Source organism: Agrobacterium sp. ST15.16.055 (assembly GCF_027956555.1).
Classification (GTDB): domain Bacteria; phylum Pseudomonadota; class Alphaproteobacteria; order Rhizobiales; family Rhizobiaceae; genus Agrobacterium; species Agrobacterium salinitolerans.
Genome location: NZ_JAQKGN010000010.1, coordinates 1 through 56,257 on the forward strand (window position 1 = coordinate 1; position 56,257 = coordinate 56,257).

A 56,257-nucleotide genomic window follows, 5' to 3' on the forward strand; every position below is an offset into this window, starting at 1 on the left:
GAAACCGAATTTCTCCACCGTCTCGACCGCCACCCGGTCCACATGCTGCTTGAATTCCAGCGGGGTCACCAGAAGGATGTCAGCCAGCGCCTGTTTCACATTGCCGAGCGGCATGGGGATGATGACGAGGCAGACCAGCGCCAGCACGGCAGGGTCGATATAGGGTGCAAGCCATGCCTGCGCCGTTCCCGTGAGCCCGTAACCCACGGCGAAGGCGACGAAGAGCGCCATGCTTAGAAGCGCGCTCATCAGCCAGCTTTTGGCATCCAGCGCCACGAATGCGGATTTCAGCCGGCGGTTCTGCCGTTTGACGAACCATGCCATGGCAAGTGAGACGGCGAAGCTGACGAAGGTGACGACGATGGCGTAGTCGAACTCGATCGATCTGCCGCCATCCATCAGGCTGTCGACGGCGTTGATGAGGGCGTAGATCGCCGCCCCCATCAGGAGCGTGCCGTTAAGCCCGAGCACCATCGGCTCCAGATGCCAGAAGCCCATGGTGAAACGCTCCACCAGCCGGCCGCCGGGTTTGGGCGCGGCGGAAGCGGCGATCAGCCGCGCGACAAGCAGCGCCAGCACCGTCATGAAAGCATCGGTCAGCGCATAAACGCCGTCGAAAACAACCGCGAAAGAGCCGGAAAACAGGCCCGCGCCAATGCCGAACAGCGCCAGCAGAACCGTGACGGCAATGGAGAATTTCAGCAGGGATTGTTCTGTCATGACGTGTATTCGACCTTCAAAGGCGGACGCCGCCTTATAGAGGCTTTCGCTTTTCTGCGAGTGGCGAAAAATCTCTAACTCTTTGTTTTGTTGCATTTCCGGACGGAAAACCGGGGTCCACTTTTCCTGGAAATGCTCTATAAACACCACATACGGCACTCACAAGACAGGACAAACTCCATGGATTTCGGCATTTCCGGCAAACGCGCCCTCGTTCTCGCCTCCTCTCGCGGCCTTGGGCTGGGCATTGCGACCGCGCTGGCGAAAGAAGGCGCAAACGTCCTTCTGGTTGGCCGAAGCGGTGAAAAGCTGGCGGAAAATTGCAAGGCGATCAATGCGCTCGGCAAGGGCAAGGCCGACTGGGTGTGGGGCGATCTTGCCGAGGATAATTTCGTCGAAGCCATGGTTCAGGCCGTCAACGACAAGCTCGGCGGCATCGATATTCTCGTCAACAATACCGGTGGTCCAACGCCCGGCCTCGCACAGGACATGACGGTCGACAAGCTCGACACTTTTTTCCAGTCCATGGTGCTGCGGGTCATCACGCTGACCAATGCGCTGTTGCCGCAGATGAAAGAACAGGGGTTCGGCCGCATCCTCACCGTCGCCTCGTCAGGCGTGTTCGAACCGATCCCCAATCTCGCCCTTTCCAACACGCTGCGCGGCGCGCTCGTCGGCTGGAGCAAGACTCTGTCCTCAGAAGTCGCCTCCTTCGGCATCACCTCCAACCTGCTGCTGCCCGGCCGCATCCACACCGACCGCATCGACGAGCTGGATGGCGCCAATGCCAAGCGTCTCGGCAAAAGCATCGAGGAAATCCGCGAGGCTTCCGTCAAGGGCATTCCCGCCGGCCGTCTCGGCACGGTGGAAGAATTCGCCGCCGCCGGCGCTTTCCTGTGCTCGGCACCGGCAAGCTATATTACCGGCACGATGCTGCGGGTGGATGGCGGCGCGGCGAAGTCGAACTGAACGCCGGCAGCCTCAAGCGGCATTACGGAGCCGTTCCATAAACGACGTAACGGTTCCGTCCGGTATTCTTCGCCTCATAAAGTGCTGTATCGGCGTGGCGCAGCACATCGCTGGCGCTTTCACCGGGACTGGCATAGGCAATGCCGGCCGAACAGCTGTAGCGAAATTCGGGCCTGTCAGGCAGCGGCGCGGCATCGGCCAGAGACAACTGAAGCTGGCGCATCAGCGTTTCGGCGCTGTGCATGCGCGCGCCGCTGAGCACCAGCAGAAACTCTTCGCCGCCGATTCTCCCGAGAAGGTCGTCACGGCCGGCAGTTGAAGACAGCCGCGCCGCGAAATCCTTCAGCACGAGATCGCCATAGGCATGGCCGAAGCGGTCGTTGACGCTCTTGAAATGGTCGATATCCATGATGATGACGGCGAGCGCCTGCGCCTTGTTCGGGCCCAGCAGATGGTTGAGAGTGTCCATGGCGTAACGGCGGTTGCCGAGGCCGGTCAGCTCATCGCTCAAGGCGGATTTCAGCGCCCGGTCCCGCTCCTGGCGCAGATCGCGCAATTCGACGCCGAGTTCGGATACATCGGTTATGACGCAAAGCATCCAGCCGCCCGGCAACGTCGTTTCGGTCGTCAGCATCCACCGGCCGTCCTTGAGGCTGGTTTCGATGGTGCGAAAAGGCAGTTTGCCACGCCGCGTCTTTGCCGAGCGCAGCCACAATTCGAAATCCGACGTCTCTATGGCCGTGCCGGTTGCGGTCTGGTAACCGCTGCGCATCAGGTCCACCCAGCTCGGAAACACATTCGGGCCGACGCCGAGCGCGGTGCGGAAGGCACTGTTGGCAAAACGCATCTCGTCATGCCCGTCAAACAGCGCATAGCCCTGCTGCGATGCTTCCATGAGGCTCATGAGCTGTTGGATGAAAACGTCCATATCACCTTGAATGAGACCGATATGCCCGGGTAGCGCGTCATTCACGGCGTGTTGGCTGATCTGGTGAGACATCGAATTTCCAAGACTACGACAAGACGGAACCATACGGACGGCAATGGTACGACACCAATTTTTTTGATAAAATATTCATATTCCAAAATAACGTCGTATCGACTGAAGTACATTTTACGCTCCAGCCCTACCTAACAGCAAAATCCTAAAAGTATTTCCGAAAACTACACCGTTCTTTCATTCCGGCATAAACATCCTGTTCACCATGCGCCGTAGCTGTCCGCATGTGAGAGCTCATGCGACGAGGCGCATGGCTCAAAAACAATAGGCGGCGCTTGCCATTCCGTCGGCCTTGTGCAATCAACCGCCCTCCTCTGACATCGGGGTGCCAAAGGCATCCCTTATCCTCACGCCGGGCCGCCCAAGGGCCGGGTGGGTTCTTCTATCGGCAACAAGGATATGGCGATGACGCAAAAGCGGGCTCTCGGCCTCGATTTCGGCACGACCAACACGGTCATGGCTCTTTCCGACACGGGCGGCGCCAGCCGTTCCATGCGCTTCACCAGCAGCGCGGGCACGGATGACAGCATGCGCACGGCGCTCTCCTTCATGAAGGATGCCGGCCTCGGTGCGGCCGCCCTGCATGTGGAAGCCGGCCATGCCGCCATCCGGCAATTCATCGACAATGCCGGCGATTGCCGTTTCCTGCAGTCGATCAAGACATTTGCGGCCTCGCCGCTGTTTCAGGGTACGCTGATCTTCGCCAAGCGCCAGAGCTTCGAAGACCTGATGGACGTGTTCCTGCGCAAGCTGAAGACCTATGCGGGCGAGGAATGGCCGGGAGACGTCTCCACAGTCATCGCCGGCCGGCCGGTGCGTTTCGCCGGCAGCAATCCGGATGAGGCGCTGGCGCTCGCCCGTTACAACGAGGCGCTCACCCGCGCCGGTTTCCCGGAAATCCACTATGTCTACGAACCAGTGGCGGCCGCCTATTATTTCGCCCAGAGCCTGAAGAAGGATGCCAATGTGCTGGTGGCGGATTTCGGCGGCGGCACGACGGACTATTCGCTAATCCGCTTCGAAACCCATGCCGGCAAGCTTTCCGCCACCCCCATCGGCCATTCCGGCGTTGGCGTCGCGGGCGATCATTTCGACTTCCGCATGATCGACAATCTGGTCTCGCCTGAGATCGGCAAGGGCAGCAAGTTCAAGAGCTTCGACAAGGTGCTGGATGTGCCCTCCGGCTATTACGTGAATTTCGGCCGCTGGAACCAGCTGTCGATCTTCAAGACCTCGAAGGAATTCACAGACCTCAAATCGCTGGTGCGCTCGGCGCTGGAGCCGGAAAAGCTCGAACTCTTCATCGATCTCGTCGAACATGACGAGGGTTACCCGCTCTATCAGGCGATTTCCGCCACCAAGATGGCGCTCTCCTCGGCGGAAGAAGCGGAATTCAACTTCGCACCATTGGGCAAGGCCGGGCGCAAGATGGTGAAGCGCAGCGATTTCAACAATTGGATCGCCGAAGACCTCGCCAAGATAGAAGAAGCGCTCGACGAGGTTCTGGAAAAAACAAAAGTCGCGCCCGAAGCCATCGACAAGGTGTTCCTGACCGGCGGCACCTCCTTCGTGCCGGCCGTGCGCGAGCTTTTCACCCGCCGTTTCGACGCCGACCGGATCGAAAGCGGCGGCGAGCTGCTCTCGATTGCGCATGGTCTCGCCATGATCGGCGAAAGCGACGATATTCAGCGCTGGACAGTGTGATTTGCGGGTTCCCCGGGCGGGGAACATGGGGTAATTTCCGCCCATGATCGCCGCTCACGACCTCTCCCCGGCCGAACTCGCCGCCCTACTGCATTTCCATGCGGATGCGGGCGTGGACTGGCTGCTGGAAGAGACCCCGGTCGATCGTTTCGCCGAATTCGCCGAGGCCCGCCCGGCCCGATCCGCGCCTGCGCGGGAGGTGCCCGAGGCCTCACGCCAGATGGAAAGGCCGGCGGAACGCCGTGCCGATGCGCCTCAGCGGCAGGCGGCGACGCGCAGCACGCCGGTGGCCCCCGCCATCCAGCAGAATGTCGCCATGCCGGACGAACAGGCCGTGGCGGCCGCGCGTTTTGCGGCGGAAAGCGCGCGCTCACTCGGCGAGCTGAAAACCGCGCTTGAGGGTTTCAACGGCTGCAACCTCAAGAACAGCGCGCGCAATACGATTTTCACCGAGGGCGATCCCGCCTCCGCCATCATGGTCATCGGCCCCATGCCGGACGCCGATGACGACCGCGAGGGCACGCCCTTTGCCGGCAAGACGGGGTTGCTGCTCGAGCGCATGCTGGCAGCCATCGGGCTTGAGCGCAGCGCCATCATGCTCGGCAACGTCGTGCCGTGGCGGCCACCGGGCAACCGCCCGCCGACTCAGGCCGAAATGGATATCTGCCGCCCCTTCATCGAGCGTCAGATCGCGCTTGCCGAGCCGAAACACCTGTTGCTTCTCGGCAACTTCACCGCTCGTTTCTTCTTTGGCGGCACCGGCACGATCCATACGATGCGCGGACAGTGGCGTGATGTCGCAGCCGGACACCTGATTGTGCCGGCGCTCGCAAGCCTGCATCCGCAGGAACTGTTGAACGCGCCGGCCAGCAAGTCCCTGGCATGGCAGGATTTATTGGCTTTTCAGGCAAAGATTACTGAAGGCTGACTGCCTCATTCCTGGTCAATGTAAATGAATTATGAAAAAAGCCATGCGCATTACGCATAACAGCGGCGCATTTGGTCCGCTTGCCGAATCCATGCTGCGCTGCGATATATCGGACGTGTCTTGGGAGGAATTCGGTTAAAGGAACCAAGGCAATGACCACTCGCTTCCGTCCGGTACATTCCGGCTTTGAAACGCTCCGCCTGGCGGGCCTCGGCCCTCGCTCCAGTCAGGGTTACCATCGTTTCGGCGCAGCCGCTAACGAACAGATGACCGCACGCGCTGCCATGCAGCAGGTCCGCGTGACGCGTCCCTCGGCAGTCTTTGCGGATTTCCGCGAGCGCTGAGATGCTCTCAGGCCAGTTTAACACTGGCCCATAGATATGATTGCGCGCTGGCGTCTTTCTTCGGGAAGGCGCCTTTTGCTTTTTTGGGTGCTTTCGACGGGACGACGAGAGATGCGTCATGCCGCATGTTCTTACGCCACCAACGCCGACTTAACATACCACGGGAGCTGCAACATCACCCCTGCGGCGTCGAGGCCTTGCGGGCCGCGCGTCTCGCCAAACCCAGTTGATGCTCGCGGAAGATGATGAAGATGCCGGCGAGAATCACGATCGCCGTGCCGATAAGCATCGTCAGCGTGGGAATATCTCCGAACAGAATGTAGGAAACAGCGATCCCGAAAACGATGGAGCTGTATTCGAAGGGCGCGATGACAGAGACTTCCGCGTGGCGATAACTTTCCGTCAGGAAGATTTGCGCGACGCCGCCGCAGATGCCGCTGGTGATCAACAGCACGGCCTGTGTCATCGTCAGCGAGTTCCAGCCCAATGGCACGCTGATCAGCGATAACAACGTGGCGGTCAGCGAAAAATAGAGGACGATGGTCGGGGTCTTTTCCGTTTCCACCAGCTGCCGCACCTGGATCATCGCCAGTCCGCCGAGTGCTGCGCCGCACAGCACGGCAATGGCGCCCAGCCCCTCGCCCGCGGCAAAGCCGCCCTCCCGCAGAAGCGTCATCTTCGGCCACAGAATGACCAGCACGCCCATCATGCCAACGAAGACAGCACTCCAGCGATAGATGCGCACCTTCTCACGCAGGATGAAGGCGGCGAAAACGACGGCAAGCAGCGGTGAGGCATAACCGATGGCGATGAATTCCGGCAGCGGCAGCATGGTCAGCCCGTAAAAGCCGCAGACCATGGAAAGAATGCCGAGAAAACCGCGTTTGAAATGGCCGAGAAGATTGTTGGTGTGCAGCGCGCTTGCCAGCGCGTGCAGCCAGGCGAGATAAACGACAATGGGCAGAATGGCGAAGGCGGAGCGGAAGAAGGTGATCTGGCCGGCCGGCACATCACCTGCGGCCTTGATACAGGTCTGCATGACAAGAAAGAAGCCGACCGAAATCAGCTTCATGCTAATCCCGCGAAAGGGATTCATCGGTTCGGCGTTCATTGGCAGTTACTCATATCGGCTGCGCAAACACGCCATCGGGAGATTTTTCATGCGGGAAGGATGACGCAGGGGAATTGGATTTGTTCAAGGCTAGAGCATTCCCACGGCGCTTTACAACAAAAAATGTGATTTACCCGTGAATTCGGTTGATCTGGAGAGGGATTGTTTCCGCGGCTGCGGAAATGATCACAAACCAAAAGCGACACGCGCTAAAATTTGAAGAAAATAAAATATAATTTCAGCAATCGTTCAACATTTGCTGCGATGGTCCTGAAGTCCGGCGGCGGGAGGATCGTCTGCGGGGCCGACGAAGCCTTCCATGGCGGGACAGAATGTCCTCCGATGCGCACATGAACGTGACCAATACTCCACCTATTTTACATCCGGGCCTTATGACGACATGATGCCGGGAAGACCACGCCAAGTTATTCAGGGATAGTCATGCGAACAGACACGGGCCAGATCGTTCACCTGGCAGATTACCGCCCCACCGATTTCGTTCTGGAGCGGGTGGATCTCACCTTCGAACTCGACCCCAAGAATACCAAGGTCGAAGCCCGTCTGATCTTTCACCGGCGCGAAGGTGCTGAGCGGCAGGCACCGCTGGTTCTCGATGGCGACGAGTTGACGCTTTCCGGCCTGCTGCTCGACCAGGTGGAACTTCCCGCCGGTCAATATGAGGCGACGCCCGATAGCCTGACCATCCGCGACCTGCCGGCCGAATCTCCCTTCGAGATCTGCGTCACCAATTACATCAACCCGCAGGTGAATACGCAGCTGATGGGGCTTTATCGCACCAATGGCGTTTATTGCACCCAATGCGAGGCGGAAGGTTTCCGCCGCATCACCTATTTCCCTGACCGCCCGGATGTTCTGGCGCCCTATACGGTGACGATCATCGCGGCGAAGGAAGGCAATCCGCTACTGCTTTCGAACGGCAATTTCCTCGGCGGCGGCAATTACGACGAAGGCCGTCATTTCGCGGCCTGGTTCGATCCGCATCCGAAGCCTAGCTATCTCTTTGCGCTGGTTGCCGGTGATCTCGGCGTGGTGGAAGACACCTTTACCACCATGTCCGGTCGCGACGTTGCGTTGAAGATTTATGTCGAGCACGGCAAGGAGCCGCGCGCGGCCTATGCCATGGATGCGCTGAAACGTTCGATGACATGGGACGAAGAGCGCTTCGGACGCGAATACGACCTCGATATCTTCATGATCGTCGCCGTATCCGATTTCAACATGGGCGCGATGGAGAACAAGGGTCTCAACGTCTTCAACGACAAATTCGTGCTGGCCGACCCGGAAACTGCCTCCGATGCGGACTACGCCAATATCGAGCGTATCATCGCGCATGAATATTTCCACAACTGGACGGGCAATCGCATCACCTGCCGCGACTGGTTCCAGCTCTGCCTGAAGGAAGGCCTGACTGTTTATCGCGATCAGGAATTTTCCGCCGACATGCGCTCGCGTCCGGTCAAGCGTATCGCCGATGTACGTCACCTGAAATCGGAGCAGTTCCCGGAGGATTCCGGTCCGCTGGCGCATCCGCCGCGCCCGGATACCTATCGCGAAATCAACAATTTCTACACGACGACCGTTTATGAGAAGGGTGCCGAAGTCACCCGCATGATCGCCACCATTCTTGGCGCTGAAGACTTCAAGAAGGGCATGGACCTCTATTTCGAGCGCCATGATGGCGAAGCGGCAACCGTCGAGGATTTCGTCAAGAGTTTTGCCGATGCCAGCGGTCGCGATCTCTCGCAGTTTTCACTATGGTACACCGAGGCCGGCACGCCGCTGGTCTCCGTGTCGTCCGCTTACGATGCCGGCAAGGCCACTTTCAGCCTGACGCTGGAACAGACCGTGGCACCAACGCCCGGCCAGTCGGTGAAGCACCCGCGCCACATTCCGCTCTCGCTGGCGCTGATCCTTGATAACGGCCAGATCGCCGAACCGCAGGCCGTCGAAGGCGGCGAGTATCGCGATGGCGTGCTGCATCTGACTGAGCGCAACCAGACCTTCTCCTTCTCCGGCATTTCCTCGCGGCCGGTGCTGTCGATCAACCGCAGTTTTTCGGCACCGATCAATCTGGATTTCGAACAGAATGCCGATGATCTGGTGCAGATCGCCCGGCATGAAACCGACATGTTCGCTCGTTTCCAGGCGCTGACCGATCTTGCCCTGCCGGCGCTGATTGCCGCCACCAAGGCGGTGCAGAACGGTGAAGAGATACAGACGGATGCGGCGCTCTCTACCACGCTCATCGAAATCATCGGTGACGATACGCTTGAGCCGGCGTTCCGGGCGCAGGCGCTTGCCCTGCCGAGCGAAACGGATATCGCCCGCGAACTCGGCGGCAACACCGATCCCGACGCCATCCACAAGGCGCGCAATGCCACAATCAAGGCCATTGCCACGACCGGCCTCGAGACGCTGCGACGGCTTGCCGATAGTGCTGCCAATGCCGAGGCCTACAGCCCCGACGCCGACAGCGCCGGACGCCGTTCGTTGCGAAACGGCGCCCTGAGTTTCCTCGCCTATGCCGAGGGAACACCGGAGCGGGCGGCGAAGGCCTATGCCGACGCCACCAACATGACCGATCTCGCACATGCGCTCAGCGTCCTGACCCAGCGTTTCCCTGATAGCGCCGAGACGAAGGAAGCACTCGTCGCCTTCGAAACGCGCTTTGCCGACAATGCGCTCGTTCTTGACAAGTGGTTCTCGCTGCAGGCCGCCATCCCCGGCGACGGGGCGCTTGACCGCATCAAGACGCTGATGAAATCGAAACATTTCATCGCCACCAATCCGAACCGGGTGCGTTCGCTGGTCGGCACTCTCGCCTTCTCAAACCCCACCGGTTTCCACCGTGCGGATGGCGCGGCCTATCGCTTCCTTGCCGAGCAAATCGTCGCCATCGACAAACGCAATCCACAGCTTGCCGCGCGCATCCTCACCTCCATGCGTTCCTGGCGGTCGCTGGAGGCAAGCCGTGCCGAACACGCGAAAGCCGCGCTTTCGACCATTGCCGAGGCAAAGGGCCTCTCGACGGATGTAAGCGATATTGTCGGGCGCATCCTGAAGGGCTGAACCTCCGCCGAGGCTGCACGGCCACCCTGATCGACGCCATGACGCCGTCTTGATTTCCATCAAGGCGGCGTCATGCATTGGGCGGCATTATGCTGCACAAGGGGCCGAAGCAGGCCCGGGATCAGAAAGGAATGGCAGATGACGGACATGTCGAAGGCGAGCGCCTCGTTTCAGCGCTTCATGACCGATGCCCCGGCCCACAAGGCGGCATGGTTTCAGGCCGTGCAGGGTCTGGGTGCGGCCTCGACGCTGGATGTGAAGACGCAGAGCCTGATCTACATCGGCATTCTGGCCGCACTGCGCCTGGAAAGCGGCATCGGTTTTCATGTGGTGGAAGCCAAGGCGCGCGGTGCAAGCCGCGACGATATCATCAGCGCAGTGCTGACCGGCCTGCCCGCCGCCGGCAATAGCGTGATCGGTGCGCTTGGGCCTGCACTGGATGCTTTCGACGGCGTTTGAGCACATCCCTGCACCGCCGGAATTGAGGTTCCGGCTCACTGATTTTGCTGACAAAACCCGCTTTTTCCTGAGCAGCATCAAACCGTCCCGAAAAAATACGGAGTCGGTTCAAGGGGTTAAAATTCTTTTAACTTTTGCCTCTGGACACGGCGAATCGCATTTGATTCATTAGGGATATTCGAGCGGCGGCGCTTCGAATCAGTGGGGATATCTAAAAGGCGGGACAATGACGAACGTGCGGCGGGCGACTGCGGGCGATGAGCGGCCGTATGCCAAATTTTCTGATCTGGCGGCCTGGGGCGAAAGGCTTTCCAGCGACCTGATGGGTTTGATGAATGGCACCGACCGACCGCCGGCGCAGGTCGAGACCCTGCTGAAACGTCTGATCCCCATTCTCATCCTCGCCTTCCTCGTCGTCGTTGCCGCCTCGCGCATGATGGGCATCGTTGCCGAATATAGCCGCATGGAAGAAGCCGCCCGCCATTCCACCGCGCTGACGGCGCTGACTGCCAAAGCGGCCCTTCTCAACAACGACACCGTCTTCACCACGCAGGATCGGACCCGCGCCGAGGCGAACCTTGTCGCCGCTTTGCCATCGGGCAGCCTTGCCGATGGCACCATGGTGCTGCTCTCCGGCAGCAATGGCCGCATCTTCGCAGGCGCCGGTAAGGATGCCTTGCTTTACGTCGGCACCTCGCTGCCCGCCCTGCTTCCCGAGATTGCCATCGTGCAGCGTTTCCCCGGCGCACCCGGCACCATCGAGACCAATATCGATGGCCAGCAGCATTATGCGACGATGATCCCCTTCGGCGACGATGGCGCGATGGTGATCGCGGCGCGTTCGCTGCAGCCGATCCGGTCCTTCTGGCGCAGCGAAATCGCCATGAACGTGACGTTGTTCGCCGGCATCTCCTCCATCCTGCTTGTCGTGCTCTACGCCTATTACATGCAGGTGAAACGCGCCCGCGACGCCGACGACATCTTCGCCGAATCGAACCTGCGGGTGGAAACGGCGCTGTCGCGCGGCCGCTGCGGCCTGTGGGATTTCGATCTTGCCAGCCGGCGCATGTTCTGGTCGGGCTCACTCTACGAAATTCTCGGGCGGCCGCCGAAGGCCGCACCGCTCTCCTTCTCCGACGCTGCCCGCATGATGCATTCCGAAGACGGCAATCTTTATGAGCTTGCCCGCGCCGTCGGCTGCGGCAACCTGCGCCAGATCGATCAGATTTTCCGCATGCGCCATGCCAAGGGCCATTACGTCTGGCTGCGTGCCCGCGCCCAGGTCATCCGCACCAATAACGGCCCGCGCGTCATCGGCATCGCCATGGACGTCACCGAACAGCATCGCCTCGCGCAACGCTACGCCGAGGCCGACCAACGCCTTGCCGACGCCATCGAATCCACCTCGGAAGCCTTCGTGCTGTGGGACAAGAATGATCGCCTGGTGATGTGCAACACCCATTACCAGAAGGCCTATGGCCTGCCGGACAGCGTGCTGGTTGCGGGCACCGAAAAAAGCACCGTCTATGCTGCAGCCGCTCGCCCTGTCGTTGAGCGTCGCGTTGCCGATCCGGACCAATCCGGCCTGTCGCGCACCACGGAAGTGCAGCTTGCCGATGACCGCTGGCTGCAGATCAACGAACGCCGCACCCGAGATGGCGGCCTCGTTTCGGTCGGCACCGATATTACCCTTTTAAAGCGCCATCAGGAACGGCTGCGCGATTCCGAGCGCCGGCTGATGGCGACCATTGGTGATCTCTCCGCCTCGCAGCACAAGCTGGAGCGGCAGAAGACGGAACTTTCGGACGCCAACGCCAATTACCTCGCCGAAAAAGAGCGCGCCCAGGCGGCAAACCGGGCGAAATCGGAGTTCCTGGCCAATATGAGCCATGAGCTGCGCACGCCGCTCAACGCTATCCTCGGCTTTTCCGAAATCCTGCTGAACGAGATGTTCGGGCCGGTCGGCTCGCCGAAATATTCCGAATATGCCCGCGATATCCACGATAGCGGCAAACACCTCTTGAACGTCATCAACGACATTCTCGACATGTCGAAGATTGAAGCCGGCCATATGCGCATCAACCGCGAGACCATCGATCTCGCGCCGCTGATCGAGGAAACGCTGCGTCTCACCGCCATTCAGGCCGAGCAGAAGAACATCACAGTGCAGCAGAAGGTCTGCGCTGGCCTCACCATGCAGGGCGACCGCCGCGCCATGAAGCAGATCATGCTCAACCTGCTCTCCAACGCCGTGAAATTCACCGGCGAGGGCGGCCGTATCGCGCTGCGCACCCATGTGCACGAAGCCGCGATGATCCTCACCATCGCCGACACCGGCATCGGCATCCCCGCCCAGGCGCTCGACAAGATCGGCCAACCCTTCGAACAGGTGCAAAGCCAATACGCCAAAAGCCAGGGCGGCTCGGGGCTTGGTCTTGCGATTTCCCGCTCGCTCGTCAAGCTGCATGGCGGAACGATGAAAATTCGCTCGTGTGAGGGTCGCGGGACGGTGGTGACGATTATTATTCCACATGCGGCGGGGCGGTGTGGGATGGTGCATTGATACGATTGGGCGTGGAGTTACGTCCGCTGCGTGAGCTTAACCACGGTAGTATACGTATACGTTCGACCATCACTTATTTCTTGCCGCTTTCAGAAGTGCATATCTAAATATTAGCATCAACCAGATAAAAACAAGTAATGCTCCAACGATGGGCACGAAGAAAAATAGTCCAAACGCAAAACGAGATACCTCTAAAGCGAAAGCAACCGGGTATTGCGTTAAGACGTCGTCAACAGAACAAAGAACTTTATCGAGATCAATACTACATCCGTAAACATATGCCACACCATCCGCCAATACGGTTAAAAGCACCGGTGAAAAAATTACCAGCAATATCCCGAGCAGTATATTGAAATAAAATTTCATCGGACTTTTCACGGTTACAATTCAGATCATCACCCACAATTCTTCACCACCGCCACAAACGCCTTCCGCACCGCCTTCGCCAACCGCTTCACCTCTCCCTCCAGCGTTGAGATATCTGGGCAATCCCCCGCTCGGCACACGAGATCGATCAGACCCGCCGGCGCCTCTTTCGGATTGAACGCCCCATCGATGCACAGCCGCACGATCTGGGATATCTCGGTATAAAGCCCCATCGCCGCCATACAGTCATCGAGAGCCTGCGGCTCCATGACGGGTGCTGCGAGCGCCTGCAGCGCTTCGGCCGTGTTGCGCCCCGGTTCATGCGCGGCAAGTCCTTTCACCGGCCCCACCAGCGCCAGATATTGCGCGATGAATTCGAGGTCGATCAGGCCGCCATTGATGAGCTTGAAGTCCCAATTGTTTTCCGGCGGTTTTTCCTGCTCGATGAGGCTGCGCATTTCCAGCACATCGGCCGAGACCTTGGCCACGTCGCGCTTTTGCGAAAGGATGGAGGCGATGATGCGGCGCGCGTCCTCCATCAGCGAGGCTTCGCCGCAGATGAGCCGCGCGCGCGACAGCGCCATATGTTCCCAGGTCCAGGCTTCCTCGCGCTGGTATTTCTCGAAGGCGGAAATGCGGGTCGCCACCGGCCCCTTGTTACCGGAGGGACGAAGCCGCATGTCCACCTCGTAAAGCACGCCCTCCGCCGTCGGTGCGGAAAGCGCGGCAATCAGCCTTTGCGTGACGCGGGTGAAATAACGCACGACATCCAGCGGTTTTGCGCCGGTGGATTCATGGGCGGTGTCGTCATAATCGTAAAGCAGGATGAGATCGACATCCGAACCGGCGGTCAGTTCGAAGGAGCCGAGCTTGCCCATGCCCATGACGGCGACGCGGCCGCCGGGATAGGACCCATGCGCCGCTTCCATCTCCGAAAGAACCGCATTCAACGCCGCCTCGATGACAAGATCGGCAAGATGAGTGAAAGCACGGGCAGCGACTTCACCGCGGATTGCGCCGGTCAGCAGCCGAACCCCAATCAGGAAGCGCTGTTCGGCGGCGAAGATGCGTAGCCGGTCGAGAATATCCTCGTAATGGCGGGCATTGGAGAGGAAATTGCCCATGCGGTGGGCGAGATAATCGCGGGTCGGCACGTCGCTCATCAGAGCCGGGTCGAGCATGCCATCGAAGACATGCGGGCGGGCCGCGATGATTTCGGCAAGACGCGGGGCCGAGGACATGATCGTCACCAGCAGCGACAGGAGCGCAGGGTTGTTGCCGAGCAACGAGAAGAGCTGAATGCCCGCCGGCAGGCCGGAGAGGAAATTATCGAAGCGCAGCAGCGCCTCGTCGGCCCGCTTGCTTTCACCGAAGGCGCGCAGCAGGTCAGGCGTCAGTTCCGTCAGCCGCTCGCGCGCCTCGACGGATTGCGTCGCCCGGTAACGGCCATTGTGCCAGGTGCGGATGACACGGGAGATATCCTCCGGCCGCTGAAAACCGAGCGTGGAAAGTGTCTTCAGCGTATCGGGATCGTCCTTCTGGCCGGTGAAGACCAGATTGCCGGCTTCTCCGGAAAGCTTCGTTTCCTGTTCGAACAGCGCCGAATAACGCCGCTCCACCAGCCGCAACACCTCTTCCAGCCTTTCCGAAAAGGCCTTTGTATCTTCGAAACCGAGCATGAAGGCGATGCGCTTCAATTCCGTTTCAGTGTCGGGCAGCACATGGGTCTGTTCGTCGCGCACCATCTGGATGCGGTGTTCCACTTCGCGCAGGAACCAATAGGCTTCCGTCAGGCTGTCGCGTGTCTCGGCGTCGATCCATTTCGCCTCGGTCAGCGCCGCCAGCGCCTCTTCCGTCGCGCGCACGCGCAGCGGCGGCATGCGGCCGCCGGCGATGAGCTGCTGCGTCTGGGCGAAGAACTCGATCTCACGGATGCCGCCGCGCCCAAGCTTGACATTGTGGCCCTTCACCGCAATGGCGCCATGGCCCTTATGGGCGTGGATCTGCCGCTTGATGGAGTGAATATCGGCAATCGCCGCATAATCGAGATATTTGCGGAAGATGAAGGGCGTCAGTTCGCGCAGGAAATTCTCACCCGCCTTGATGTCGCCGGCCACCGGCCGCGCCTTGATATAGGCGGCGCGTTCCCAGTTCTGGCCCCTGCCCTCGTAATAAAGCAGCGCCGCTTCCACCGGAATGGCGAGCGGCGTGGAGCCGGGGTCGGGACGCAGCCGCAGATCGGTGCGGAACACGTAACCATCGGCCGTGCGCTCCTGCATGATGCGCACGAGGCGGCGCATCATGCGGCCGAAATTCTCCGTCGCATCATAGGGGTCGTCCATGATGCCCGCAGACGGTTCGAAGAACACCACGGCGTCGATATCGGAGGAATAGTTGAGCTCGCGCGCGCCGAGCTTACCCATGCCGAGCACGATGAGGCCGGACCCTTCGCTGGGTGCTGCGACATTCTTCAGTTTCAACTTGCCGCTTTCATGGGCTGAGAGCAGCAGGTGATCAATCGCGGCGGAGAGCGATGCATCCGCCATGTCGCTCAGCCAGCGCGTCGTATCGCGGGCGGTGAAGATGCGGGCGAGATCGGCAAGTGCTGCGATGAAAGAGAGCCGCCGCTTCGCTACCCGCAGGCGCGACATCACCTCGTTTTCGCTCGGCGCCCCACCTTCTTCGCCCGGCTTCCAGCAATCGCGCGCATCACGGACAAGCTCGGCCAGCAGCGGCTCGAGCGGTTTCGACATCGCCAGCGACAAAAGCCCCTCATCCGCCGACGCCATGTCACGCAGATAGGGGGACAGCGTGAAAGCCGCGGCGATAAATTCCTTCAGCGGGCTTTCTCCGGCCAGCAGCGCGGCGACCGCAGGCTCGCTTTTGCCGATATCCTTCAGCGTCGAAAGAACGGATTTCAGTTCCGTCTGGGTATAGGGGCGGATCACGCCCGGCAGAACCTCGCTCAGCCGCCTTTCGACGGTTTCCCGTTTCGTCACTGTGTCTCTCCCTCTTCCGCCCGTCCTGCCAGAGCCTGCCGGCGCGCCTCTCTGGCGTTGTAACAAATGCCGAGTGCTTTGCGATCAAAAAACCGCTGAGGGAGATGCTTTCCCGGATCCGAGATCGGTGCAAGCGTACCAACCCATCGCATCCACCCTCCAAGGCAGGGCGAACGGCGGCTGGCTGCCAGGGGGCGAGCGTGACCCCCGCTTACAGTTTGGTCAGCGGAAACACCATCGACACGGTCAGCCCCGGGCAGGCCGCATTCGCGGCGTCCGTGTCCGACAGCTTCAGCGATCCGCCATGCAGTTCCATCACCGCTTCCACCAGCGACAGGCCGAGCCCGGTCCCGGGTTTCGAGCGGCTTTCATCCAGCCTGACGAAGCGTTTCAGCACCTCGCCGCGTTTGTCAGCGGGAATGCCGGGGCCGTTATCGGCGACGGAGAGCACAATGGCCTCCTGCTCTCTTGCCAGACGCACGACGAGTTTTTTATCGCCCTCGCCCTCGCAGGCATATTTCATGGCGTTGTCGATGAGGTTGGAGAGCGCCTGGCCGATCAGTTCGCGGTTGCCCTTGACGACAAGGCCCTGCTCGATTTCGGTTTCCAGAGCCAGCCCCGCATCCTCGGCCACCGGCTCGTAGAGTTCGGCACTGTCTTCGGCAATCGCCGAGACGTCCACATCGGTCATTTCGGCGGCGATCGAACCTGCCTCGACGCGGGAGATCATCAAGAGCGCATTGAAGGTGCGGATTAGCTGATCGGATTCGGCGATGATGCCTTCAAGCGCTGCGCGCCGTTTCGTCTCGTCATCGTCGTCGAGCGCTGCGGCCGCCTTGTTGCGCAGCCGCGTTAGCGGCGTCTTCAGGTCGTGTGCGATATTGTCGGAGACCTGCCGCAGACCCTCATTCAGCTTTTCGATACGGCCGAGCATGGCGTTGAGCGAACCGGACAGGCGGTCGAATTCATCTCCGGAGCGGCCCTGCGGCAGGCGCTGGGAAAGGTCACCGGCCATGATCTTCTTGGTCGCCGCCGACATGCGGTCGATGCGTTTCAGCGCATTGCGGCCGATGCCGAACCAGATGAGCAAGGCACCACCGCTCATGATCGCCAGCGCCACCATCAGCGCATTGCGCACCAGCGCCCGGAACTTCGTCGGCTCGCCGAGATCGCGGCCGATCAGGATGCGCAGACCGTTGTCCAGCGTGAAGACATTAGCGGTGGCCAGATGCTGAACGCTGTTGCCGCTTTCGGAATAACGCTCGTAACGGAAAGGGAAACCTGTCCAGCCTTCCTTGTCGAAGACGCCGGGCTGCACGGAGGCGACGTTGCCGGCCAGGATTTCACCATTCGGGCCGGCAATGATGTAAAGGCTCGCACCCGGCTGGCGGGCGCGTCGCTCCATCATCCGCAGCAGCGGGTTGATGCCGCCACGATTATAGATGCGCTGCACATCCGAGACTTCCTGCAACACGGCGTCGCGCGTCTGCTGGTTCAGCAACCGCTCGGAAAGGGCGGTGACATAGAAGACGAGGAAGGCGGCGCAGAGTGCGAACAGCAGGATATAGAGCGCCGAAAGGCGCACCGCCGTCGATCTGAACAATATTCTGAGGCGGGCCATTTTCGCCAATCAGCCCTCGTCCTTCATCATGTAGCCGGCGCCGCGAATGGTCTTCAAGAGCGGCTTTTCGAAGTCCTTCTCGATCTTCGAGCGCAGGCGGGACACATGCACGTCGATGACATTGGTCTGCGGGTCGAAATGATAGTCCCAGACATTTTCGAGAAGCATGGTGCGGGTCACCACCTGGCCGGCATTCTTCATCAGATATTCGAGCAGGCGGAATTCGCGCGGCTGCAGCAGGATTTCCTTGCCGTTGCGGCGAACATCGTGCGACAGGCGGTCGAGTTCGAGATCGCCGACGCGGTAGATCATGTCCTGCTCGGGCTTGCCCTTGCGGCGACCCAGCACCTCGATACGGGCGAGCAGTTCGGAAAAGGCATAGGGCTTCGGCAGGTAATCGTCGCCGCCGGCGCGCAGTCCGGTGACGCGGTCATCCACCTGCCCCAGCGCGGAAAGGATCAGAACCGGCGTCTCGATGCCGCGGCGGCGCAGCTCGCTTATGACGGAAAGTCCGTCGCGGCGCGGCAACATGCGGTCGATCACCATCACGTCGTAAGCGTTCTCGCAGCCCATGAACAGGCCGCTCTCACCGTCGCTGGCATGATCGGCGACGATCCCGGCTTCGCGGAACGCCTTGGTCATATAGGCCGCAGCCTCTAGGTCGTCTTCAATGACAAGAATCTTCATGTGCGGGACAATAGCGCCCTCGCCCTTTTCCGCACAACCGGAAACAGATGCGGGAGTAACTTCCTGAACTTTGTTTTCCATGAGGTTTCCTCCGAAGACTTAAGGCCTATGGCGTTATCTCGCTTCAAGATGGGCGACTACCTGTGGAGCGAGTGGTCGCCGCTTGTTTCTTCTCCCCGCCGGGGAGAAGTCCGCGGCAGCGGGATGAGGGGCAAGGGTCAAGATAAAACGAGGGCTAGCCCCCTCATCCGACCCTTCGGGCCACCTTCTCCCCCCTCGGGGAGAAGAAACGGGCTGCAACGCCCTGCCATACTCAACCGCCCCATCTGAAGAGCGGAATACGATGCCGGCTCCCGAAAGAACCGGCATCGCCTGTCAATCTATCAACCCTGGTCGATATCCAGAGCGATGAAGCGGCTGCCATCGTCCGTCTGGATCTGGAACAGGGCCTTGGAACGACCGTCCTTCTTGGCCTGCTCGAGGATCTTCTCGACATCGGCGGCGGAGGCGACCTGCTGGTTGTTGACCGAGGTGATCCTCTCACCCGTCTTCAGACCACGGGCAGCGGCATCGCTGTCGGGATCGACATCGGTAATGGCGAGGCCATTTCCGTCATCGGAAGGCGAAACCGTCAGGCCGAGGCTGGAGAGCACCTTCTCGCTGGAGGACTGGCTGCCCTTGTCGTCGTTCTGGCCTGGTGTCGCCTTGGAGGCCTCGTCGCTGGTGAGATCGCCGAGCGTCACCGTCACGGACTGCGACTTGCCACCACGCCACAGCGAGATTTCCACCTTGCTATTGGGCGCCATGCCGCCGATGCGGCGCGACAGATCGCGGGCATCCTTGACGGGATCGCCATTGACGGCGGTGATGATGTCACCCTGCTTGATACCGGCCTTGTCGCCCGGCGAGCCGGACTGCGGCGAAACGACCAGCGCGCCCTTGGCTTCGGCAAGGCCGAGCGATTCGGCGATATCCTTGCTGACGGGCTGGATTTGCACACCGAGCCAGCCGCGTTCGACCTTGCCGTCCTTTTGCAGGTCGGCGATCACATCCTTGGCGACCGAGGACGGGATGGCGAAGGCGATACCGACATTGCCGCCGGAGGGCGAGAAGATGGCGGTGTTGATGCCGACCACTTCACCGTTAAGGTTGAAGGCGGGACCACCCGAGTTACCGCGGTTCACGGCAGCGTCGATCTGGAGATAGTCGTCATAGGGGCCGGAGCCGATATCACGGCCGCGGGCCGAAATGATGCCTGACGTCACCGTCCCGCCGAGGCCGAAGGGGTTACCGACGGCGACGACCCAGTCACCAACGCGGATTTTGGTGTCATCGGCAAATTTCACATAGGTGAACTTGCGGTTCACATCGACCTTGAGCAGCGCCAGATCGGTGCGCGGATCGCGGCCGACAAGCTTGGCGTCGAGTTCGGTGCCGTCATTCATGACGACCGTATAGGCGGAACCGTCATCGACGACGTGGTTGTTGGTGACGACATAACCGTCTTCGGAAATGAAGAAACCGGAGCCTTGCGCGACCGGGCGCAGCGGACCTTTGCCGTCACGATGGCGGTTCGGCCCACGGTCGGAGCGATCCTGGTTGGGGCCGCCGAATTCCTTGAAGAAACGCTTCAGCGGATGGTCATCCGGCAGCTGGTCGAGGCCGCGGCCGCCGAAATTGAAGGAGAAGTTGCTGGAATCGTCGGAAGCAGGCTGCACGTTCGACTGCACGCGAACGGAGACGACGGCGGGCGAGACGGCATCGACCACATTGGCGAAGCTCGGAACCTGCGGCGCGGTTACTTCGACAGGGGCAGCAAACGAGTGAAGGATCGGAGCGGCGAGGCCGGTCGAGAGCATCAGCGCCGCAAGGCCGCCAACGGTCGTGGCCTTCAGGGCCGTCTTCAGCGAGGAATTGCCGTTTTGCGAATGAGACATGGTGTACCTTCTTTCTTCATTCAGACTGGAACCCGTGTGACCGGGGAAGCGGTGGATGATGAAGATATAGGAGGCAACACCTTACGGCGAAGTGTCTGATGAATGAAAAATCCGTAATGTTGAAAAAGAACCGGAAGAAAAAAGGAAACCGATTATTTTTCAATGAGATTACGAATTCGCTCTTCTTCGTCCGCACTCAGTTTTTGTGGCTGTTCCTGGGTGGCGCGGCGACGCGAAAACACGAAGACGGCGAAAATCCCGGCAAGGGTGAGGCCGATGGGCGCGCCCCACAAAAGCACGGTTCGAAGGCTGAGGCGGGGTTTCAGGAGCACGAATTCGCCGTAACGCGACACGACATAATCGATGACGGCCTTGTCGCTGTCACCCTGAACCAGCCGGTCGCGCACGAGGACGCGCAGGTCACGCGCCAGCTCGGCATTGCTGTCATCGATGGACTGGTTCTGGCAAACCATGCAGCGGAGCTGAGACGTGAGGTTGCGGGCGCGTTGCTCCAGCACGGGGTCTTTCAGCACTTCGTCGGGGTTGAAGGCGAAGGCCGGCCATGACGTAACCATGAGGACGAGAAGGAGCGTGAGGCCCGCCACAACCTCCCTCATTCCGCCGCCTCCGGCATTGCAGCCCGTACAGGTTTTGCCTTGCGGGTCGGCGCGCCTACGCGCAATCGCCTGTCGGAGAGCGAGATCAAACCGCCCGCCATCATGAACAGCGTGCCGCCCCAGATGCAGAGGATGAAGGGTTTCCACCAGATTCGCACCACCATGCCGCCATCGGCCATGGGGTCGCCAAGCGAGACATAAAGCTGGCTGAGGCCGAAGGTCAGAATGCCGGCTTCCGTCGTCGGCATGCGTCGCGCGGTATAGAGCCGCTTGGACGACCAGACATCGGCCACCTCCACCCCCGCCTTGCGCACGGTGAAATGGCCGCGATCCTCGGTGAAGTTCGGGCCGACGGCGTGGCGGATACCATCGAAGGTCAGGCTGTAGCCGCCCGCTTCCGCCTTCATGCCCTGTTTCATTTCCAGAACCGTTTCGGTCTCATAGGTGGTGACGATGACGATGCCGAGCACGGTGATGCCGAGGCCCATATGCGCCAATGCCGTGCCGAAGGCCGAACGCGGCAGGCCCTTCAGGCGGCGAAACGCGATACCGAAGGCGAGCTTGCCGAAATTGGCGCGATACCAGAGGTCGGCGAAAGCGCCGAAGATCAGCCAGAAACCGGCGGCGATGCCGAGGGCGGCCAGCACCGGACCGCCATTTTCGATATACCACAGCGTCAGCCCGGCAAGAGCGGCAAGCGCCGCGGCCACATAAAGCCGCTGGAAGGCTCCGAGAAGATCGCCGCGCTTCCAGGCCAGCATCGGGCCGAAGGGTGTGACGATCAGGATCGGGATCATCAGGAGGCCGAAGGTGAGGTTGAAGAAGGGTGCGCCGACCGAGATTTTTTCGCCCGTCAGCGTTTCCAGAATGAGCGGATAGAGCGTGCCGATCAGTACGGTCGCGGTGGAGACCGTCAGGATCAGGTTGTTGAGAACGAGCGATCCCTCACGCGAGATCGGCGCGAACAGGCCGCCTGCCTTGAGCGACGGCGCACGCCACGCAAACAGCGCGAAGGCGCCACCGATAAAGATCGTCAGAATGCCGAGAATGAAGATACCGCGGCTCGGATCGGTGGCGAAAGCATGCACCGAGGTCAAAACGCCGGAGCGCACGAGGAAGGTACCAAGCAGCGACAGCGAAAAGGTCATGATCGCCAGAAGCACGGTCCAGATCTTCAGCGCCTCGCGCTTTTCCATGACCAGCGCTGAATGTAAGAGCGCCGTTCCGGCAAGCCAGGGCATGAAGGAGGCGTTTTCCACCGGATCCCAGAACCACCAGCCGCCCCAGCCGAGTTCATAATAGGCCCAGTAGGAGCCCATGGAGATGCCGGCGGTCAGGAAGGTCCATGCGGCGAGCGTCCACGGCCGTACCCAGCGCGCCCAGGCGGCGTCGATGCGTCCTTCCAGAAGTGCCGCAACGGCAAAGGAGAAACAGACGGAAAAGCCGACATAACCGAGATAAAGCAGCGGCGGATGGATGGCGAGGCCGAAATCCTGAAGAATGGGATTGAGGTCCTGCCCCTCCGCGGGCACCGGCTCCAGCCGCAGGAACGGGTTGGAGGTGAGCAGGATGAACAGCAAGAAAGCGACGGAAATCCATGCCTGTACGGCAAGAACATTGGCTTTGAGCGTTTCCGGCAGGTTGCGGCCGAAGGCGGCGACGAGCGCGCTGAAAAACACCAGAATGAGCAGCCACAGCAGCATCGAGCCTTCGTGGTTGCCCCACACGCCGGTCAGCTTGTAGAGCATCGGCATCAGCGAATGGGAGTTTTCCCAGACATTGCGCACGGAAAAATCCGAGACGGCATAGGCTCTCGTCAGTGCCGCAAAAGACAGGCCGACCAGAAGGAACATCAGAACAGAGCCGATGGACGCGATATCCATCAGCGCCCGGTCGTTGCGGCGCGCGCCGATGACCGGCAGCGTCGAGACGATCAGCCCCACACCGAGCGCCAGAACCAGAACATAATGGCCGATCTCATTGATCATCTGGTCGCTCCGGTCTTGTCGGAAGAAGGTGCGTTGCCCGCGGGCGTTGCGGCGGCGGGTGCCGCTCCCTCGGCGCCCTGCTGCCACAGGCCCTTGTCCTTCAGCCTGTCGGCCACTTCCTTCGGCATGTAGTTCTCGTCGTGCTTGGCAAGGACGCTATCGGCCACGAAACCATGGGTCGCGGCATCGAACATGCCTTCGGTCACGACGCCCTGCCCTTCGCGGAAAAGATCGGGCAGGATGCCGGTATAGCTGACCGGCACGGTTGCCTCGCCATCGGTCACCGTGAAGCTGACCGTCCGGCCCTCGCCGCGCTTGATCGAGCCTTCCGCCACCAGCCCGCCGAGGCGGATGCGGGTGCCGGGGTTGACCGGCGTCTTCTCCAGATCGGCCGGCATGTAGAAATAGGCAATGGACTGGCCGAAGGCGAACATGACCAGCAGCACGGCTGCAACAATGAAGCTCATCCCGCCGCCGATAATCGCCAGACGTTTCTTTTTGCGGGTCATTGCGTCACTCCCTGCGGCGCGGCATCCTGCTGCCCGTTCATGCGGATCGGTCCGGCGGAAACGCCCAGTTCCTTCGCCAGCGCCAGAAGCTGCCTGCCCTCTTTGCCCTCCGGCGGGAAAGCCTGCAGGCCGGCCCGCAAGGCTTCACCGGCCTTGGCCTCGTTTTTCAGCACGGAATAGGCGCGCATGAGGCGCATCCACCCTTCGAAATCATCAGGGTTATCCTTCAGCTTGGCATCGAGGCTCGCCACCATGCCCTCGATCATCGCCTGCCGGTCGGCTGGCGCCATCTCTTTGGCAGCCGCAACATCGGCGGCAGTTGGCCCTGTTCCGGCTTTTCCGCCAGTGCGGGCGATATGTTCCTGCACCAATGGCAGCCACGGAGCACCGGCGGGTGCGGCGGCGGCAAGGGCCGCAAAGGCCGACTGCGCCTCCTCAGACTTGCCCGATTGTTCGAGCGCCAACGCCAGATAAAAACGGGTGCGCGGATTACCGGGGCTCAGCCGGTCAGCCTCGGCAAAAGCGTCGCGCGCGGCCTCGATAACGACACCGTCATTGCCGGCCACCAGCGTTTCGCCAAGGCCTGTCAGCCGTTCAGCACTCGGCCCCTGGATGCGCAGCGCGTTGCGGTAGGCAAGCTCGGCATCGCCAAGGCGCTGCATCTTGAAATAGATCGGCGCCAGAATATCCCAGCCAGCGCCATCCTCAGGGTTCTGCGCCAGATGCCGTTCCGCGCGGGCCACCAGCATGTTCATATCGTTGCCGGGATTTTCAAGACGCGCCTCGAGCGGCATGTCCGGCGTATCCGGACTGCCGTTCCAGATGTAAAGACAGAGGCCGAGCGCCGGCAGAAGAAGGGTGATGAAGCTTGTGGCGAGATGGTGTCGACGCGACCGGCTTTCTTTCGCCGGCGTTTCCTCGGCTTCGGCGGCGGCGAGAAGCCGGCGGCCGATTTCGGCGCGGGCATAATCCGCCTCGGTGTCGCCGATGAGGCCGGCGGCGCGTTCGCGGTCCAGTTCGGCCAGCTGGTCGCGATAAACGGCGACCTCACCGTCGCGGCGCGTCTGCGGCGCCTCGGTCTTCCGCATCAGCGGGTACATCAGGACGATGGCGACAGCCGCCGTCAATATCGCAACGACAATCCAGAACATAAGGCTCAATTACTCGAATGCGCGGCGCATGGAAACACGAAGCGCGGGGATGACGCGAATTTGAGACATCACGCCGCACCGCAGACCCTCTCCCGGCTGCACCGCCATGCCTCTTCCTGTCATCGCAAAAGGCCCGTGACCTTGATTTACGTCAAAGTATTTTACGCAAAGTCATTACGTGAGAGGCGACCAGCTTCCGTCGGCATTACGGCATGCTGCGCCGCGCACTTTGGTTTCACGTCCGTCGACCGTCAGGGTGTGCGAATATTGCCGGCAATTCTGGTTGCCGACCTGATAGGGCGCATTGGCGACCACCTGTCCCTTGGCGTCATCGCCGGCCCAGGAAACCGGCGTGCCGACGGGCGCCGCTTCCAGCGCCTTATATTCGGCTTCCAGCGCCTTGGTCTGGTCACCCCTGTCGAGCTCAACGCCGCTTCGCCCGATGATGCCGCCTTGCAGGTTGGCCAGGAACGGCGTCGAGGGCTGCGACGAGCGGCCGAACAGGCCGCCGCCCGCCGGGCGGGTGCCCGTGGTGGTGCAGGCGCTTAGCATCGATACGCACAGGATCGAGACAAGCGCCGGGCGTGACACCAGCGAGCGCATCGTCACGGAGCGACAGCCATCATACACGTCAACCAAACCCTGTCCTCTTTCCTACCGCATTGCACCTAATATATCGCCATTGAATTTCTTGCCTTTTTTCTTGCCTCACGCAAGCTCTTTCGAAAGGCCCGGCAAAATCAGATCGGCTTTCAGCCCACCGATGCCGCTGCGCGACAACGAAAAGCGGCCATGGTACTCTGACACCACCTCGGAAACGATCGACAATCCAAGGCCCGTGCCCGGCCGGCTCTCGTCCAGCCGCCGCCCGCGCTTCATCGCTTCGCTTATCTGTTCCGGCTCAAGCCCCGGTCCGTCATCCTCCACCGTCAGTTCCACCCAGGCGCGACGGGCGATTTCCGCATCGGGGGACGGGTGCGTGCCAGCGGCGAGCGTGATGACCACACGCGCCTGGGCAAACCGCGCGGCATTTTCGAGGAGATTGCCGACGACCTCTTCCAGATCCTGCTGTTCCATACCGAGCACGGCGCCGGCCTCGTCAATGTTCAGAATGAACTGCTTGTCCGGGTTCAGACGGCGCATCACCCGCACCAGCCGTTCCAGCGCCGGCTCCGCTTCGACGCGGGCAAGGATCGAGCCGCGCTGGGCCGCGATGCGGGCGCGGGAGAGATAGGATTGTACCTGCGCCTGCATGGCATCTGCCTGCGCCCGCACCAGATCGCCATGCTGCGGCTCCAGCGTGCGGGCCTCGTTCAGAAGAACGGCGATCGGCGTCTTCAGCGAATGCGCCAGATTGCCGACCTGCATGCGGGCGCGCTCCACGAGGCGGCGATTGCTGTCGATCAGCGCATTGACCTCATTGGCCAGCGGCTGGATTTCACGCGGGAATTCGCCTTCGAGGCTTTCCGCCTCCCCGCCCCTGATCTTGCCGAGCGCCACGCGGGCCTGATCGAGCGGCCGCAGACTGTAGAGAATGGCAAGGCCGTTGACGACGAGACTGCCGACACCGAAAACGGCGAGCGCCAGATAAAGGCTGTTGGAGAAATCGCGCACATCGTCTTCCACGACGTTCAGATTGCCGGAGACACGGAAACGCGCCGCGCGCCCTTCGCCATCCAGCACGACTTCGGTTTCCGCCACGCGCACCTGATTGCCCGCCTCGTCGGTCACGGCATAAAAGCGCTCATAGCGGTTGTCGAAGGGCGCATCGAGAATGCTCGGCACCGGCAAAGTGGAGACGCCGAGCGACGATGACACCAGTGGCGCGGTCTGAAAATTGCCGAGCGGCTCAACAACCCAGTACCAGCCGGTATCGGGTTGCGAAAAGCGCAGATCGCCGAGCTGCGGGCTGCCGGCCAGCGTGTTCTCGTTGGAAATCGTCACGGAATTGATGACGTTGTAAAGCTGCGCCCGCAGAAGATCGGTGAAGCTGCGCTCCACTCCCTGCCGGTAAAGCGTCGAGATCACGACGGCGATCACCACCAGCGCCAGCACCGACCAGAGCGAGGCGAGCAGCAGAACGCGGGCGGTGAGGGAATTACTTCGCATCTGCCGGCGCTTGCATCCGGTAACCGAGACCACGGATCGTCTCGATCAGATCAACCCCGATCTTCTTGCGCAAACGTCCGACAAACACCTCGATCGTGTTGGAATCGCGGTCGAAATCCTGATCGTACATGTGCTCTACCAGCTCCGTGCGCGAGACGACCTCGCCCATGTGGTGCATGAGATAGGACAGGAGCCGGAACTCGTGCGAGGTGAGCTTCAGCGTCGTGCCGTTGACGGTCGCCTTGGAGGATTTGGTGTCGAGCCGGACAGGGCCGCAGACGAGTTCGGAGGAGGCGTGGCCGGCGGCGCGACGGATGAGCGCGCGCACGCGGGCAAGCACTTCTTCGACATGGAAAGGCTTGGTGACGTAATCGTCGGCGCCGGCATCGATGCCGGCGACCTTGTCGCTCCAGCGGTCGCGGGCGGTGAGGATGAGCACCGGCATGGCCTTGCCGGCCGCACGCCATTTTTCAACGACGGTGATGCCGTCGAGCTGCGGCAGACCGATATCGAGAACGATGGCGTCATAGGGCTCGGTATCGCCGAGGTAATGGCCTTCCTCGCCGTCGAATGCCTGATCGACAACATAACCGGCTTCTTTCAGCGCATCGGTCAGCTGACGATTGAGATTGGCATCGTCCTCAACAACGAGAATACGCATTGTCCGCCCTTTCCTTCCGTCCCGGCCCACGCGGGTGGCCGGTCATGCTACATGTGTCGGGTTGTTTTCCGATATTTCGGCGATGCGGGCAAGCTACATCGGCACGCGCATCGTTACCTTACGCGGGCGTTCGCCATTGCCCTGGACGAGAACGGTGACGACACAGGACTGACCGTCACCGGAAGGATAGACCGAAAGCAGCTGACCACCGGTTTCGCGCACCACGCGGGCGACGGCTGCGCCGCAATCGCTCGCCGCCAGAATGTAATGGCCCTGCAGATCAGCCTCGGGCGCCGTGAAACCGGAAAGCCCGGCTGCAAGCGTCGCGATGATGAGAGGTGATGCCATTCTACAAACTTCCAAAAACCGGGTGCGTCTCGAACCTTATTGTGAGCGAATATGTAGCGCAAAGCGTCTGAATGGCAAATGAATGCCGCCCCCGCCGCATGGGCGCATGGCGGGAACGGCGGCGTCGTGGGCGCTGTCAGCGAATGGCGCTGGTTGCCGAAAGACGGCCGTAAAGTGCGACCAGACCGCCGATTCCGCCCGCAACCGTCACCAGCCCGTCCGCAAGTTCGCCTTGCAGACCGGCGGGCAGATCGAGGCCGGCAATGCTGAAAAGCGGTGCGAAAACCGCGACCAGGGCGCCCCAGATCGTGCGCGATTGATACCATGCTTTGGTGCTGTCCATCGTCTCATCCTTTGTGTTGTTTTTCAGGCATATGTCAGATCGGGAGGGTGGCCTGCGCCACCAAGCCCGAGGGCACCGCGCGACCGAGCATTCGGACACGCACGGAAATGTGATCCCGCAATGCCGGGAAATCTGTGAGTTCGTCTGCGGCGGCGTAAAACCAGAAGGGTTGCGAAACCTCCGCCACCCTCCGCACGGTCTCGCCGTCCAGCACCTCGATGCGATAGAGCTCGAAGGGTTCGTCCAGCGGGATGTCGCTCGCATCCCAGCCGTCGGCCTCCACCCGGCCCCGGCGTTTCCACCCGATGAAAACGCCGTCCCTGCGCCGTTCGGCGGCAAGATGCACCGGCGCGAGCGGTGTCAGCGCCCGCAAGCCGCCCTCGAAGGCAGAAGGACCGCTTGGCGCGCCCGCCATTCCGGCAGCTTCCGCAATCCAGTTCAGGCGTCGTCCGCGCTCGCTCGCGGCAAGACCGAGAGGCCGCACCGCCGCATCCAGAACCACCACCGGCGCACCTTTCGGCGCGCCTGCGGCGAGCGCATCTTCCGTGCCGGCCAGTCCCCGCAGAAGAGCGGAGAGCCGCCAGCGTGCGGGTGCTATTTCCTCGGCCTTTGCAAAGGCGACGATTTCCCACACGCCGTTCGCCGCCTTGATGGCGAGACGGTTGTCGCCATTCAGCACCGAAAGCTCCCCGGCCGACGATACCTCGCCGAAGGGCAGATCGACGAAGACGGTGTTTTTCCGGTCGAAGCGGCCGGAAGGGCCCGATGTCAACGGCATCGCCAGCGCGCCGATCATCGCCGGCCGGTCCAGCAGCACGCGCTGCCGGTAACCTTCCCTGCCCGGCGACGCGGAAATGATGATTGGGCGCCAGGGCTTGGCAAGCGCCGCAATCCGCGCCGAATCCTCCGGCGCAGTGCCGTCATGGTAGGGCAGATCGAGAAACAGCACCTCCGGGGCGAAACCTTCCGCTCCGCTTACGCCGCTGCTGCGCCGTTCCTCCGCGCCGCCGGCAAAGACCGGAAAGACAGCGGAAAAAGCCCGCGCCTCCACCTGCCGCACCGCGCCGTCCTCGATCCGGCTGACCAGAAACCGCCCTGCCGGCGCCTGTGGAAAAGCCCCTTCCGGCAGACGAATACAATCACCCGGTTCAAGCGCGATATCGCCAGGCGGCAGAGCAAAGCGCAGGCTGCGCCGAGCCTGCCGGTTGTCGCGCAACAACGCCTCGACAGCGGCTTCCGCCGTTTCCGCAGGCAGGGCAGCGTTGAGATCGAGCCGCATCACCCGGCTGCCGGCATTGTCGATGCGGCGGGACCTTACACTTGCCTGCTCGTAATCCAGCGCCGGGTTGAAAGACGTCAGCACGGCTTCAGCCGCGAAATCGCTGTCATGGCCGCGATTTTCCGACCAGAGCGGCTCGTCCTCGAGATCGGCCAGCACGGCAATATCCCGCACCGGCAAGACCGCCGTATTGCGGGAGCGGAAGCGCAGGGTTCCGCCATCTTCCGTCACATCCACCTGAAACGCCGCCATCAGCGGCTCCAGGAGGTTGCGGGCCGAGGTCACGTCGCCCTGCACATAACCTCCCAGATCGCCGCTGACGGCCGAAACGTCGAAGTCGGAAAAGCCGTGATCGGCGAGGATGGCGGCGATGGTATCGGAAAGCGTTGCCGTGCCCAGCCTTCCGTTCAGCCAGTGGCCGGTGCGCCAGTTCCCACCATCGCTCCAGGCCGCACCATTCTGCGGAAAGGCGGGAAAGGGCCTTGCATCCCAGGTCCACAGATAGACCCTGCCTGCATCGACCATCGCCGCATCGCCCTTTCCCCAATGGTCGAGATGCGCCTCCAGAAACCGTCGCTGCTGGCTGTCGGCGCGATTGCGGCGGGAAAAATAGGGAAAGGCGTTTTCCGCCGATTTCGGATCGGGAAAGACATTGGGGCGCGTCGCGCTCTTGTCCACCGCCGGGCAGCCGAGTTCGGTGAACCAGATGGGCTTAGAGCGCGGCGCCCATGCCGTCGGCGTGGTTTTCTCCACACCCCGCACCCGGTCGTAGTGGAGGTTTCCCCACCAGTTGCGCAGGTCCTTGTAACGGAACACCCACGGCTTGCCCTTCAGCCCGTCGGTAATCGTCGTGCGCCGCCGCGCAGCGCGGTCCGCATCGCTGGCATAATACCAGTCGAACCCCTCTCCCGCCGTAATAGTGCGGCGCAAGGCGCTCACATCGTCCGGGCCGGTCATGCCGTCCGGATTGCCGTTTGCGGAATCCCCGTCGCGCCAGTCGGAAAGCGGCATGTAATTGTCGATGCCGATGGCGTCGATATTCGGGCTCGCCCAGAGCGGATCGAGATGGAAGAATACGTCGCCCGAACCGTCCGCCGGCTGGTGGCCGAAATATTCGCTCCAGTCCGCCGCATAGGTCAGCTTCACCGCTGGCCCCAATATCGCCCACACATCGCCCGCCAGCCGTACCAATTCCGCCACGAAGGGAAAGGCGTCGTTCTCGTCTCTCAGCGCCGTCAGCCCACGCAGCTCCGAGCCGATCAGGAAGGCATCCACCCCACCCGCCCGGGCCGCCAGCGCCGCATAGTGCAGCACCATGCGACGGTAGCCTTCATCGCGGTTGCAGAAGGCGGAAACCTGCGCCCTTGCACCCGCGCTTCGATCCGCAGAGCCGGCTCTGCCGGGTGCGGGAAAGCAGGAGATGCGCCCGCGCCAGGCATAGGCGTCCTGCTCGCTTTTGCCATAGGGGTCCGGCAGCCCATTGCCGATGGGAACATCCATCATCACGAAGGGGTAAAGGCACACCCGAAGGCCGCGCGCCCTGAGATCGGCTATCGCCTGCAACACGCTTTCGTCGTTCGGCGTGCCGCCATAGGCCGGGCCGCCGCCATGATGGCTGACAGGATGCGCCTCATCGCGCGACAGGCCGGCGACGGACCATGGCGTGGTTTCCCCATCCCGACCGACCACTTCCACGCCCGGCAGAATGCGGCATTCCCCCGCCCGCATATCCGTGCCGAACCAGCTCACCACCAGCGCCACGCTCTCAAGATTGGGGCAGAGCGCCTGCAATTCGTCGATTGCCGCCTGCCAGTCGGTCGAAGCGGTCAGGCCGTTACGGTTCATGATGCGGCTTTGGCCGATGCCCGTGCGTTCGCAAACCTGCGCGGTGGCGTATCCATGCTCGGTGGCGCCAGGAATGACGGTGATGGCGCGGATGGATTTTTCCAGCCGCCCGACAGGCCGCACCACTTCGAACTGCATCAGCGGAATGCGGTTGCCGAAGCCGTCGAGCGGCAGGCGTTCGAAGACCACATAGGCCAGTCCGCGAAAGGCCGGCGCATTGCCCGCCCCCTGCTTCGCCTCGATCAACGGATCGGGCATTTGTGTCTCGCTGCCGGGATAAAAACGCATCTCGATGGCGCTCAGGTCCAACTCCCGCCCATCGGCCCAGACACGCCGCACCATGGCCACCTCACCTTCGCAAAGGCCGATGGCGACGTTGGCAAAATAACTGAAGGTTTCGACCTTCGGGCCACGGTTGCCCTTGCCGCCACGGCGCTCCACCTCGACGCTTTCTTCAAAACGCGTCGCCCAGATCAGCGTGCCGCCGATCCTTGCTGCGCCATAAAGCCGGTTGATCGCCGCGCCCTCATCCGCCCCCAGAATGCGCGCGGTCGAGAGCCGCGCGCCCGTTACCGTCCGCCCGTTGGAAAGCAGCGTGCGGTCGATGGCATTGCCCGCCAGCGCCCCGGCCGCCCGGCCGATTACTGCGCCCAAAGGACCGAAAATGCCGCCGAGTGCCGCGCCCGCCGCCTGAAAAACGATTGTCGCCATGCTTGCCTCGAAAAATCAGGGATCGGGAAAACGGAAAACGCCGGCGATGCGCCGCCGCCAGCCCGGCACCAGCGCCGAACGCACGACCGCCGCCTGTTCATAGGCATGGATGAAATGCTGCGGCCCGGCCAGAATGCCGAGATGTTTGGCCGCCGCATCGGCCCGCCAGCGAAACAGGAGCAGGTCTCCCGGCCTTGCCTCTTCCATGCCCGACACCGCCGGAAAATGGCGTCTTGCCGCCGCCATCAGCCGGTCCTCGCCGCCGCGTTCGGCCCAATCGGGCGCATAGGGCGGCGGCAATTCCGGTTCGAGGCCGTAAAGGTCTCGCCAGACGCCGCGAATGAGGCCGAGGCAATCGCAACCGACACCCTTCAACGAAGCCTGATGCCGATAGGGCGTGCCGATCCAGCCTTCGGCGAGCGCCAGCACTCTTTCGCCGGTATCGCTCATGAAAACAGCGCCCCGCCGTCATGGCTCTCGCCGCCTGCGGCATAGGAATAGGCAAAATCCGACCCCGGAAGATGCGGAAAACCACGAAAATTCAGATGGTTGGCGAATTTTGCCCGGCAGGTGGAAAAACTCTTGTCGCAGCCGGCGGTGACGGAAAACGTGTCTCCCGGCGAAGGCGTCTGTTCCGGCGGCAGCCAGAAGGACAGAAGCACCCCGCCGTCTCGTCGCTCTTGCCCGTCGAGATCAAACCCCTTGCCGGCGAGCGGGCCGGTCAGAAAATGCAGCTTCCCCCGGCTGAAGAAATCATCGGCAAAGGCATCTAGCCCGGAGACGATCAGGCCGCCCGAGGCGTCCACCGCCGCCACGCGGCCGTGCCCGGTAAAGCGCGCCAGATCGACGCCGCAACGCCCGTCGCCAAGGGCGGCGTCGCAGCGCCGCCCATAGACCCTGCCCTGCGGCTGGCTGAGGCGGTGGGCGAGGCTGCGCAGCTCGGCGCGAAACGCCCCGCCGGCCCGCGTCACCTCGCCAATCTCGCGCCTGTTCAGCAGCACATGCTGCTCGGGCGCCTGCCAGTTGACGAGGAAAAGCTCCACCCTCGCGCCATCGAAACGTCCGGCGGCCAGATCGCCCTCGGCAATCGCCTCGCTCGAAAAACCACCCGCCACCTCCCCGACGCCTGCGCCGAGCCCCGTTTCGCCCTCGCTATCGCTGGAAGAAAAGCCACTGGCGGCAAGGTAGGAGGTACCGGCAAACGAAATCGCCTCGTCATGATCGGTAAAACCAATCACCGCACCATCTTTCAGTGTCACCTTCCAGCAATGGCATGTCGTCGTCGCATCGGCCTTGAGATGCTCCGCAAGCGCGGCGGGAATGGTTTTCATGGCAGGATTTCCATCAGTGGAATGGAGGGAATGCGGCCCGCCTCGAAAGCGGTCAGATTCACGTCGATACGGTCGATCCCGAAGCGGACCGGCACGTCGAATTCGAAACCGGCGCGGATCGCGGCGCCGGCGTGCGGAACCCGCCCCGCCCGGAACACGATCATGCCGGTTACATGATCGACCGCCACATCGGCCGCTTCGACCTTCACCCCCTCGACCGAAACCATGACCGAGCCTTCGACCGGCTTCTCGATCCGCCGGGAGAACGCGCCGCCCGCATCGGCATAGATCTTCCGCAAGTGAAAATCTGCTGTCGTCCCGTCACCGGTGCCGATCTTCTGATCGGTCGCGGCGGGCGTCTTCCCCGGCGGACAGGATTTGAAATCCACAGGGTCGCGAAAACGAAAGCCATATAGTTCGCCGCGCCGCGCCTCGAAAAAGGCAAGCACCTCATAAAGATCGGCGACGGAGCGGATACCGGACCCGGCGTCATAGCTGCGTCTGGCGTTCCTCCAGCGCTGGTTGCGGCTTTCGCGGCCATTGGAGAGGTTAACGATATCCGTTCGGCGCACCGGCCCGCCGCTGACGCCGAGCGCAAGCCGCAGCGGAAACCGCACTTCATGAAATGCCGCCATGTCGTTGTTCCTGGATTCTTTTCTGTGGTCTGGGAAAAGAGCGCGTCACAATCCGCGCTGGCCGCGCCCGACGCTACGCGCCAGCATGGCGGCGATCTGGCCTTCGCTTTTCCGAAAGCTCGCAGCATCCGTCGCCGTCACGTTAAAAACGATCTGCGCCCCGCCGCCGCCCGACGGCGCGGCAACGCCGAGAGCGCCATCCGAACCGCGCTTCAGCGGCAGGATCGCTTCCGCCCCCGCCTCGCCCATCAGGCCAAGCCCGCCGCCCATCGGAAAAAAGGCGGGGCTGGAAACGACGCCGCCATCGGCAAAGGGCGTGATGCCGCGTCCCGGCACACCGCCATCGGCAAAGGCGAACAGCGAACCGCCGCCGCTCAACAGCCCGCTGACGGCATTGCCAATCATGCCCTCAAGCGGTTTCAGACCGGCAGAGAGCGCAATGCCGGACAACCGCTGCCCCAACCCGCGCAAGACGTCATCCAGCCCTTTGCCGCCCGCCGTCGCCGCCTGCAGGGCCGAGGACAGGGCCGCCCCGAACCGCTCGGACCGGCGTTCGAGATCGCCCATCGCCTCCGACAACGCCTCCGCCTCTTGCCGGTTTTCCGCCATCGATCCTTCGCCCACCATCGCGCTTGCCTTTCTGATTCAAATCGGAACCATAAATTTTTGAAATGCTTGATCGTTTTAGGGAATTAACTCACCGATCCGGAAACCGCCGCATCATCGCTTCCATCGCCGGACGGTCGGGGCCGCGGGGAACGGCGTTGCCGCCCGTCATCGCGAAGAATTCCCGCGGGGTCAGCCGCCAGAAGGTTTCTGAGGACAGCCGCAGCAGGCAGAAGCCGGCATGGACAACCGCCTCCCAGGGGAACGGGCGCGGCGTCGCTTCGCCTGCTGCGGCGCTCAAGGGCCCGGTGGCGTCTCACCTTTCAGGCCGCCGAAAGTCGCGGTCAGAAGATCGGCGACAATGGCGGCATGGCCGGCAATGCCGCCTTCCACCGTGGCGGCGGCCACATCGTCGTCGGAAAAGACATTGCCCGCACCTCGCAGGCCCGCGCCTATCACTCTAATCATGTCGGCCGCCTTCATGCGGCCGCTCGCGAAACGTTCGGCGAGCGCGGTGAGGTCCTCTGCTGCAAAGGCGGTTTCGAGTTCGGCGAGAGCCCCGAGCGTCAGGCAAAGAATGCGCCTTTCGCCGTCGATCAGCGCTTCGATCTCGCCGCGATGGCGGTTCGCCCGCCCGTAACGCAAACGCTCAGCCATCACAACGCTCCGAAATTGAGAAGACCGGCCGATTCCAGCGCGATCTCGAATTGCACCTCGCCATCGTGGCGGCCGGAATATTCGAGCGCCACGATCTGAAACGGGCCGGCAATGGTGCCGAAATCGGGAATGACGATCTGCCAGCCCGGAATGGTGCCGGCGAAAAATGCGCCGCGCACCAGTGCATCGCTAGCCGCATCCTTGAAGATGCCCGACGCCGTCAGAGCGGCTCTCTGCACGCCAGCACCCGCCAGCAACTCGCGCCAGCGACCGGCGCTTTCCCCATCGGTAATGTCCACCGCCTGGGCGTTGAAGGCCAGCCGCTTGGTTCTGAGCCCGGCAACAGTGACATATGTTCCGGTATTGTTGAATTTCAGCAGAAAATCCTTGCCCTTCTGCGCCACCATCATGTTTCCTTCCGTTTCGATTGCGGTTGCAGGGTGTTGCGGGCCTGCGACCAAAAATGTTTCTTCCTCTCGCATTCAGCGATCTTGCCATGTCCGACGCTGCCACCCTGACGTCCCGCGCGCGCCTTATCGGCGTGCTTGCGCTCGGGCAGATCGTGAGTTGGGGCACCGGTTTCGATATGCTGGCCGTTCTTGCGCCGCGCATTGGCGGCGAACTGGCGATCGGCAATGAGGTCGTTTTTGCCGGCCTCACCATCATGATGCTGATCAGCGCGCTTTGCGGCCCGCTGCTGGGAAGAATGCTCGTCCGCCGCGGCGCGGACCCCGTGCTGACGGCCGGTTCCGTGCTGTTCGCCGTCGGTTTTGCCGTGCTTGCCGTTTCGAGCGATATCGCAAGTTATCTTTTCGGCTGGGCCGTCATGGGTCTGGCCGCGACCTGCGGGTTGACGACGGCTGCCCATACGGCGGTGGTGGAGCGCGTGGGCGCGGAAAGCGGCCGGTTGCTGACGCTTCTGATGCTGTTCACCGGGCTTTCGGGGGCGGTTTTTCTGCCCCTCACCGCGTTTGTTGAACAGCATCTCGCTTGGCGCGGCACACTTCTGCTTTATGCCTGCCTGCAGATATTCGTGCTTCTGCCCCTCTATCTCTTTGTCCTTCCCGCCCGTCCGCCCCACAAGGAATCGCATCGGCAGACATCCGACGCTCCTTCGTCTTCGCCGGTCGATACACGCCGGGCTTTTCTGCTTCTGGCGGCCATGACGACAATCTGCGCCTTTACGACCTTCGGCCTGTCGCCGCTCTTGCCGCTGCTGCTGGTTCAGGCGGGCGCAACGCAATCGCTTGCGGTGCAGCTGGCATCGGCGCGCAGCCTGCTGGCAATTACGGCGCGCGGGCTGGATTTCCTGCTGGGAAAACGCGGCGGTCCCTTTCTTACCGCCATGATCGGCCTCTGTCTTCTGCTCCTGTCGCTGCTGCTGTTGCTGGCCTTTGCCCCGGCCATACCGGCCTTCATCGGCTTCATCGTGTTTTTCGGTTTCGGCGCCGGCTTGCTCACCGTCAGCCGGGCCGTTTTGCCGCTGGCGGTGTTTTCCCCGGGGGAATACGGTCTTCAGGCGGCGCGCATCTCGCTGCCGCAGAACCTCGCCATCGCCGTTGCACCCGTTATTTTCACGCTGGCGCTGGAGCGCGGCGGGGTGGCGGCCATGCTTGGCATCGCCGCCGTGCTGATCGCCATTTCGTTCGTGCTGCTTGTCCTTCTGTGGAAAACCGTACGCAGGCAAAGCGCCTGAAACGGCGCTACTCCGTCACCGCCCTGAAACGTATCTCCGCGATGAAGTTCCGGGACTTCGCCTCGCGCCTCGAGCGGCTGGAAAGAAGCCGCAGGTTGACGAGAGAGACGCCGGCAATCGGCAGCGCGGCATCATCGAGCAGGATCGTCACCCGGTCGACGATTTCGCCTGCACCCCTGCGGCCATTGGCGTCGCTCCATATATGCAGCGACAAGAAATGCTCCTCGGCCCTTTCCGTCGCCGTCGAATAGTCACGGCTTTCGAGATCATCGATAACGATGCACGGCAGAACCGCGCGCGGCAGAAGCCGGTCGACGACACCGCCGGGGATGAGCGCCGTCAGCGCCGCATCGCCCGTCAGTCGCGCGAAGATCGCCTGAAGAAGCAGGTTTGCGGCGCTCATCGGCTTTCCTCCTCACAGCGGCAGACGATGAAGCGGCGTGTTTCATCCGGGTCAATGACCGCCCGGATCGCCAGAATGCGGCGGCCCTTGCGAAAGCGCATGCCGGGGTCGATGTCGCCACGGTAAGCCAGCCAGACGCGGTGGGTGATCGTCACGCCCTCGGCCGAGGCCCTTTCATGCGACGCCTCGGAAAGGGGTTCGATCGCAGCCCAGAGCGACCGCAGGAAATTCCAGCTTTCGGCAGCACCGCCCTGCCCGTCCGGCGTTTCGGTCCGCACCTCCAGTTCCAGCCGCGCGGTCAGCCTGCCGGGATCGAGAAAAACAAGGTTCATGTCTCAAAGCCCCAGACGGCAGAAGGGCGCCACCAGCCGCTCGTAGCCGGCGGGAACAGCGGCGGGCTGGTTTTCCGGGGCGACCGCGCCGCGAAGTGCGAACATCTGCGCCACATGTATCAGCATGGCGCGTTTCAGCGTATCGGGCACATCCGTTCCCGCCTCGCCGTAACCGGCGATGAAATCGATCTCGATGCCGTTCATCGCCCGTCCAGGGGCTGGCGGATCGCGCAGCCACAGCCTTGCGGGACGCGCCGCGCCATCGAGCAATTTTTCCCCGGCGGTAATGTCCGCCGGGCGCCCCTCGCCGTCAAAAACCAGTATGGTTTCGATGGCTTGCACCGGTGTCCTGCCAATCAGAATCACACCGTTCTCAGGCCACCGGTCGAGATAAAGCCGCCAGGTCTGGCGGATCAGGCAAAGTCCGGTCGTGCGTTCCAGATGCTCGCGGGCGGTGCGGATGAGCGCGGCAAGAAGCGCGTCCTCATCGCCGCTGTCGAGACGCAGATGCGCCTTCGCCTCGGCAAGCGTCAGCGGCTCCGCCTGCGGCGGATGAATGAGGGCATAGGTCATGGGGTCTCCGGGGTGACGGCAATAAAGGCTGGATGAGCGAGTGGGCGCAACGAATTTCTTCTCCCTGTGGGGGAGAAGAAAGGAGCGGCACCGTCGAGGTTCAATTCACCCCGAATTTCACCAGCTTGATCGCCTCGAAATTCTGCACGCCGCCGCCCACGCGTTTGGTGGTGTAGAACAACACGTAAGGTTTGGCCGAATAGGGATCGCGCAGGATGCGCACCCCGGTGCGGTCAACGACGAGATAGCCGGCGCGGAAATCGCCAAAGGCGATGGCAAAGCTGTTGGCCGCCACGTTCGGCATGTCCTCCGCTTCCGTCACCGGAAAGCCCATCAGCGAGGCCGGCTGGCCGGCGGCGGCCGGCGGATGCCAGAGATAGGCGCCGCTGGTATCCTTGAACCGGCGCAGCGCCCCTTGCGTCTTGCGGTTCATCAGGAAGGTGCCGTTCTGGCGGTGGCCGGCTTTGAGCGCATAGACGGCGTCGAGCAGCACATCCATCGGCCCGGCGGAGGCGAAACCGGCCGAAACGCCGGTCGCGACATACCCGATATTGCCCCAGCTCCAGCCATCATTGGCGACAGCGGTGTAGGAGAGGAAACCCTTGGGCTTGTTCACGCCATCGCCGGCGATGAAGGCGGCGGCCTCCTGTTCGGCAAAAGCAATGTCAACTTCGGAGGCGATCCAGGCTTCGATATCGACTGCCGCGTCATCCAGCAACCCTAGAGTCGCGGCCGGCATGGCGTAGAGCTCCATGGTCGGAAAGGACAGTTCGGCAAGCTGCGGCGTTGCCGTCTGCGGGCGTGCCGCCGTCTCGGAAACCCAGCCGGTCGTCATGCCGCCGGGCGAGAAGGGTTTCTTCAAAACGGCGGCCGAAACCTGCCGCACGGTCGCCAGCGCCCGGATCGGCGAAATCGCCGTCATGCGCCGGCCGATCTCGCCATCCGTCTCGTTCGGCAGCAGAAAACCGCCATCGGCCCCAGTCGAACCGGCAAAGGCCTTGGCCTCCAGATCGCGCAGCGCGCCCTCCTCGCCGCGACGGATATAGGCCTCGAAAGCGGCCTTGTGTTCCTCGGCATCGTGGGAAAGCGCATCCTTGCGGCCAAGCGCGGGGCGCGCTTTCTTGAGCGCCAGGTCGTCCATGATTTTGCGGTTGTCGTCGAGCGCCCTGTCGATGCGGTCGAGCTTGTCGCGGGTCACGACATCAGAGCCCATCTTGCGCTCGATATCGGCAAGCCGCTGGTCGTTGGTTTCGCGGAAGACCTCGAAAGCCTCCATGAACTCGTCGAAGGCGGCCGTCACCGTATCGGGTACGGCCTTCACCTGCGGCGCGGCGGTCATCGGGGCTGGTTTCGTCATCTGTTCCGTCATCTGGTTTTCCTTGTTCGTTGATATCTTTGCGGTCAGCGTTTGAAGGTTGTGTCGAACAGCGAGCGGGCGGCGCGGCGCATGCTGCGCACCAGTTCGGTCTCGCGGTCGCGGAAGAAGCGGGCATGCTTGACGTCGGAAACCCGCGCCGAGGGAAGCATCGGAAAGGTCACGACCGAGATTTCCCACAGATCGGCTTCCAGAATGCGCCGGACACCCTGGTTCGCCGCCTTGCCGGAACGTACGGTGCGAAAGCCGATGGACAGCCCATCCAGCGCCCCGGTCTTCATCAGCGAATGCACCTCGCGGGAGCGGGCAACGCCGGGGGCAAGAACGCCCTCGACATAAAGGCCGCGCTCGTCTTCGCGGATGGTGCGCCAGGCGCCGATAGGCTCGGCCGGATCGTGCTGGTAGAGCATGCGGATGCCGGCTGCGCCCCGCTCCTCGATGGAGCGGCGGAAAGCGCCGCGCTCGATGACATCCTGACCTAGATCGACCTCGCCGAAGACGCTGGCATAACCGGAAAAGGTGCCGTCGACGGTTATGCCGCGCAGCTCCAGACTGGCGAATTTGCGCGTGGCGGGACGCGGCCCGCGATAGACGTGCATGGGTAACTCCTGCGATGTGAAGGGGAATGTCAGCCGCGTGGACGGGCGCTGTAACGATCGGCGATGCGCACCAGCAGGCCCAGCCCCCACCACGCGCCCATGCTGGCGGCGGCGGAACCCGCCACCATGATTTCCCGGCCCGAAAGCGCGCCGGCGATATCGAGCTGCTGCACGATCCACAAGCCGATAGGCCCGCCGAAGATCATGCCGCAGGAAACGCCGGTGATGAACCGGCTCGCAGCCTCGCGTTTGCTTTTCGGCAGGAGATAAACGAGCGATACACCCGCGCCCGCCACGGCGCCGGTGATGCGGGCGGCCCAGATGCCGGCCTCATTGGCGAATTCAGACATGGGTAATCATTCCGTTCTAGGATGTTGTCATCGGGCGGACGCGCCGCGTCGCACGCAGGCGTGTTTTGCGCGCCTGCGCCGGGTGATTTTGCGAATCTTTGGAGAAGCTTGGGCGGAACACCTCACAAAGAGAGTCCGGTTCTTCAGAAAATGATTGAACAGGAAACCGGGGTTTCGATCCCGCCGGACGGCGATCAATAACCGACGGCTTCGCGCTTTTCCTCGTCGCTCAGGAACGAGGCCGCGCCGATGCGGGACCAGAGCGCATCCCGCTCGCCGGCAAGCCCGGCAATCTTGTCGAGATCGGGTTCGAGCCTCAACCCCGGACCGAAGACCGGAGAAAGCCAGCCGCAGAGCCGTGCCGCCGTGCGATAAACCAGCGGCAGCACGGTGAGGCGATAAAAGGCGCGGTTCGCCTCATGGTAATTGGCATAGGTATTGTCGCCGGGAATGCCGATCAGCATCGGCGGCACGCCGAGCGAAAGCGCGATATCGCGCGCCGCCCCGTTGCGGGCCTCCAGAAAATCCATGTCGCGCGGCGAAAGACCCATGGCCTTCCAGTCAAGCCCGCCCTCCAGCAGCAGCGGACGGCCGGCATTCATCGCGCCCTGATAGCCTTCCTCCAGTTCACGCTTCAGCCGCTCATATTGCTCGGTGGAGAGATTGCCGCCCTCCTTCGGCTGATAGACCAGCGCCCCGGAAGGCCGGGCGGAATTGTCGAGCAGGCGTTTGTTCCACTGGCTGGCGGCATTGTGGAGATCGAGCGCCGCACCCGCGGAGGCGAGCGGCGCAAAACCCGCCCGATCATCGAGCGGATGGAAAAGTTTCACATGCAGAAGCCCCAGCCCGTCGCGCTCGGCGGCGATGTGGCGGGAGGCGCGGCCTTCGGCGCGGTAGTCATAGGCTACCGGCCAACCATCCGGCCCTTCGACGATGCTGACCCGGTCGGGCCGCAGAAGATGCAGCTCTCGCAGCCGCCCGCCCACCGTCAACGGCTCGATATAGGCGTTTCCGGCGAGCATGAGGTGGCCATAAAGCGCCTCAAAAAAATCCGGCCCGCCCATATGGGCGCTCGGTTTTAGAAGCAACGCCAAAAGCGGGTGACCGGTCAGTTCCTCATCGCCATCATAAAGCAGCCAGCTGACCGAGGCCGACGCCTCCGCCACCATGCGGGCGGCCCGGTGCGCGACCGGGTTTTTCATGAAGCCTTCGCGGGCAAGCGCGGCATAGGACCGGCCCGACCAGAAGGCCTGCCCGCCCTGCACGGCAACCGCCATGAAGCCATCGGCCATTTTCCGGCTTTCAGGCGCGGCTCTGCCATCCGCCGGGCGCAGCCACGGCAGGGAGAAGGGAAATCGCATGGAGTTGTCCTTGTTTTGATGGCGCGCGGCGTCGAGTCCTGCGGCGTCGCCCGCGTGGGGTTTTCACCGACAGGCTAGACCCTGACATTTCTGACGAAGTCCTGAAAGCTCTCTTTCGTCATGCTCGGGCCTGTCCCGAGCATCTGCAACGTCTCGATTTTATTGGACGTGATCAGATCCTTGGGACAAGCCCAAGGATGACGTCGCGCGTGAGGCACCCCGTCCGCACAGCGGCAATATCTCGCGCCAACTTCGGCGAAACCGGACGTTTACCGGATCGGCGCTTTCACCGCCGTGTCGCTGTCGAAATCGGCCGCGACACGGGTCTCGCGCAGCGGCTTTACCGTGCGGGTCGAAAGATCATAAGCGGGGTCGGCCTTATAGGCCGCCAGCGCCGCCTCGTTTTCAAACTCGCCATAGACGATGAAATCGACCGAATTGCCCCATTGGTCCTTCTTCACGTTCTCGCCGATTTCCAGCTTCAGCGAATGCGGTATCGCGGTCAGGCCGGAAAGCCCCCTGCGCACGGCGTCGCGGTTTTCCTCGGGAACGGTGAAAAAGACGATATGGCGGATCACGGTGTCACCTGTCATGCAGAATTCGAAGGCAGCTTTTTCGGCGCCGGGTAACGGGTTATCATCTGGCCCGCCCGGGTTCAATCCGCGCCGCGACAAGCGCGTGATGAAATGCGCGCCCGTAACCGCCCACCAGCCGCGCCCTGTCGCTGCCATTGATGATGGCGCGGGCGCCGTCCCAATCCTCGCGCCTGTCGCCGAAGAAATCGGAAAGCCTGCGGCCGGTAAAACCGCCGCCCGCCATGCCGTGGATCAGGATCGCGGTGGCCACCTCCGCCTCCATGGCCCGTTCCGGCCGCTCCAGGAGATCGACGCCGGTCAGCACCGACATGGCCTTGTAATTGCGCCGATGCGTCAGCTGCACGAAGCCGCGCCCCAGCCAGCTTTTACCCTCCTCGTCCGGCCGCCAATAGGGCTTGCGCACCATGGGCAGCCTGCCCGCCGCAAAGGCGCGGTCGAGCCTGACGATTGCTTCGGCGTCGCTTGCCGCCAATGTTTCGCGCACCGGCTGCATGGTCGCCGCCGTCTCGTGAAAGGCGGTCGCCAGCATATAGGCGAGCCAGCGCGGGTCACCGCGCGGCAGCGCCTTTTCGAAACCGGCAAGCACCGTTTTCGTGCCGGCAAGCTGGGCGGTGCGCAGGCGGCCTCCAAAAATGGAAATTCGCACCGACGCGAAGAATCGCGCCTCATCATAGGCCATGGAAGGCTCCTGAAAATGACAGGCGACATGACGCCCGGTTTTTTCCCACATGACTGCCGTCAGAACTAAATCGATTTGAAAAAACCTTAATCGATTTTAATCCGAAGGCTGGGGGATTGAGGTAAAAAATTCCTTGAATTTCGGAACCTTAGCGGGCTTACTCCATTCACCGCGCAGTTCAGCTGCGTTAACCATTCAAGGAGGAATGCCACCATGACAGCGACAATCCCCCAGACCGTTTATGACCGCCTCGAAAACGAGTGGCGCCAGATGCGCGAAACCGGCTCCCAGCCGAAACCGGCGCAATCTCCGAAGAAATAAGACCCCCCAGACGCCCGATTTCGGGCGTTGACGGTGCCTCAATTTTCTTCTCCCCGGCGGGGAGAAGATGGCCCGAAGGGTCAGATGAGGGGGCAACATCTCCAGATATCTCTACTGTCTCCGCATATATTGACCGTGGCCCCCTCATCCGGCGCTGCGCGCCACCTTCTCCCCGACGGGGAGAAGAAACCGGGGCATCCGCTTGACCGGCCATTGGCTCTCATTCGCTGGAGCCAATAATCACCGAGCTCACATCCCCCGCACCTTCGGTTCACTCACCACCATCGTCGTCAGCGCCGTGATCGCCCAGACGAGCGCATCCAGCCTGTCCGGCGAGCGCCCTGACGAAAGACCATCCGGCCCGAAATCCGTCATCTGGTCTTCCAGCTTTTCGAACCGTGCGGCGTGGCTCACCCTGCCCTGCTCGTAAAGCGCCGCAACCGGCTCGGCGCGGGTGAATTTGCCGCGACTTGCCCGCACCAGCGTCAGCGGCAGGTTGGCATCGATGCTCTGCAGCATCGCCCGCACCATCTCGCCGCCCTGATTGACCTCCGCCACCACCCGGTCCGCCTCGTGGCGACGAAAAGCGGCAACCACGGCGCGGGCCCAGCCGGCCGGCGTTTCGCCTTCCACCGAACAATCCCCAAGCACGTTAAGACGCCCGGACATGCCGAGCCCCGCCACGACGATGCCGCAGCAGGAATGTTCACCGATGCCGGCGGGCGGGTCTACCGCCACGACGATGCGCGTGAGCGGCTCATGCGCTGCCTCGATGATCGCTTCCAGATCGGCGTGTTTCCACAGCGCGCCCTCCCGTTCGTCGATCAACTCGCCGCCGATTTCCTGGCGGCCGAGCCGCGTGCCGCCGTAACGCTCCTGCATGGCCTTGAGAAAACCGGGCGAGAGATTGCGCGCATTCATGGCCGTCGGCATCCGCGCCACCCGTGTCGAGGGATCGGCGAGAAGCGCCTTCAGCAAAGGAATGGGCCGTGGCGTGGTGGTCACCAGTTGCCGGGGCGTTTCACCCAGACGCAGGCCGAATTGCAGCATGTCCCAGGTTTCCTGCGGATATTTCCATTTGCCCAACTCATCCGCCCAGGCCATGTGGAATTGCGGACCACGCAAGCTTTCCGGGTCTTCCGAGGAAAACACCTGCGCCATCGCGCCATTCGGCCACAGCAGCCGCCGGCGCGATACCTCGAAGGCGGGGCGATGGCGGCGGGCAATGCGGCAGATGCCGGAAATGCCGTCGATCATCACCTCGCGGGCGTCGCCCAGCGTCTCGGCAACAAGCGCGATGCGCAAATCCGACTGCTTGCCGGCAGAGGCGACACGATGCACCCATTCCGCCCCGGCCCGCGTCTTGCCGGAACCGCGCCCGCCGATCAGCAGCCATGTTCGCCAGTCGCCTTCAGGCGGCTGCTGTGGCAGGTTGCCGATGAAACGCCAGTCGCGCAGAAGGTTGAAGACCTGCGCTGGCAGATGGGTTCCGGTCGACATATCTATCATCTGTCAGCTTCAGCGGAGGGGCTGCGGGCGGGATCTGCTTCCATCTTCGCGCGGCATTTCTGTTCAGCCAGTTCGTCGATGCGGTTGAGGAAATGCGCTACCGCCGCCTCATAATCCTGCGTATCGTTTTCATCCTCGCGCATAAGCGCCTGCCGTTCTTCCGCCAGCACCCGTTGCAGAGCGTCGATCCGCTCCAGTGTGCGGACGATGAGCGACAGCTGATCCGTTGCAACTTTCACATCGGCTCGGGCCTGCTTTCCCTCCGTGTCGTCGGCGTCAGGCAAAAGGCCCGCCTCGCCCGATTGCCGAAGATTGCGATACAGGCAGACCTGATCCCGCATCTCCTCCGTCAGCTCGTTCAGCAACTGCCGCAGACTGCCGTTGCGCGCCGCATCTTCGGCGACCAGCCTGTCCGCCCGCGATTTGGTCTCAGGCGCAGCCTCATCCGCATAAGCAGGTCTGTCCGGCCAGGCTCCGTAGAGCGCGGGGTCGCAATTATGAGCGTTTGTCATCGGATTGGCCTGAGAGGGAAATGGAGATGAACATGGGCATGCGATGCGGTTCATTTGCGGGTGGTGCCTCCGCACAGCCCTCATTTCTGTGACAAGCACAGGACTGAGGGAAGAGAGCAGAGCCTTGTACTCGAAAATCCAGCGCTCTGATATTTCTGAACCAATCGCGACCCAGCCGCAAATCTCCGACTGTAGCCAAACACTACCAAATCACCGTCACGCTGTAAAGGATTATTTTCCTATTCTTGTGATTTTTATCCTTCCCGCAGGATTTGCACCGTCGTCCGTCACATATTACACTCAGCACCACACGGTGAGTACAAGGGGCGATAGAAGTTGGTAAAACAATGGGTTGAGCGGTTGTTCGCAGGTCTTTCGGCAACCGGCATCGTCTTTGGCACTATTCTGTTCTGCGCTTCGCTTACTCCCTCGCTCCTGCCGCGCACCTGGCTGATGCAGGGCGTGCTGTGCGGTTTCTCCTTTGCCATCGGCTATCTGATCGGCGTCGCCCTGCACGCACTCTGGACCTATCTGGAACTGCCCGAACCCTCGCGCCACAATGTCCGTGGCATTCGTTTTCTCATCGCGCTTGCCGCCGCCATCACGGCCATCACGTTTTTATGGCAGGCGAAGGACTGGCAGAATTCCATCCGCGTTTTGATGGAGCTCGATCCGCTGCCGAGCGCCCACCCGACGAAGACGGGCGGCCTTGCGGTGCTGGTCGCCGCCATTCTCATCGGCGCCGGTCGGCTGTTCCAGCTTATCCGCCGGTTCTTTGCGGCGCGCAGCCGCCATTTCCTGCCGCGCCGCCTTGCCAATGTTCTCGGCATCGCAGCGGCGATCATCCTCTCATGGATGCTGCTCAATGGGCTGATCTTCGATATCGGCCTCAGATTTGCCGATTCCTCGCTGAAACAGGTGGATGCGCTGATCGAACCGGATGTGCCGCGCCCGTCAGACGCGCTCAAGACAGGCAGCAGCGCCTCGCTGATGACATGGGAATCGCTTGGCCGTCGCGGGCGTGAATTCGTCGCCGAAGGCCCGGCGGCTACCGAGATATCCGCCTTCACCCATCGTCCGGCAAAAGAGCCGCTCCGGGTCTATGCGGGCCTCAACTCGGCGTCGACGCCGGAAGAAAGAGCAGCCTTGGCGCTGGAGGAGCTGAAACGGGTCGGCGGTTTCGAACGCAAGGTGCTTCTGGTGGTCATTCCCACCGGCACCGGCTGGATCGACCCGGAAGCGCTCGATACGGTCGAATATCTGCATGATGGCGATATCGCCAGCGTCGCCGTGCAATATTCCTATCTCTCCAGCTGGATCGCGCTGCTGACCGAACCGGATTACGGCGTCGAGACGGCGCGCGCTTTGTTCGAGGCCGTCTACGGCTACTGGACGACGTTGCCGAAGGAAACGCGACCGAAGCTCTACCTGCATGGCCTGAGCCTCGGTTCTCTCAATTCACAGAAATCCTCCGATCTCTACGATGTGCTCTCCGATCCCTTCCAGGGCGCATTGTGGAGCGGGCCGCCCTTTTCCAGCCCCACCTGGCGCATGGCCACCAATGGCCGGGTGAAAGGCACGCCGGAATGGCTGCCGCGCTTCCGCGATTCCTCGGTCATCCGCTTCGCCAACCAATATACGACAGCCCATATGCCCGGTGTGGACTGGGGCCCGATGCGGATCGTCTATCTGCAATATGCCAGCGACCCTATCACCTTCTTCGAGGCCGCCTCGCTTTACCGGCGGCCGCAATGGATGGCGCATCACGGTCCTGACGTTTCCACCTCGTTCCGCTGGTTTCCGGTGGTCACCCTGCTGCAACTCGGTCTCGATGTGGCCGCCGCGACCACGGCGCCGATGGGTTATGGCCATGTCTATGCGCCGGAACATTATATCGACGCGTGGATGGAGGTGACCCAGCCGCAGGGCTGGAATGCGGAGGATATCCAGCGGCTGAAGATGCTCTTCAAGGCCCGCCGCGGCTCCACCGATCCGGCGTGAGCGCGGCGGGCTTGCCTGGAGCCTCAACCCTTCAGCCGGTCCAGATTGTCGATGATATAGGTCTCGAGTGAACGCGGCGCATGGCCTGTCAGCGTTTCGACATCGCCGGTCACCAGTGCTGTCCAGCCTTCGCGCACGGGATAAAAGATCGAAGCGAGGAACGAGGCGTAGTCCTGCGGCACGCCCGCACCGGTGAGAATGCCGATGAAAACCTCATCCGAAACGGCGGCGTAGGACACCGGCTTGCCGATCGCCTGCGATATCAGCGCGGCCGCTTCGCCGTAACCCAGGGCTTTCGGACCCGTCAGGTTGAAAGCCTTGCCGTTAACGGCGTCAGAAGTCAGGGCGGCGGCAGCGCTGTCGGCGATATCGCGCACATCGATGAAACTCGACTTGCCCTCACCGGCCGGCACGGCGATCTGGCCGTGGTCGATGCCGGCTTTCCAGTAGCTGTGGAAATTATCGGCAAACCAGTTGGGGCGCAGGATGACGTAAGGCGTGCCCGAAGCGATGATCTTCAACTCGATCTGGCGATAGGGAATGGAATCGTCGGCATCGACGCCAAGGACGCTCAGGAACACGATCTTCACCTTGCGGCGCGCCGCCTCCTCGACCACGGGCGTCAGCGCGTCGATAGCGTCCAGACGCCCACCGGAAAGAAGCAGGAACAGTCTGTCAACGCCGTCGAAGGCGTCCGCATAAGTCGAGGCGTCGGTATAATCGAAGCGCACCCCTTCCGCGCCGTCCGCCGCCTTGCCGCTGCGCGAGGCGGCCTTCACGCTTTCGCCCCTGGAAAGCAGCGCTTTCACCAGCGGCGTGCCGATGGTGCCGGTGGAACCGATTACGAGTATCTTGCCTGTCATCTCAAATCTCCGTAGTATCTAATGGAAACCATGTTTCGAAAACACAGGTACTGCGTTTGCGAAATCATGAAAAGAGAGCACTTTTTGGTTATCTGGTATCCTCGCGGAAACCGGAATGGCCCTGAAACGATGGAACAAACCCATGGAACGTATCTATGACGTCTATGAAGACCGCTGCCCCACCCGCATGGTGCTGGACAGGATTGCCGACAAATGGGCGCTGCTGATCCTTGACCGGCTGCGGGTGGAAGCGGTGCGCTTCAACCTGCTGCGGCGGGAGATAAAGGGCATTTCGCAAAAGGTCCTGTCGCAGACGCTCAAGAAGCTCGAGCGCGACGGGCTGATTTCGAGGCAGGTGTTTCCGACCGTGCCGGTGACGGTCGAATATTCGCTGACGCCGCTGGGGCGGACGCTGACCGACACGGTGGCGGCGCTTGCCCACTGGGCGGAGGGGAATATCGACGCTGTGATGGCGGCGCAGAGGGCATACGATGAACGGGCGGTGGTTTAAATCGAGGCGCGGCATACCCATGCGCCCCTCATTCCCGTGCCTTTCACAGGAATCCAGCCAGCCCAAGTCCTTGGGCTGAAAGGACTTTTCTCGCCGCGCAGACGCGCGTCGGCTGGATCCCTGTGACAAGCAATGGGATGAGGAGGAAGAGAGCGTCCGCAATAACAGTCAGCGCTGCACCCACCGCACTCCCCAAAATCCCTACCGCGAAATCCGCGTCGACAGAATGATCGACGACAGCGTGCGCTCCACGCCGTCAAGCGCGCCGATGCGGTCGATCAATTGGTCTAGATCGAGGATCGAAGGTGCGGCCAGAATGGCGATGAGGTCAAAAGTGCCGCTCACCGAATGCAGCGTCGTCACCTCCTTGATGGCGGCAAGGGCCGCCGTGACGCCGGGCAAGGCCTTGGGTGCGATGGTGATCAGCACATGGGCGCGCACCAGCCCGGAAAGATAGCTTTCCGAAAGCCTGAGGCCATAACCCGCAATCACCCCGTCCGCTTCCAGTCGCTCGATACGGGCCTGTACCGTGGTGCGCGAAAGGCCGAGTTTGCGCGCCAGCTCCGCCACCGGCATGCGGGCATTTTCGGAAAGCAGGGCGAGCAGCGCCCGATCCTTGTCGGTAATTGTCATAATGACCAATCCTGTCGTCTTATTGTCTAACATTAACCTGCTATCCGCACATAGTGAAGCTGCGAATCGTCAATAAAAACTGGCATTCTGTCATTGAAGCGTATCTGCGCTGACACATTTGCATTCACTGCGGGGAACAAAAACATGAAAAACATTGTCGTCATCGGCGCGGGCAATATCGGTTCGGCAATCGCCTGGATGCTGGCCGCATCAGGCGATTATCGCATCACCGTCGCCGATCGTTCAGCCGATCAGCTGGCCAATGTGCCGGCGCATGAACGGGTCGACACCGAGATCGTCGACATCACCGACCGTCCCGCTCTGGAAGCACTGCTGAAAGGCAAATTCGCCGTGCTTTCCGCCGCCCCCTTCCACTTGACGGCGGGTATTGCCGAAGCGGCCGTTGCCGTCGGCACGCATTATCTCGATCTTACTGAAGACGTGGAATCCACCCGCAGGGTCAAGGCGCTGGCGGAAACCGCCGAAACGGCGCTCATTCCGCAATGCGGCCTTGCCCCCGGCTTCATCTCCATCGTCGCTGCCGATCTCGCCGCCAAGTTCGACAAGCTGGACAGCGTGCGCATGCGCGTCGGCGCTCTGCCGCAATATCCGTCCAATGCGCTCAATTACAATCTCACCTGGAGCACGGACGGGCTGATCAACGAATATATCGAGCCCTGCGAAGCGATCGTCGAAGGCCGCCTCACCGCCGTTCCGGCGCTGGAAGAACGTGAGGAATTTTCGCTGGACGGCGTTACCTACGAGGCCTTCAACACCTCGGGTGGGCTTGGCACGCTCTGCGCCACGCTGGAAGGCAAGGTGCGGACGATGAATTACCGCACCATCCGTTATCCCGGCCATGTGGCGATCATGAAGGCGCTTCTGAACGACCTCAACCTGCGCAATCGCCGCGATGTGCTGAAGGACCTGTTCGAAAACGCCCTGCCCGGCACCATGCAGGATGTGGTCATCGTCTTCGTCACCGTCTGCGGCACCCGCAACGGCCGCTTCCTGCAGGAAACCTATGCCAACAAGGTCTATGCCGGCCCGGTTTCCGGCCGGATGATGAGCGCCATCCAGATCACCACAGCCGCCGGTATCTGCACGGTTCTCGATCTGCTCGCCGAAGGCGCGCTGCCGCAGAAGGGCTTCGTGCGACAGGAGGAAGTGGCGCTGCCGAAATTCCTCGAAAACCGGTTCGGCCACTATTACGGCGCGCATGAGCCACTGGCGCGGGTTGGGTGACTTGAGGGCACAGCATTGCCGCCGGTTTCTTCTCCCCGCCGGGGAGAAGGTGGCCCGAAGGGTCGGATGAGGGGGCGACGCCAGCGATGGATCGCACCCTTGCCCCCTCATCCCGCTGCCGCGACCTTCTCCCCCTCGGGGAGAAGGCGAAACAGGCACTCGCTCGCGCCGGCGTTGCGGATCAGCGCTACGCTTACGTCCCGCAAAAAGTCCTGAACACCCGTTCATGGCTCATCGGCGGCTGCATATAGACGAAGTTATCCGGCCGCTCCTCGAAAGGCGTGGCGATCGCTCTCAGCATGGCGTGGAAGGGCTCGAAATCATCCTCTTCCACCGCCGCCTCGATCAGTTCCTCGATCCGATGGTTGCGCGGGATGACGGCCGGATTGGCGGCCAGCATCGCCGCTGACCTTTCGGAATCGGAAATCCCCTCGCGACCGGCTCTTTCCCGCCAGCGCTCCAGAAATTCGTCCGCCCCCGCAATATCGACGAACATGCCGCGAAACGGCTCGGCGTCACCATTGGCAGCATGGGAAAGACGCCGGAAGGTCAGCGTATAATCCGCTTCCGATGCCTGCATCAGCGCCAGCAGCGCCTGCACCAGATCCATGTCGCCCTCTTCCTCCACCGTCAGGCCAAGCTTTCCGCGCATGCCGGCAAGCCAGCGTTGGGGAAAGGCCGCGGCGAAATCGGCGAGAACGGCATTGGCGCGTTCGGCGGCTTTTTCCACCTGCGGATCGAGCAGCGGCAACAGGCATTCCGCCAGCCTGGCAATGTTCCATTGGGCGATGCCGGGCTGATTGTTGAAGGCATAACGGCCCTGCGCATCGATGGAGGAAAAGACCTTGTTGGGGTGATATTCATCGAGGAAAGCGCAGGGGCCGAAATCGATGGTTTCGCCGGAAAGCGCCATATTGTCGGTGTTCATGACACCATGGATAAAGCCCACCATCATCCAGCGGGCGATGAGGTCGCATTGCCGTTGCGCAATGCCCTGCAGCAAGGCGAGATAGGGATTATCCGCCTGTTTCGCCTCGGGATAATGCCGATCGATGACGTAATCCGCGAGGTTTCTGACCGCTTCGTTGTCCTCGCGCGCGGCGAAAAACTGGAAGGTACCAACGCGGATATGGCTTGCCGCAACGCGGGTGAAGACGCCGCCCGGCAGGCCGACCTCACGCTGCACCCTCTCGCCGGAGAGGACAGCCGCCAGCGCCCGCGTGGCGGGAATGCCGAGCGCAAACATCGCCTCCGACACGATATATTCCCGCAGGACGGGGCCGAGCGCCGCGCGACCGTCGCCCCGGCGCGAAAACGGCGTCGGGCCGGAGCCTTTCAGCTGGATATCGCGGCGTTTTCCGTTCCTGTCGATCACTTCACCCAGCAGAATGGCGCGGCCATCGCCCAGCTGCGGCACGAAACCGCCGAACTGGTGGCCGGCATAGGCCATGGCCAGCGGCTCGGCCCCCTGCGGCACGACATTGCCGGAAAAGATCGCCGCCAGCCTTTCATCGTCAAGGCCGGCCACATCGAGAAGGAGTTCATCGGCCAGCTCGCGATTGAAGGCGATGAGACGCGGCGCCTTCACCGGCGTCGGCAACACGGCGGCGCTGAAGCGCTCCGGCAGGCGGGCATAGGAATTGTCGAATTTCATCACGGGTAAACTCCCTGCTTTGCCCCTATATGGGGCCGGAAGACGGCGGATGCGAGCGATAAATGCGACAGCTTCTGGATTGCTTCATTCAATTTTGCGCAATGAACTTTACTGCGCCATCATCGTTCCTATGCTTGATCCGCAGAATGCCGAAGGAAAGGAAAAGCAATGACCGTCGTTGAAGCCGCAGCCGAACCGGAAAGCGCCATCCGCACCATTCATACCGACTTGCCCGTCAACGCCACCTTCCATGTCTGGTTAAAAGCGAAAAAAGACGCCGAGCCGGGTGCCGTCTCCTTTTCCAATCAGAATGGAAAATTCGCTGAGGTTTCAAGCGTCAACACGGAAGAGTTCGGTTTTCGAATCTATCAGGTTTTCGGCGGCGGCCATGTGGAGATCAGTTACGATACGGTCTCGACCGCCGTTTCCGTCATCTACTGGTTCACCGCGTCGGATGTGCTCGAAACCGGAATCACGGTCGTCCATACCAAGCCGGACAATGCCGCACCCGAACTTCCCGGCAGCTATCATTTCCGCCCACCCTTCGGATGGATGAACGACCCGAACGGTTTCGGTCGTTTCGAGGGGCGGCCGCATCTCTTCTATCAGCATTATTCGCATGGGCTGCGCTGGAACACCATGCATTGGGGCCACGCCGTCTCGTCGGATTATCTGCGCTGGCGGCACCTGCCTATTTTCCTTTTCCCTTCGGAAGATCTGACGACAAGACCTGACAAGCGGGGCGGCGCCTATTCCGGCTCCACCATTCCGCTGGTTGAAGGAACGGGCATCCGCGTCTTCTTCACCGAGCAGGTGCAGGACCGCATTCCCGAACAGCAGATTCAGCTCACCGCCACCTCCGCCGATCTCATCATGGCCGGGCAGGCCGAGGTCATTCTGGGCCACCGCCCGGACGGACAGGGACTGACGCCGGATTTCCGTGACCCCTATGTTTTCCGCGGCCCCGATGGCTTATGGAAAATGGTCCTCGGCAGCCAGAGCGATGGCGGCGGCGTCATTCTGCTTTACGAGACGCAGGACCCCACCGCTGCATCGGGCTGGACCTATGTGGGCAAGCTGTGGGTGGAAACGCGATATAAAACCACGGCCATCGAATGCCCCTGCCTGCTGCCGCTCGATGGACCCGCCAATGCCCGCTCCACCCGCTGGGTGCTGGTCTATGGGCTGATGCATTCGGAGGACCCGGAGACCGGCCGCAAGAACCTCACCATGGCCGATGTCGGCTGGTTCGACGGCAAGGTCTTCACAAAGGAAACCGGGCAGGAGCTGGATTTCGGCACCGACAATTACGCCTTCCAAGCCTTTCTGGATGGCGACAGCATCATCGGCATCGGCTGGCTGGCCAACTGGGCGGATGCCAATCCGGAAATCGACTTCCCCACCTCCATGACCCTGCCGCGTCGGATTCATTATGTGAACGGCGAGCTTCTGACCCCGCCCATCGGTGCGGCGGAAAGCCTGCGCAGCCATATCCTTGACCGCACGCGGCTTGCCTCCGGCGAACGCGTCACCTTTATCAACGGGGCGGTGGAAATATTGTTCGAGCTTGCCTCGCCCGGCGCGCCCTTCGAACTGATGCTCGATCATCCGACGGTCACTCTGGGCGTCGTGTCGGATGAAACAGGGCTGTGGATCCGCCATGAGGACGGCCGTGACGGTGCCTCACCACATTATATCGCCAAGGGAGCCAAGGCATCCCGCATCCGCATCTTCCTCGATTACGGCTCCATCGAAGTCTTCGCCAATCGCGGCCGATATGTGGGCACCAAACGCATCGAAGGGTTCGAACCGGTGCGTTCGGCGCTATTGAAGGCCGCCCCCGGCGCGGTGGTGCATGCCACCAGCTGGGCGCTGAAACCCTGAGGAACCTTTTTGCGGATTGGGCGGTTGATAGACCGACAGCGCCCATTCCACGGATAAGGAGAAACGGCATGACCAAAATCCGCGACACCAGCGATCCGATCCTGTTTCCGACAGAAGCCAATGAAAACAAGGCCGAGAAAAAACGCGCCGGCAAGGGCATCGTCGTCATCATCGGCGCAATCGCGATCATGGCCTTCGTCGTTTACCTGGCGGCGATCACCATCGCCGCCACCCAGTCCTGACGGCGGCGGAAGAGCCGCCTTTCGCTTTGCCGCATTTCGGACGGAAAACCGGATCCCACTTTTTCTGAAAGTGCTTCAGCGCCTTTCGCCCCGCAATCCGCTGGCGGTCATGATCGCCAGCACCGATACGATAACACCCAGCCCATAGAGATAAACCATCGGCATCGTCACATCCGCCCGCTCGATCTGCCCCACCAGATCGGTGGCGGCGGCGACGGTGCCGCTGGCGCCCGCACCGGCGGCGGCGCCCAGCGTCGCGACAGTTGGCAAGAGCGCACCTGTCATCTTGCGCTCCTCCTCAGGAGCTGCTTCCATGGCGGCCTGACTGATGCCGGCCCAGGACATGCCGAAAGCCGATCCGATCAGGATTTGCCCGACGAGCATTTCTCCCCAGTTGCCGGTCGCCAGCCCGAGCCCCAGCAGCGCACAGCCCGGCACCATCTGGTAGGGACCGTAATGCAGGCAAATCTCCCGCAGACGGGCAGAACGCAGGCTGCCGATCAGCATTGCCACAAAGCTCCAGGCAAGCGGCATCGTCACCACGATGAAACCGGCAAAGGTCGGCTCATGCCGCCAGAGATTGATGGCGACATAAGCGAGATAGACGCTGCCCAGCGCATGGGCATAGGACATCAGGAACAACACCCAGAAACCGCTGCCGAGCACCGTCTTCAGCCGGAACGAATTCTTCGGGAAAAGCCCGATCGAGGGCCGGATGCCCGCCCGCAGGGAGGCCCACAGCAGCGCTGCCCCCGCCAGCAGGGAGAGCGCCCGCAGGCTCGCATCCTCGAAGGCGGAAGGGGCGGAAAAGGCCAATGCGCCGACGAGGCAGAGAACCAGCGGCACAAGCGGTCTGCGCGTCGCCGCCACCGGCCGCTCAGCGGAAACGGCAATCGCGGTATAGGCCAGAAGCAGCAGGATCAGCGGCGCCGACAGCAGGAAGGTGGCGCGCCAGGAAATATGCTCGGTGGCGAAACCGCCGGTCAGCGGACCGATGAAGGAGGCGACCGCCCAGATCGCCGCTTCGATCGCGAAGACCTTCGGCAACAGGCCGGAGCGGAAACCGGCGGGAATGAGGCTGTAACACACGGCCACGATCAGCCCGTCGGCCAGTCCCTGCAAGGCTCTGCCAATAACGACCCACAAAAAGTCGCCGGCGATTGCCGAAAGGACCGAACCGAAGGAAAATATCAGGCAGCAGAGAAGCAGGACGGCGCGCGCGCCGAAACGTTCGCGGAACAGCACGGCGGTGACGCCGCCTGCGACGGAACCGACGAAATAAAGACTATAGGCCCAGCTGTAGAAAGCAGCGCCGCCGATTTCGTTGACGGCCACGGGCAAGGCCGTCACCACCGCGAACTGGTTGAAAGCGTGCAGGCCGATACCCGAGGAGATGACGGTCAGAAGCGAGAGGTTAGCCCCGCTCAGCAATTCGCCCCAGCCGTTTTTCTCCACCATTTCCATACTCGACAAAGCCGTATCCTTTCCATTTTTTCGGGCACGGCGGGCAAACTAGAACCTCAAGCACCATTGAGGTCAAGACGACTTTTTCACGACATTTGTTTTGAAGGTATCCCGCACGGCAGGAACCCTCCGCGCGCCCGCTCGTTTGCCGAAGAACCGACAGAAA

53 protein-coding genes are annotated in these 56,257 nt (G+C 62.0%); 13 read left to right on the forward strand and 40 right to left on the reverse strand.

What is annotated here, in order from left to right; translation table 11 throughout:
- On the reverse strand, positions 1-720 hold a 720-nt coding region (locus PL599_RS15060; protein WP_271359235.1), incomplete at its 3' end, for a cation diffusion facilitator family transporter.
- A 180-nt stretch (positions 721-900) separates the two neighbouring features.
- On the opposite strand from PL599_RS15060, the gene PL599_RS15065 reads away from it, so the two are divergent.
- Entirely contained in the window at positions 901-1,689 is a 789-nt protein-coding gene (locus PL599_RS15065) for an SDR family oxidoreductase (protein ID WP_142912465.1), read from the forward strand.
- A gap of 22 nt (positions 1,690-1,711) precedes the next feature.
- Here the strand turns inward: PL599_RS15065 and PL599_RS15070 are convergent, their stop codons facing one another.
- Positions 1,712-2,617 (reverse strand): sensor domain-containing diguanylate cyclase, encoded by a 906-nt coding sequence (locus PL599_RS15070; RefSeq protein ID WP_416172499.1) that lies wholly within the window; start codon positions 2,615-2,617, stop codon positions 1,712-1,714.
- Between the two features lie 477 nt (positions 2,618-3,094).
- On the opposite strand from PL599_RS15070, the gene PL599_RS15075 reads away from it, so the two are divergent.
- The 3 genes from PL599_RS15075 to PL599_RS15085 all read left to right on the forward strand — a co-directional run bounded on the left by PL599_RS15075 (position 3,095) and on the right by PL599_RS15085 (position 5,665).
- On the forward strand, positions 3,095-4,393 hold the full coding sequence (locus tag PL599_RS15075) for an Hsp70 family protein (protein WP_077982998.1): 1,299 nt from the start codon (positions 3,095-3,097) through the stop codon (positions 4,391-4,393).
- A 43-nt stretch (positions 4,394-4,436) separates the two neighbouring features.
- Positions 4,437-5,321 (forward strand): uracil-DNA glycosylase, encoded by an 885-nt coding sequence (locus tag PL599_RS15080; protein ID WP_269824395.1) that lies wholly within the window; start codon positions 4,437-4,439, stop codon positions 5,319-5,321.
- Between the two features lie 152 nt (positions 5,322-5,473).
- Complete coding sequence (locus PL599_RS15085; protein WP_003509784.1) at positions 5,474-5,665, forward strand: hypothetical protein; 192 nt, start codon at positions 5,474-5,476, stop codon at positions 5,663-5,665.
- Positions 5,666-5,840: 175 nt separating this feature from the next.
- On the opposite strand, the gene PL599_RS15090 is transcribed toward PL599_RS15085, so the two are convergent.
- Positions 5,841-6,776, reverse strand: coding sequence for a DMT family transporter (locus PL599_RS15090; protein ID WP_269825821.1), 936 nt, complete (start codon positions 6,774-6,776; stop codon positions 5,841-5,843).
- A 441-nt stretch (positions 6,777-7,217) separates the two neighbouring features.
- Between PL599_RS15090 and pepN the strand changes: the two genes are divergently transcribed.
- The 3 genes from pepN (at position 7,218) to PL599_RS15105 (ending at position 12,888) form a co-directional block, all read left to right on the forward strand.
- Complete coding sequence (gene pepN, locus PL599_RS15095; protein WP_269825822.1) at positions 7,218-9,866, forward strand: aminopeptidase N; 2,649 nt, start codon at positions 7,218-7,220, stop codon at positions 9,864-9,866.
- Between the two features lie 138 nt (positions 9,867-10,004).
- Complete coding sequence (locus tag PL599_RS15100; RefSeq protein ID WP_271359241.1) at positions 10,005-10,325, forward strand: carboxymuconolactone decarboxylase family protein; 321 nt, start codon at positions 10,005-10,007, stop codon at positions 10,323-10,325.
- A gap of 226 nt (positions 10,326-10,551) precedes the next feature.
- Positions 10,552-12,888: a PAS domain-containing sensor histidine kinase gene (locus tag PL599_RS15105; RefSeq protein ID WP_142912459.1), complete on the forward strand. Its 2,337-nt coding sequence runs from the start codon at positions 10,552-10,554 to the stop codon at positions 12,886-12,888.
- 69 nt (positions 12,889-12,957) lie between these two features.
- Here the strand turns inward: PL599_RS15105 and PL599_RS15110 are convergent, their stop codons facing one another.
- The 22 genes from PL599_RS15110 to PL599_RS15215 all read right to left on the reverse strand — a co-directional run bounded on the left by PL599_RS15110 (position 12,958) and on the right by PL599_RS15215 (position 35,695).
- Positions 12,958-13,254 carry a hypothetical protein gene (locus PL599_RS15110; RefSeq protein WP_142912458.1) on the reverse strand — a complete coding sequence of 99 codons (297 nt, stop codon included), beginning with the start codon at positions 13,252-13,254 and terminating at the stop codon, positions 12,958-12,960.
- Positions 13,255-13,283: 29 nt separating this feature from the next.
- Positions 13,284-16,253, reverse strand: a complete 2,970-nt coding sequence (locus tag PL599_RS15115; RefSeq protein WP_271359243.1) for a bifunctional [glutamine synthetase] adenylyltransferase/[glutamine synthetase]-adenylyl-L-tyrosine phosphorylase — start codon at positions 16,251-16,253, stop codon at positions 13,284-13,286.
- Positions 16,254-16,464: 211 nt separating this feature from the next.
- On the reverse strand, positions 16,465-17,874 hold the full coding sequence (locus tag PL599_RS15120; RefSeq protein ID WP_077982647.1) for a sensor histidine kinase: 1,410 nt from the start codon (positions 17,872-17,874) through the stop codon (positions 16,465-16,467).
- 9 nt (positions 17,875-17,883) lie between these two features.
- Complete coding sequence (locus PL599_RS15125; protein WP_077982648.1) at positions 17,884-18,642, reverse strand: response regulator transcription factor; 759 nt, start codon at positions 18,640-18,642, stop codon at positions 17,884-17,886.
- 302 nt (positions 18,643-18,944) lie between these two features.
- Positions 18,945-20,498, reverse strand: coding sequence for a Do family serine endopeptidase (locus tag PL599_RS15130; RefSeq protein WP_269824399.1), 1,554 nt, complete (start codon positions 20,496-20,498; stop codon positions 18,945-18,947).
- 152 nt (positions 20,499-20,650) lie between these two features.
- On the reverse strand, positions 20,651-21,115 hold the full coding sequence (locus PL599_RS15135; RefSeq protein WP_142912455.1) for a cytochrome c-type biogenesis protein: 465 nt from the start codon (positions 21,113-21,115) through the stop codon (positions 20,651-20,653).
- A complete protein-coding gene (locus PL599_RS15140; RefSeq protein WP_142912454.1) occupies positions 21,112-23,103 on the reverse strand; it encodes a heme lyase CcmF/NrfE family subunit in 1,992 nt (663 codons plus the stop codon). Before PL599_RS15140 ends, PL599_RS15135 begins: the two co-directional genes overlap by 4 nt.
- Positions 23,100-23,612 carry a cytochrome c maturation protein CcmE gene (gene ccmE, locus PL599_RS15145; RefSeq protein WP_269824400.1) on the reverse strand — a complete coding sequence of 171 codons (513 nt, stop codon included), beginning with the start codon at positions 23,610-23,612 and terminating at the stop codon, positions 23,100-23,102. Before ccmE ends, PL599_RS15140 begins: the two co-directional genes overlap by 4 nt.
- Positions 23,609-24,763 (reverse strand): c-type cytochrome biogenesis protein CcmI, encoded by a 1,155-nt coding sequence (gene ccmI / locus PL599_RS15150; protein WP_269824456.1) that lies wholly within the window; start codon positions 24,761-24,763, stop codon positions 23,609-23,611. Before ccmI ends, ccmE begins: the two co-directional genes overlap by 4 nt.
- 174 nt (positions 24,764-24,937) lie before the next feature.
- Positions 24,938-25,366 (reverse strand): hypothetical protein, encoded by a 429-nt coding sequence (locus tag PL599_RS15155; protein WP_077982653.1) that lies wholly within the window; start codon positions 25,364-25,366, stop codon positions 24,938-24,940.
- A gap of 105 nt (positions 25,367-25,471) precedes the next feature.
- Complete coding sequence (locus tag PL599_RS15160) at positions 25,472-26,872, reverse strand: ATP-binding protein (RefSeq protein ID WP_137409984.1); 1,401 nt, start codon at positions 26,870-26,872, stop codon at positions 25,472-25,474.
- Positions 26,862-27,533: a response regulator transcription factor gene (locus PL599_RS15165; protein WP_006311298.1), complete on the reverse strand. Its 672-nt coding sequence runs from the start codon at positions 27,531-27,533 to the stop codon at positions 26,862-26,864. Before PL599_RS15165 ends, PL599_RS15160 begins: the two co-directional genes overlap by 11 nt.
- Positions 27,534-27,626: 93 nt before the next feature.
- Complete coding sequence (locus tag PL599_RS15170; protein ID WP_003497070.1) at positions 27,627-27,881, reverse strand: hypothetical protein; 255 nt, start codon at positions 27,879-27,881, stop codon at positions 27,627-27,629.
- A gap of 136 nt (positions 27,882-28,017) precedes the next feature.
- A complete protein-coding gene (locus PL599_RS15175; protein ID WP_035262738.1) occupies positions 28,018-28,224 on the reverse strand; it encodes a hypothetical protein in 207 nt (68 codons plus the stop codon).
- A gap of 34 nt (positions 28,225-28,258) precedes the next feature.
- On the reverse strand, positions 28,259-32,059 hold the full coding sequence (locus PL599_RS15180; RefSeq protein WP_269824402.1) for a baseplate multidomain protein megatron: 3,801 nt from the start codon (positions 32,057-32,059) through the stop codon (positions 28,259-28,261).
- Between the two features lie 15 nt (positions 32,060-32,074).
- Complete coding sequence (locus PL599_RS15185; RefSeq protein ID WP_173988463.1) at positions 32,075-32,509, reverse strand: C40 family peptidase; 435 nt, start codon at positions 32,507-32,509, stop codon at positions 32,075-32,077.
- A complete protein-coding gene (locus PL599_RS15190) occupies positions 32,506-33,390 on the reverse strand; it encodes a DUF2163 domain-containing protein (protein ID WP_269824403.1) in 885 nt (294 codons plus the stop codon). The genes PL599_RS15185 and PL599_RS15190 overlap by 4 nt, the downstream gene beginning before the upstream one ends.
- A complete protein-coding gene (locus tag PL599_RS15195; RefSeq protein ID WP_269824404.1) occupies positions 33,387-34,025 on the reverse strand; it encodes a TIGR02217 family protein in 639 nt (212 codons plus the stop codon). Before PL599_RS15195 ends, PL599_RS15190 begins: the two co-directional genes overlap by 4 nt.
- Before the next feature lie 45 nt (positions 34,026-34,070).
- Entirely contained in the window at positions 34,071-34,652 is a 582-nt protein-coding gene (locus PL599_RS15200; protein ID WP_269824405.1) for a phage tail tape measure protein, read from the reverse strand.
- A gap of 70 nt (positions 34,653-34,722) precedes the next feature.
- Complete coding sequence (locus PL599_RS15205) at positions 34,723-34,932, reverse strand: rcc01693 family protein (protein ID WP_142912447.1); 210 nt, start codon at positions 34,930-34,932, stop codon at positions 34,723-34,725.
- Positions 34,929-35,288 (reverse strand): gene transfer agent family protein, encoded by a 360-nt coding sequence (locus PL599_RS15210; protein ID WP_142912446.1) that lies wholly within the window; start codon positions 35,286-35,288, stop codon positions 34,929-34,931. The genes PL599_RS15205 and PL599_RS15210 overlap by 4 nt, the downstream gene beginning before the upstream one ends.
- Positions 35,288-35,695, reverse strand: coding sequence for a phage major tail protein, TP901-1 family (locus PL599_RS15215; protein WP_142912623.1), 408 nt, complete (start codon positions 35,693-35,695; stop codon positions 35,288-35,290). Before PL599_RS15215 ends, PL599_RS15210 begins: the two co-directional genes overlap by 1 nt.
- A gap of 89 nt (positions 35,696-35,784) precedes the next feature.
- Between PL599_RS15215 and PL599_RS15220 the strand changes: the two genes are divergently transcribed.
- Entirely contained in the window at positions 35,785-36,984 is a 1,200-nt protein-coding gene (locus PL599_RS15220; RefSeq protein WP_269824406.1) for an MFS transporter, read from the forward strand.
- Positions 36,985-36,991: 7 nt separating this feature from the next.
- Here the strand turns inward: PL599_RS15220 and PL599_RS15225 are convergent, their stop codons facing one another.
- The 11 genes from PL599_RS15225 to PL599_RS15275 all read right to left on the reverse strand — a co-directional run bounded on the left by PL599_RS15225 (position 36,992) and on the right by PL599_RS15275 (position 45,594).
- A complete protein-coding gene (locus PL599_RS15225; protein WP_173988458.1) occupies positions 36,992-37,387 on the reverse strand; it encodes a DUF3168 domain-containing protein in 396 nt (131 codons plus the stop codon).
- Positions 37,384-37,719, reverse strand: coding sequence for a phage head closure protein (locus PL599_RS15230; protein WP_142912444.1), 336 nt, complete (start codon positions 37,717-37,719; stop codon positions 37,384-37,386). Before PL599_RS15230 ends, PL599_RS15225 begins: the two co-directional genes overlap by 4 nt.
- 3 nt (positions 37,720-37,722) lie before the next feature.
- The gene (locus PL599_RS15235; RefSeq protein WP_077982665.1) at positions 37,723-38,292 is read right to left on the reverse strand and encodes a head-tail connector protein; all 570 of its coding nucleotides are present in this window, start codon (positions 38,290-38,292) and stop codon (positions 37,723-37,725) included.
- 100 nt (positions 38,293-38,392) lie between these two features.
- Complete coding sequence (locus PL599_RS15240; protein WP_269824407.1) at positions 38,393-39,661, reverse strand: phage major capsid protein; 1,269 nt, start codon at positions 39,659-39,661, stop codon at positions 38,393-38,395.
- Between the two features lie 32 nt (positions 39,662-39,693).
- The gene (locus PL599_RS15245) at positions 39,694-40,266 is read right to left on the reverse strand and encodes an HK97 family phage prohead protease (protein ID WP_077982667.1); all 573 of its coding nucleotides are present in this window, start codon (positions 40,264-40,266) and stop codon (positions 39,694-39,696) included.
- Between the two features lie 29 nt (positions 40,267-40,295).
- On the reverse strand, positions 40,296-40,616 hold the full coding sequence (locus PL599_RS15250) for a DUF6107 family protein (RefSeq protein ID WP_077982668.1): 321 nt from the start codon (positions 40,614-40,616) through the stop codon (positions 40,296-40,298).
- 194 nt (positions 40,617-40,810) lie between these two features.
- Positions 40,811-41,977 carry a phage portal protein gene (locus tag PL599_RS15255; RefSeq protein WP_269824408.1) on the reverse strand — a complete coding sequence of 389 codons (1,167 nt, stop codon included), beginning with the start codon at positions 41,975-41,977 and terminating at the stop codon, positions 40,811-40,813.
- Positions 41,978-42,246: 269 nt separating this feature from the next.
- Positions 42,247-42,555, reverse strand: coding sequence for a Dabb family protein (locus tag PL599_RS15260; RefSeq protein ID WP_003522330.1), 309 nt, complete (start codon positions 42,553-42,555; stop codon positions 42,247-42,249).
- A gap of 58 nt (positions 42,556-42,613) precedes the next feature.
- A complete protein-coding gene (locus tag PL599_RS15265; RefSeq protein WP_269824409.1) occupies positions 42,614-43,252 on the reverse strand; it encodes a hypothetical protein in 639 nt (212 codons plus the stop codon).
- 570 nt (positions 43,253-43,822) lie between these two features.
- Entirely contained in the window at positions 43,823-45,082 is a 1,260-nt protein-coding gene (locus PL599_RS15270) for a DNA-packaging protein (RefSeq protein ID WP_271359258.1), read from the reverse strand.
- Positions 45,079-45,594, reverse strand: coding sequence for a hypothetical protein (locus tag PL599_RS15275; protein WP_271359259.1), 516 nt, complete (start codon positions 45,592-45,594; stop codon positions 45,079-45,081). The genes PL599_RS15270 and PL599_RS15275 overlap by 4 nt, the downstream gene beginning before the upstream one ends.
- A 360-nt stretch (positions 45,595-45,954) precedes the next feature.
- Between PL599_RS15275 and PL599_RS15280 the strand changes: the two genes are divergently transcribed.
- Positions 45,955-47,595: an alpha/beta hydrolase gene (locus PL599_RS15280; RefSeq protein ID WP_271359281.1), complete on the forward strand. Its 1,641-nt coding sequence runs from the start codon at positions 45,955-45,957 to the stop codon at positions 47,593-47,595.
- 23 nt (positions 47,596-47,618) lie between these two features.
- Here the strand turns inward: PL599_RS15280 and PL599_RS15285 are convergent, their stop codons facing one another.
- Positions 47,619-48,458 carry an SDR family oxidoreductase gene (locus PL599_RS15285; RefSeq protein ID WP_077982673.1) on the reverse strand — a complete coding sequence of 280 codons (840 nt, stop codon included), beginning with the start codon at positions 48,456-48,458 and terminating at the stop codon, positions 47,619-47,621.
- Positions 48,459-48,600: 142 nt separating this feature from the next.
- Here PL599_RS15285 and PL599_RS15290 point away from each other — a divergent pair, with 142 nt between their 5' ends.
- A complete protein-coding gene (locus tag PL599_RS15290) occupies positions 48,601-48,969 on the forward strand; it encodes a winged helix-turn-helix transcriptional regulator (RefSeq protein WP_003509204.1) in 369 nt (122 codons plus the stop codon).
- Between the two features lie 201 nt (positions 48,970-49,170).
- Here PL599_RS15290 and PL599_RS15295 read toward each other — a convergent pair whose 3' ends face one another.
- Entirely contained in the window at positions 49,171-49,602 is a 432-nt protein-coding gene (locus PL599_RS15295; RefSeq protein ID WP_077982674.1) for an Lrp/AsnC family transcriptional regulator, read from the reverse strand.
- Positions 49,603-49,746: 144 nt separating this feature from the next.
- Here PL599_RS15295 and PL599_RS15300 point away from each other — a divergent pair, with 144 nt between their 5' ends.
- A complete protein-coding gene (locus PL599_RS15300) occupies positions 49,747-50,847 on the forward strand; it encodes a saccharopine dehydrogenase family protein (RefSeq protein WP_173988442.1) in 1,101 nt (366 codons plus the stop codon).
- 193 nt (positions 50,848-51,040) lie between these two features.
- Here the strand turns inward: PL599_RS15300 and PL599_RS15305 are convergent, their stop codons facing one another.
- Complete coding sequence (locus PL599_RS15305; protein ID WP_191217130.1) at positions 51,041-52,501, reverse strand: protein adenylyltransferase SelO; 1,461 nt, start codon at positions 52,499-52,501, stop codon at positions 51,041-51,043.
- 168 nt (positions 52,502-52,669) lie between these two features.
- Here PL599_RS15305 and PL599_RS15310 point away from each other — a divergent pair, with 168 nt between their 5' ends.
- Positions 52,670-54,385, forward strand: coding sequence for a glycoside hydrolase family 32 protein (locus tag PL599_RS15310; protein WP_269824412.1), 1,716 nt, complete (start codon positions 52,670-52,672; stop codon positions 54,383-54,385).
- A gap of 68 nt (positions 54,386-54,453) precedes the next feature.
- Complete coding sequence (locus PL599_RS15315; protein ID WP_077982677.1) at positions 54,454-54,627, forward strand: hypothetical protein; 174 nt, start codon at positions 54,454-54,456, stop codon at positions 54,625-54,627.
- A gap of 75 nt (positions 54,628-54,702) precedes the next feature.
- Here PL599_RS15315 and PL599_RS15320 read toward each other — a convergent pair whose 3' ends face one another.
- Positions 54,703-56,091 carry an MFS transporter gene (locus tag PL599_RS15320; protein WP_173989587.1) on the reverse strand — a complete coding sequence of 463 codons (1,389 nt, stop codon included), beginning with the start codon at positions 56,089-56,091 and terminating at the stop codon, positions 54,703-54,705.
- Positions 56,092-56,257 lie beyond the last annotated feature (166 nt).

What these genes read in the sequence shown, in the direction of transcription:
- PL599_RS15065 (WP_142912465.1), top strand. Translation starts at nt 901, where the DNA reads ATGGATTTCGGCATTTCCGGCAAACGCGCCCTCGTTCTCGCCTCCTCT.
- PL599_RS15070 (WP_416172499.1), bottom strand. Translation starts at nt 2,617, where the DNA reads ATGGACGTTTTCATCCAACAGCTCATGAGCCTCATGGAAGCATCGCAG.
- PL599_RS15075 (WP_077982998.1), top strand. Translation starts at nt 3,095, where the DNA reads ATGACGCAAAAGCGGGCTCTCGGCCTCGATTTCGGCACGACCAACACG.
- PL599_RS15080 (WP_269824395.1), top strand. Translation starts at nt 4,437, where the DNA reads ATGATCGCCGCTCACGACCTCTCCCCGGCCGAACTCGCCGCCCTACTG.
- PL599_RS15085 (WP_003509784.1), top strand. Translation starts at nt 5,474, where the DNA reads ATGACCACTCGCTTCCGTCCGGTACATTCCGGCTTTGAAACGCTCCGC.
- PL599_RS15090 (WP_269825821.1), bottom strand. Translation starts at nt 6,776, where the DNA reads ATGAACGCCGAACCGATGAATCCCTTTCGCGGGATTAGCATGAAGCTG.
- pepN (WP_269825822.1), top strand. Translation starts at nt 7,218, where the DNA reads ATGCGAACAGACACGGGCCAGATCGTTCACCTGGCAGATTACCGCCCC.
- PL599_RS15100 (WP_271359241.1), top strand. Translation starts at nt 10,005, where the DNA reads ATGACGGACATGTCGAAGGCGAGCGCCTCGTTTCAGCGCTTCATGACC.
- PL599_RS15105 (WP_142912459.1), top strand. Translation starts at nt 10,552, where the DNA reads ATGACGAACGTGCGGCGGGCGACTGCGGGCGATGAGCGGCCGTATGCC.
- PL599_RS15110 (WP_142912458.1), bottom strand. Translation starts at nt 13,254, where the DNA reads ATGAAATTTTATTTCAATATACTGCTCGGGATATTGCTGGTAATTTTT.
- PL599_RS15120 (WP_077982647.1), bottom strand. Translation starts at nt 17,874, where the DNA reads ATGGCCCGCCTCAGAATATTGTTCAGATCGACGGCGGTGCGCCTTTCG.
- PL599_RS15125 (WP_077982648.1), bottom strand. Translation starts at nt 18,642, where the DNA reads ATGGAAAACAAAGTTCAGGAAGTTACTCCCGCATCTGTTTCCGGTTGT.
- PL599_RS15130 (WP_269824399.1), bottom strand. Translation starts at nt 20,498, where the DNA reads ATGTCTCATTCGCAAAACGGCAATTCCTCGCTGAAGACGGCCCTGAAG.
- PL599_RS15135 (WP_142912455.1), bottom strand. Translation starts at nt 21,115, where the DNA reads ATGAGGGAGGTTGTGGCGGGCCTCACGCTCCTTCTCGTCCTCATGGTT.
- PL599_RS15140 (WP_142912454.1), bottom strand. Translation starts at nt 23,103, where the DNA reads ATGATCAATGAGATCGGCCATTATGTTCTGGTTCTGGCGCTCGGTGTG.
- ccmE (WP_269824400.1), bottom strand. Translation starts at nt 23,612, where the DNA reads ATGACCCGCAAAAAGAAACGTCTGGCGATTATCGGCGGCGGGATGAGC.
- ccmI (WP_269824456.1), bottom strand. Translation starts at nt 24,763, where the DNA reads ATGTTCTGGATTGTCGTTGCGATATTGACGGCGGCTGTCGCCATCGTC.
- PL599_RS15155 (WP_077982653.1), bottom strand. Translation starts at nt 25,366, where the DNA reads ATGCGCTCGCTGGTGTCACGCCCGGCGCTTGTCTCGATCCTGTGCGTA.
- PL599_RS15160 (WP_137409984.1), bottom strand. Translation starts at nt 26,872, where the DNA reads ATGCGAAGTAATTCCCTCACCGCCCGCGTTCTGCTGCTCGCCTCGCTC.
- PL599_RS15165 (WP_006311298.1), bottom strand. Translation starts at nt 27,533, where the DNA reads ATGCGTATTCTCGTTGTTGAGGACGATGCCAATCTCAATCGTCAGCTG.
- PL599_RS15170 (WP_003497070.1), bottom strand. Translation starts at nt 27,881, where the DNA reads ATGGCATCACCTCTCATCATCGCGACGCTTGCAGCCGGGCTTTCCGGT.
- PL599_RS15175 (WP_035262738.1), bottom strand. Translation starts at nt 28,224, where the DNA reads ATGGACAGCACCAAAGCATGGTATCAATCGCGCACGATCTGGGGCGCC.
- PL599_RS15180 (WP_269824402.1), bottom strand. Translation starts at nt 32,059, where the DNA reads ATGGCGACAATCGTTTTTCAGGCGGCGGGCGCGGCACTCGGCGGCATT.
- PL599_RS15185 (WP_173988463.1), bottom strand. Translation starts at nt 32,509, where the DNA reads ATGAGCGATACCGGCGAAAGAGTGCTGGCGCTCGCCGAAGGCTGGATC.
- PL599_RS15190 (WP_269824403.1), bottom strand. Translation starts at nt 33,390, where the DNA reads ATGAAAACCATTCCCGCCGCGCTTGCGGAGCATCTCAAGGCCGATGCG.
- PL599_RS15195 (WP_269824404.1), bottom strand. Translation starts at nt 34,025, where the DNA reads ATGGCGGCATTTCATGAAGTGCGGTTTCCGCTGCGGCTTGCGCTCGGC.
- PL599_RS15200 (WP_269824405.1), bottom strand. Translation starts at nt 34,652, where the DNA reads ATGGTGGGCGAAGGATCGATGGCGGAAAACCGGCAAGAGGCGGAGGCG.
- PL599_RS15210 (WP_142912446.1), bottom strand. Translation starts at nt 35,288, where the DNA reads ATGGCTGAGCGTTTGCGTTACGGGCGGGCGAACCGCCATCGCGGCGAG.
- PL599_RS15215 (WP_142912623.1), bottom strand. Translation starts at nt 35,695, where the DNA reads ATGGTGGCGCAGAAGGGCAAGGATTTTCTGCTGAAATTCAACAATACC.
- PL599_RS15220 (WP_269824406.1), top strand. Translation starts at nt 35,785, where the DNA reads ATGTCCGACGCTGCCACCCTGACGTCCCGCGCGCGCCTTATCGGCGTG.
- PL599_RS15225 (WP_173988458.1), bottom strand. Translation starts at nt 37,387, where the DNA reads ATGAGCGCCGCAAACCTGCTTCTTCAGGCGATCTTCGCGCGACTGACG.
- PL599_RS15230 (WP_142912444.1), bottom strand. Translation starts at nt 37,719, where the DNA reads ATGAACCTTGTTTTTCTCGATCCCGGCAGGCTGACCGCGCGGCTGGAA.
- PL599_RS15235 (WP_077982665.1), bottom strand. Translation starts at nt 38,292, where the DNA reads ATGACCTATGCCCTCATTCATCCGCCGCAGGCGGAGCCGCTGACGCTT.
- PL599_RS15240 (WP_269824407.1), bottom strand. Translation starts at nt 39,661, where the DNA reads ATGACGGAACAGATGACGAAACCAGCCCCGATGACCGCCGCGCCGCAG.
- PL599_RS15245 (WP_077982667.1), bottom strand. Translation starts at nt 40,266, where the DNA reads ATGCACGTCTATCGCGGGCCGCGTCCCGCCACGCGCAAATTCGCCAGT.
- PL599_RS15250 (WP_077982668.1), bottom strand. Translation starts at nt 40,616, where the DNA reads ATGTCTGAATTCGCCAATGAGGCCGGCATCTGGGCCGCCCGCATCACC.
- PL599_RS15255 (WP_269824408.1), bottom strand. Translation starts at nt 41,977, where the DNA reads ATGCGATTTCCCTTCTCCCTGCCGTGGCTGCGCCCGGCGGATGGCAGA.
- PL599_RS15265 (WP_269824409.1), bottom strand. Translation starts at nt 43,252, where the DNA reads ATGGCCTATGATGAGGCGCGATTCTTCGCGTCGGTGCGAATTTCCATT.
- PL599_RS15270 (WP_271359258.1), bottom strand. Translation starts at nt 45,082, where the DNA reads ATGATAGATATGTCGACCGGAACCCATCTGCCAGCGCAGGTCTTCAAC.
- PL599_RS15275 (WP_271359259.1), bottom strand. Translation starts at nt 45,594, where the DNA reads ATGACAAACGCTCATAATTGCGACCCCGCGCTCTACGGAGCCTGGCCG.
- PL599_RS15285 (WP_077982673.1), bottom strand. Translation starts at nt 48,458, where the DNA reads ATGACAGGCAAGATACTCGTAATCGGTTCCACCGGCACCATCGGCACG.
- PL599_RS15290 (WP_003509204.1), top strand. Translation starts at nt 48,601, where the DNA reads ATGGAACGTATCTATGACGTCTATGAAGACCGCTGCCCCACCCGCATG.
- PL599_RS15295 (WP_077982674.1), bottom strand. Translation starts at nt 49,602, where the DNA reads ATGACAATTACCGACAAGGATCGGGCGCTGCTCGCCCTGCTTTCCGAA.
- PL599_RS15300 (WP_173988442.1), top strand. Translation starts at nt 49,747, where the DNA reads ATGAAAAACATTGTCGTCATCGGCGCGGGCAATATCGGTTCGGCAATC.
- PL599_RS15305 (WP_191217130.1), bottom strand. Translation starts at nt 52,501, where the DNA reads ATGAAATTCGACAATTCCTATGCCCGCCTGCCGGAGCGCTTCAGCGCC.
- PL599_RS15310 (WP_269824412.1), top strand. Translation starts at nt 52,670, where the DNA reads ATGACCGTCGTTGAAGCCGCAGCCGAACCGGAAAGCGCCATCCGCACC.
- PL599_RS15315 (WP_077982677.1), top strand. Translation starts at nt 54,454, where the DNA reads ATGACCAAAATCCGCGACACCAGCGATCCGATCCTGTTTCCGACAGAA.
- PL599_RS15320 (WP_173989587.1), bottom strand. Translation starts at nt 56,091, where the DNA reads ATGGAAATGGTGGAGAAAAACGGCTGGGGCGAATTGCTGAGCGGGGCT.